Annotated in this window: 52 protein-coding genes and 1 pseudogene (2 of these 53 only partly in view); 23 read left to right on the top strand and 30 right to left on the bottom strand. The window is 68.9% G+C overall.

Annotation, left to right across the window (positions count from 1 at the left end; genetic code table 11):
* Positions 1-1,046, top strand: partial view of an AraC family ligand binding domain-containing protein gene (locus tag ACQEVO_RS08610; protein ID WP_432910719.1) — the 3' portion only. Its footprint begins 4 nt before the window's first position; only the last 1,046 of its 1,050 coding nucleotides appear in the window; the start codon falls outside the window, past its left edge; it ends in the stop codon at positions 1,044-1,046.
* Positions 1,047-1,121: 75 nt separating this feature from the next.
* Here ACQEVO_RS08610 and ACQEVO_RS08615 read toward each other — a convergent pair whose 3' ends face one another.
* Positions 1,122-1,961 (bottom strand): alpha/beta hydrolase, encoded by an 840-nt coding sequence (locus ACQEVO_RS08615; protein ID WP_432910720.1) that lies wholly within the window; start codon positions 1,959-1,961, stop codon positions 1,122-1,124.
* Between the two features lie 470 nt (positions 1,962-2,431).
* Here ACQEVO_RS08615 and ACQEVO_RS08620 point away from each other — a divergent pair, with 470 nt between their 5' ends.
* The 3 genes from ACQEVO_RS08620 to arcA all read left to right on the top strand — a co-directional run bounded on the left by ACQEVO_RS08620 (position 2,432) and on the right by arcA (position 6,628).
* Positions 2,432-3,634: an MFS transporter gene (locus ACQEVO_RS08620; protein WP_432910722.1), complete on the top strand. Its 1,203-nt coding sequence runs from the start codon at positions 2,432-2,434 to the stop codon at positions 3,632-3,634.
* A gap of 269 nt (positions 3,635-3,903) precedes the next feature.
* Entirely contained in the window at positions 3,904-5,343 is a 1,440-nt protein-coding gene (locus ACQEVO_RS08625) for a basic amino acid/polyamine antiporter (RefSeq protein WP_432910724.1), read from the top strand.
* A gap of 31 nt (positions 5,344-5,374) precedes the next feature.
* Positions 5,375-6,628: an arginine deiminase gene (gene arcA / locus ACQEVO_RS08630; RefSeq protein ID WP_432910727.1), complete on the top strand. Its 1,254-nt coding sequence runs from the start codon at positions 5,375-5,377 to the stop codon at positions 6,626-6,628.
* 117 nt (positions 6,629-6,745) lie between these two features.
* Here the strand turns inward: arcA and ACQEVO_RS08635 are convergent, their stop codons facing one another.
* The 3 genes and pseudogenes from ACQEVO_RS08635 to ACQEVO_RS08645 all read right to left on the bottom strand — a co-directional run bounded on the left by ACQEVO_RS08635 (position 6,746) and on the right by ACQEVO_RS08645 (position 10,948).
* Entirely contained in the window at positions 6,746-8,098 is a 1,353-nt protein-coding gene (locus ACQEVO_RS08635; protein ID WP_432910729.1) for an FAD-dependent oxidoreductase, read from the bottom strand.
* Positions 8,099-8,127: 29 nt separating this feature from the next.
* Positions 8,128-8,953 (bottom strand): annotated as a pseudogene (locus ACQEVO_RS08640) (SDR family NAD(P)-dependent oxidoreductase).
* 48 nt (positions 8,954-9,001) lie between these two features.
* The gene (locus ACQEVO_RS08645; protein WP_432910732.1) at positions 9,002-10,948 is read right to left on the bottom strand and encodes an FAD-dependent oxidoreductase; all 1,947 of its coding nucleotides are present in this window, start codon (positions 10,946-10,948) and stop codon (positions 9,002-9,004) included.
* Between the two features lie 121 nt (positions 10,949-11,069).
* Between ACQEVO_RS08645 and ACQEVO_RS08650 the strand changes: the two genes are divergently transcribed.
* From ACQEVO_RS08650 to ACQEVO_RS08670, 5 genes are read left to right on the top strand one after another with little or no spacing between them, the layout of a single operon-like run.
* Positions 11,070-12,107 carry an ABC transporter substrate-binding protein gene (locus ACQEVO_RS08650; protein ID WP_432910735.1) on the top strand — a complete coding sequence of 346 codons (1,038 nt, stop codon included), beginning with the start codon at positions 11,070-11,072 and terminating at the stop codon, positions 12,105-12,107.
* Between the two features lie 40 nt (positions 12,108-12,147).
* A complete protein-coding gene (locus ACQEVO_RS08655) occupies positions 12,148-12,930 on the top strand; it encodes an SDR family NAD(P)-dependent oxidoreductase (RefSeq protein WP_432910738.1) in 783 nt (260 codons plus the stop codon).
* A gap of 1 nt (position 12,931) precedes the next feature.
* Complete coding sequence (locus ACQEVO_RS08660; RefSeq protein ID WP_432910741.1) at positions 12,932-14,095, top strand: ABC transporter ATP-binding protein; 1,164 nt, start codon at positions 12,932-12,934, stop codon at positions 14,093-14,095.
* A complete protein-coding gene (locus tag ACQEVO_RS08665; protein ID WP_432910743.1) occupies positions 14,095-15,792 on the top strand; it encodes an ABC transporter permease in 1,698 nt (565 codons plus the stop codon). The genes ACQEVO_RS08660 and ACQEVO_RS08665 overlap by 1 nt, the downstream gene beginning before the upstream one ends.
* Positions 15,793-15,838: 46 nt before the next feature.
* On the top strand, positions 15,839-16,603 hold the full coding sequence (locus ACQEVO_RS08670; RefSeq protein WP_432910746.1) for an SDR family NAD(P)-dependent oxidoreductase: 765 nt from the start codon (positions 15,839-15,841) through the stop codon (positions 16,601-16,603).
* 147 nt (positions 16,604-16,750) lie between these two features.
* Here the strand turns inward: ACQEVO_RS08670 and ACQEVO_RS08675 are convergent, their stop codons facing one another.
* From ACQEVO_RS08675 to ACQEVO_RS08740, 14 genes are all read right to left on the bottom strand, one after another.
* Positions 16,751-17,770, bottom strand: coding sequence for an MBL fold metallo-hydrolase (locus ACQEVO_RS08675; protein ID WP_432910749.1), 1,020 nt, complete (start codon positions 17,768-17,770; stop codon positions 16,751-16,753).
* Complete coding sequence (locus ACQEVO_RS08680) at positions 17,767-18,102, bottom strand: EthD domain-containing protein (protein ID WP_432910750.1); 336 nt, start codon at positions 18,100-18,102, stop codon at positions 17,767-17,769. The genes ACQEVO_RS08675 and ACQEVO_RS08680 overlap by 4 nt, the downstream gene beginning before the upstream one ends.
* A gap of 136 nt (positions 18,103-18,238) precedes the next feature.
* A complete protein-coding gene (locus tag ACQEVO_RS08685; RefSeq protein ID WP_432910752.1) occupies positions 18,239-18,862 on the bottom strand; it encodes a TetR/AcrR family transcriptional regulator in 624 nt (207 codons plus the stop codon).
* Between the two features lie 45 nt (positions 18,863-18,907).
* Positions 18,908-20,422, bottom strand: coding sequence for a class I adenylate-forming enzyme family protein (locus ACQEVO_RS08690; protein WP_432910754.1), 1,515 nt, complete (start codon positions 20,420-20,422; stop codon positions 18,908-18,910).
* A 70-nt stretch (positions 20,423-20,492) separates the two neighbouring features.
* Positions 20,493-21,533 carry an NAD(P)-dependent alcohol dehydrogenase gene (locus tag ACQEVO_RS08695; protein WP_432910756.1) on the bottom strand — a complete coding sequence of 347 codons (1,041 nt, stop codon included), beginning with the start codon at positions 21,531-21,533 and terminating at the stop codon, positions 20,493-20,495.
* The gene (locus tag ACQEVO_RS08700; RefSeq protein WP_432910759.1) at positions 21,533-22,303 is read right to left on the bottom strand and encodes an SDR family NAD(P)-dependent oxidoreductase; all 771 of its coding nucleotides are present in this window, start codon (positions 22,301-22,303) and stop codon (positions 21,533-21,535) included. The genes ACQEVO_RS08695 and ACQEVO_RS08700 overlap by 1 nt, the downstream gene beginning before the upstream one ends.
* A 13-nt stretch (positions 22,304-22,316) precedes the next feature.
* Positions 22,317-23,072, bottom strand: coding sequence for an SDR family NAD(P)-dependent oxidoreductase (locus ACQEVO_RS08705; RefSeq protein ID WP_432910761.1), 756 nt, complete (start codon positions 23,070-23,072; stop codon positions 22,317-22,319).
* Positions 23,069-24,271, bottom strand: coding sequence for an acyl-CoA dehydrogenase family protein (locus tag ACQEVO_RS08710; RefSeq protein ID WP_432910763.1), 1,203 nt, complete (start codon positions 24,269-24,271; stop codon positions 23,069-23,071). The genes ACQEVO_RS08705 and ACQEVO_RS08710 overlap by 4 nt, the downstream gene beginning before the upstream one ends.
* A gap of 30 nt (positions 24,272-24,301) precedes the next feature.
* A complete protein-coding gene (locus tag ACQEVO_RS08715) occupies positions 24,302-25,252 on the bottom strand; it encodes a phosphotransferase family protein (RefSeq protein WP_432910764.1) in 951 nt (316 codons plus the stop codon).
* The gene (locus ACQEVO_RS08720; protein ID WP_432910766.1) at positions 25,249-26,457 is read right to left on the bottom strand and encodes an acyl-CoA dehydrogenase family protein; all 1,209 of its coding nucleotides are present in this window, start codon (positions 26,455-26,457) and stop codon (positions 25,249-25,251) included. Before ACQEVO_RS08720 ends, ACQEVO_RS08715 begins: the two co-directional genes overlap by 4 nt.
* Before the next feature lie 10 nt (positions 26,458-26,467).
* The gene (locus ACQEVO_RS08725; RefSeq protein WP_432910769.1) at positions 26,468-27,619 is read right to left on the bottom strand and encodes a thiolase family protein; all 1,152 of its coding nucleotides are present in this window, start codon (positions 27,617-27,619) and stop codon (positions 26,468-26,470) included.
* Positions 27,616-27,990 (bottom strand): Zn-ribbon domain-containing OB-fold protein, encoded by a 375-nt coding sequence (locus ACQEVO_RS08730; protein WP_432910770.1) that lies wholly within the window; start codon positions 27,988-27,990, stop codon positions 27,616-27,618. Before ACQEVO_RS08730 ends, ACQEVO_RS08725 begins: the two co-directional genes overlap by 4 nt.
* 36 nt (positions 27,991-28,026) lie before the next feature.
* On the bottom strand, positions 28,027-28,815 hold the full coding sequence (locus ACQEVO_RS08735) for an enoyl-CoA hydratase/isomerase family protein (protein WP_432910772.1): 789 nt from the start codon (positions 28,813-28,815) through the stop codon (positions 28,027-28,029).
* Positions 28,816-28,916: 101 nt separating this feature from the next.
* Positions 28,917-30,059: an acyl-CoA dehydrogenase family protein gene (locus tag ACQEVO_RS08740; protein ID WP_432910773.1), complete on the bottom strand. Its 1,143-nt coding sequence runs from the start codon at positions 30,057-30,059 to the stop codon at positions 28,917-28,919.
* A 92-nt stretch (positions 30,060-30,151) separates the two neighbouring features.
* On the opposite strand from ACQEVO_RS08740, the gene ACQEVO_RS08745 reads away from it, so the two are divergent.
* From ACQEVO_RS08745 to ACQEVO_RS08755, 3 genes are read left to right on the top strand one after another with little or no spacing between them, the layout of a single operon-like run.
* Positions 30,152-30,535, top strand: a complete 384-nt coding sequence (locus tag ACQEVO_RS08745) for a nuclear transport factor 2 family protein (RefSeq protein ID WP_432910776.1) — start codon at positions 30,152-30,154, stop codon at positions 30,533-30,535.
* Entirely contained in the window at positions 30,532-30,900 is a 369-nt protein-coding gene (locus ACQEVO_RS08750; protein ID WP_432910778.1) for a hypothetical protein, read from the top strand. Before ACQEVO_RS08745 ends, ACQEVO_RS08750 begins: the two co-directional genes overlap by 4 nt.
* Positions 30,901-30,930: 30 nt before the next feature.
* Positions 30,931-31,956 carry an NADP-dependent oxidoreductase gene (locus ACQEVO_RS08755; protein WP_432922488.1) on the top strand — a complete coding sequence of 342 codons (1,026 nt, stop codon included), beginning with the start codon at positions 30,931-30,933 and terminating at the stop codon, positions 31,954-31,956.
* Between the two features lie 8 nt (positions 31,957-31,964).
* On the opposite strand, the gene ACQEVO_RS08760 is transcribed toward ACQEVO_RS08755, so the two are convergent.
* From ACQEVO_RS08760 to ACQEVO_RS08775, 4 genes are read right to left on the bottom strand one after another with little or no spacing between them, the layout of a single operon-like run.
* Positions 31,965-32,735: a MerR family transcriptional regulator gene (locus ACQEVO_RS08760; protein ID WP_432910780.1), complete on the bottom strand. Its 771-nt coding sequence runs from the start codon at positions 32,733-32,735 to the stop codon at positions 31,965-31,967.
* 59 nt (positions 32,736-32,794) lie between these two features.
* Complete coding sequence (locus tag ACQEVO_RS08765) at positions 32,795-34,315, bottom strand: flavin-containing monooxygenase (RefSeq protein ID WP_432910781.1); 1,521 nt, start codon at positions 34,313-34,315, stop codon at positions 32,795-32,797.
* Between the two features lie 11 nt (positions 34,316-34,326).
* Entirely contained in the window at positions 34,327-35,250 is a 924-nt protein-coding gene (locus ACQEVO_RS08770) for a ferritin-like domain-containing protein (RefSeq protein WP_432910783.1), read from the bottom strand.
* A 1-nt stretch (position 35,251) separates the two neighbouring features.
* Positions 35,252-36,145, bottom strand: a complete 894-nt coding sequence (locus tag ACQEVO_RS08775; RefSeq protein WP_432910786.1) for an SDR family NAD(P)-dependent oxidoreductase — start codon at positions 36,143-36,145, stop codon at positions 35,252-35,254.
* 262 nt (positions 36,146-36,407) lie between these two features.
* On the opposite strand from ACQEVO_RS08775, the gene ACQEVO_RS08780 reads away from it, so the two are divergent.
* Together ACQEVO_RS08780 and ACQEVO_RS08785 are read left to right on the top strand one after the other, a co-directional pair.
* On the top strand, positions 36,408-37,376 hold the full coding sequence (locus ACQEVO_RS08780; RefSeq protein ID WP_432910788.1) for an AraC family transcriptional regulator: 969 nt from the start codon (positions 36,408-36,410) through the stop codon (positions 37,374-37,376).
* A gap of 187 nt (positions 37,377-37,563) precedes the next feature.
* Positions 37,564-38,076 carry a hypothetical protein gene (locus tag ACQEVO_RS08785; RefSeq protein ID WP_432910791.1) on the top strand — a complete coding sequence of 171 codons (513 nt, stop codon included), beginning with the start codon at positions 37,564-37,566 and terminating at the stop codon, positions 38,074-38,076.
* Positions 38,077-38,185: 109 nt separating this feature from the next.
* Here the strand turns inward: ACQEVO_RS08785 and ACQEVO_RS08790 are convergent, their stop codons facing one another.
* The 3 genes from ACQEVO_RS08790 to ACQEVO_RS08800 all read right to left on the bottom strand — a co-directional run bounded on the left by ACQEVO_RS08790 (position 38,186) and on the right by ACQEVO_RS08800 (position 41,292).
* Positions 38,186-38,998 (bottom strand): SAM-dependent methyltransferase, encoded by an 813-nt coding sequence (locus ACQEVO_RS08790; RefSeq protein WP_432910793.1) that lies wholly within the window; start codon positions 38,996-38,998, stop codon positions 38,186-38,188.
* Between the two features lie 93 nt (positions 38,999-39,091).
* Positions 39,092-39,985, bottom strand: coding sequence for an endonuclease/exonuclease/phosphatase family protein (locus tag ACQEVO_RS08795; RefSeq protein WP_432910796.1), 894 nt, complete (start codon positions 39,983-39,985; stop codon positions 39,092-39,094).
* Between the two features lie 161 nt (positions 39,986-40,146).
* On the bottom strand, positions 40,147-41,292 hold the full coding sequence (locus tag ACQEVO_RS08800; protein ID WP_432922490.1) for a macrolide family glycosyltransferase: 1,146 nt from the start codon (positions 41,290-41,292) through the stop codon (positions 40,147-40,149).
* Between the two features lie 354 nt (positions 41,293-41,646).
* On the opposite strand from ACQEVO_RS08800, the gene ACQEVO_RS08805 reads away from it, so the two are divergent.
* Positions 41,647-42,093, top strand: a complete 447-nt coding sequence (locus tag ACQEVO_RS08805) for a CBS domain-containing protein (RefSeq protein ID WP_432910798.1) — start codon at positions 41,647-41,649, stop codon at positions 42,091-42,093.
* 76 nt (positions 42,094-42,169) lie between these two features.
* Here the strand turns inward: ACQEVO_RS08805 and ACQEVO_RS08810 are convergent, their stop codons facing one another.
* The 3 genes from ACQEVO_RS08810 to ACQEVO_RS08820 all read right to left on the bottom strand — a co-directional run bounded on the left by ACQEVO_RS08810 (position 42,170) and on the right by ACQEVO_RS08820 (position 46,169).
* Positions 42,170-44,269, bottom strand: a complete 2,100-nt coding sequence (locus ACQEVO_RS08810; RefSeq protein ID WP_432910799.1) for a neutral/alkaline ceramidase — start codon at positions 44,267-44,269, stop codon at positions 42,170-42,172.
* A 125-nt stretch (positions 44,270-44,394) separates the two neighbouring features.
* Positions 44,395-45,666: a DNA polymerase IV gene (dinB, locus tag ACQEVO_RS08815; protein ID WP_432910801.1), complete on the bottom strand. Its 1,272-nt coding sequence runs from the start codon at positions 45,664-45,666 to the stop codon at positions 44,395-44,397.
* A 107-nt stretch (positions 45,667-45,773) separates the two neighbouring features.
* On the bottom strand, positions 45,774-46,169 hold the full coding sequence (locus ACQEVO_RS08820; protein WP_432910803.1) for a hypothetical protein: 396 nt from the start codon (positions 46,167-46,169) through the stop codon (positions 45,774-45,776).
* Positions 46,170-46,527: 358 nt separating this feature from the next.
* On the opposite strand from ACQEVO_RS08820, the gene ACQEVO_RS08825 reads away from it, so the two are divergent.
* The 8 genes from ACQEVO_RS08825 to ACQEVO_RS08860 all read left to right on the top strand — a co-directional run bounded on the left by ACQEVO_RS08825 (position 46,528) and on the right by ACQEVO_RS08860 (position 55,590).
* The gene (locus ACQEVO_RS08825) at positions 46,528-48,135 is read left to right on the top strand and encodes an ABC transporter substrate-binding protein (RefSeq protein WP_432910806.1); all 1,608 of its coding nucleotides are present in this window, start codon (positions 46,528-46,530) and stop codon (positions 48,133-48,135) included.
* A gap of 4 nt (positions 48,136-48,139) precedes the next feature.
* On the top strand, positions 48,140-49,099 hold the full coding sequence (locus ACQEVO_RS08830) for an ABC transporter permease (protein ID WP_432910809.1): 960 nt from the start codon (positions 48,140-48,142) through the stop codon (positions 49,097-49,099).
* A 235-nt stretch (positions 49,100-49,334) separates the two neighbouring features.
* Complete coding sequence (locus ACQEVO_RS08835) at positions 49,335-50,144, top strand: ABC transporter permease (RefSeq protein ID WP_432922492.1); 810 nt, start codon at positions 49,335-49,337, stop codon at positions 50,142-50,144.
* Positions 50,141-50,353, top strand: coding sequence for a hypothetical protein (locus ACQEVO_RS08840; RefSeq protein ID WP_432910812.1), 213 nt, complete (start codon positions 50,141-50,143; stop codon positions 50,351-50,353). Before ACQEVO_RS08835 ends, ACQEVO_RS08840 begins: the two co-directional genes overlap by 4 nt.
* Entirely contained in the window at positions 50,350-52,008 is a 1,659-nt protein-coding gene (locus ACQEVO_RS08845) for a dipeptide ABC transporter ATP-binding protein (RefSeq protein ID WP_432910814.1), read from the top strand. Before ACQEVO_RS08840 ends, ACQEVO_RS08845 begins: the two co-directional genes overlap by 4 nt.
* Positions 52,008-53,096 carry an LLM class flavin-dependent oxidoreductase gene (locus ACQEVO_RS08850; protein WP_432910816.1) on the top strand — a complete coding sequence of 363 codons (1,089 nt, stop codon included), beginning with the start codon at positions 52,008-52,010 and terminating at the stop codon, positions 53,094-53,096. The genes ACQEVO_RS08845 and ACQEVO_RS08850 overlap by 1 nt, the downstream gene beginning before the upstream one ends.
* A gap of 2 nt (positions 53,097-53,098) precedes the next feature.
* Positions 53,099-54,463: an NtaA/DmoA family FMN-dependent monooxygenase gene (locus tag ACQEVO_RS08855; RefSeq protein WP_432922495.1), complete on the top strand. Its 1,365-nt coding sequence runs from the start codon at positions 53,099-53,101 to the stop codon at positions 54,461-54,463.
* Complete coding sequence (locus ACQEVO_RS08860) at positions 54,460-55,590, top strand: LLM class flavin-dependent oxidoreductase (protein ID WP_432910818.1); 1,131 nt, start codon at positions 54,460-54,462, stop codon at positions 55,588-55,590. Before ACQEVO_RS08855 ends, ACQEVO_RS08860 begins: the two co-directional genes overlap by 4 nt.
* An 18-nt stretch (positions 55,591-55,608) precedes the next feature.
* Here ACQEVO_RS08860 and ACQEVO_RS08865 read toward each other — a convergent pair whose 3' ends face one another.
* A complete protein-coding gene (locus ACQEVO_RS08865; protein ID WP_432922498.1) occupies positions 55,609-56,322 on the bottom strand; it encodes an SDR family oxidoreductase in 714 nt (237 codons plus the stop codon).
* Positions 56,274-56,625: the 3' portion of a VOC family protein gene (locus ACQEVO_RS08870; RefSeq protein ID WP_432922501.1), read on the bottom strand. It continues 47 nt past the right edge of the window; the window shows 352 of its 399 coding nt (coding positions 48-399); its start codon lies beyond the right edge, outside the window — the gene reads right to left on this strand; its stop codon occupies positions 56,274-56,276. The genes ACQEVO_RS08865 and ACQEVO_RS08870 overlap by 49 nt, the downstream gene beginning before the upstream one ends.

Consider the following 56,625-nt stretch of genomic DNA (forward strand, 5'->3'; position numbering starts at 1 on the left):
CGGACGAAGTCCTGGCGCCCAATATCGAGCTCTTCTCCCGTAACGGTTTCGCCGGTCCGAACACAACCATCGTCCGGGCCCAGTACCGGCCGCGTTTCCTACGCGCCCGGGGCGAATACGTACCGCGCCGGTTCCACACCTGGGATCTACCGGCCGATGTGTTCGCCGAGCCGAAAGCCCTCCCCGTGGCGATCCTCGAGGGGGAGGGGATCGGTTTCGAGCTGAACCGCCGTGCCGCCGCCATGACCTTCGGCTACGTCAACGTCTGGGCCGACGAACTGCACTACATCGTCTCCGGGCGCGGCCGGCTCGACACCGAGGTCGGCACCCTGGATGTCCGGCCCGGCGATTTCGTCCTCATCCCGCGCGCGGTGACCTACCGGTGGGGCGATATCGCCGAGGAGATCACCGAATTCATCGTGGTGACCACCAGCGAACTACGGCTGGACCCGGAGGGCGCGCCCGGAACCTTCAACCCCGACCTCCATCTCGATCGCCCGGTACCGCACGGCCGGCCCGGCCTGCCGGTGGACGACGAATACGAGGTCGTCGTGCGCACCGGAGACAGGTTCACCTCCTACTTCTACGACGTGGACCCGATCCCGTGCCTGGACGTGCTCGGTGCCCCGCTCGTCGTCCGGTTCAATATCGAGCATGTGCACGGACTCGGTGTCGCCGAGGGCGGGCTGGCGCCCGCCCAGTTGATGAGCAGCACGTCCGGCCGCGATTTCGTCTTCGGTGTCGGTAGCCGGCACAGCACCCGGCCCCCGGTGCACCACAATGCCGATTTCGACGAGGTCATCTGCTACGGAATGGGTCCCTCGCCGTGGGGTTCGGTCGATACCCCCGGCACGATCACCTGGACCCCGAAGGGCATCCTGCACCAGGGCCCGGAGGAGGACGTCCAGCCCGGCTACCGGGCGTGGCTGCTGGAGACCCGGTCGTCCCTGACGATGACCCCGGCGGGCCGCGATATCGCACACCTGATGGAAACCGACCAATACGGTGTGCACCCGGCCGAAGGACAACCGGCCACCGCACGCTGATCCCGGGCCCGGCCGGTCGTCGCGCCCGAGGTGTCCGGCCGGCCGAGGCATCCGGTGGCGGTCGCGAGTGCGCGGCTAGCTGTGCCGCATCCGCCGGTCGAGCCAGCCGAGCAGGTCGTCCATCCCCGCACGGAAGCCGCGTGAACCGGGACGGTTGAGAAACCCGTGGCGGGTGCGGGCGACGATGCGATGGTCGGCATCGACTCCGGCCTCGGCGAGTTCCCCGGCGAAGGCGGTACTCGACGCGCTCAGCGTGTCGTGGGCGGCATCGAGCAACAGGACCGGCGGCAGTCCGGCGAGTTTGCCGCCACCGGGGAACACCTCCGGATCCTCGAGTAGCTGCTGGGAACCCACATAGTTGAGATTCATCCGCCGGATCACCTGGGGAGTGAATGTGCCGATCCGATGGCGGCCCCGCACTCGGGCGCGCACCGAATCCGGCAGCGGCGGCAGTTCGGCATGCAGGGTGGCGTAGGCGAGAATCAGCCCGGCCGGAACCTGCGCGGACCGGTCGCGCAGGCGGAGCGCGGCCGAGGCGGCGAGGCAGGCGCCCGCGCTGGCGCCGCCCACGACGATGCGCGGTTGCTCCGCCATGAGGTCGGTGGCCGCGGTGAGGACATCGTCGAGCGGCGCGGGGTACCGATTGTCCGACGGGCGCAGTTGCGGCGGCCCCCAGACCCGGAACCGGGGAACCAGGGCGTAGTCGACGGTGCGGACCCGGCGGCCGGTCGCCGCCACCCCCAGCGCCACCGCATGGGATTCGGGCTGGTCGAGGCCGCCGGAGACGAACGCACCGCCGTGGATCCACAGCAGCGGTGGCGCCGCCGGATCGGGAACCGCGGGCAGATACTCCCGGATCGGTACCGGACCGCGGAGTCCATCGACAGTACGATCGTGGACCTGCGGGGCGTCCATCAGCACTCCTTGTTCTGCGTCGTTCCTGTTCGTTCCACTCGGCGATCCGACCGTTGGCGGCTCGGCCCTGCGCGCCCGGCGGAGGCAGCCGGCGCCGCCTTCGCCCGGGTACCCGTGCACTCCACCCCGAACCGATCCAGGTCGTCGTTGCCTGCGGCAATTCCGACGTCGGTGTGGGCAGCGGCTCGCGATGACACGCCGACCGGCCGGAGATCCCGCGATCGTATCGCCCGGTCACCCCTCGCCTGTCTCCGGCTGATCCTGCCCGATCGGGCGGCCCCACGGCCCGGAGTGCCGGGCCCGCCGATGCGACGAGACCCACCCGGTGAGCACCGCGGCCACGCGTCGGGGTGGCTTTGCGGCGAGAAGTCCATGGGCGATCGGCGCATACGCACGGCCGGTGTGCGCCGGTGGGCGAACTCACAGCCGGAAACGGAACCCCGGCCCGCCGTCACCTGTTGCACGAGGGCGTGACTTCTACCGCCATCGGCACGGCCACGCCCCCTGTCCCTGCCCGTACCAGCTGGCATATCCCGGCGATGCTGGCGCTGGCACTGGGCGGTTTCGGTATCGGGACCACCGAATTCGTCACGATGGGGCTGTTGCCCGATATCGCGGGCGCGTTCACGGTGTCCGAGCCCACCGCAGGGCACGCCGTCTCCGCCTACGCCCTCGGGGTGGTGGTCGGTGCGCCGGTGATCGCGGCGGCGTGTGCCTCGGTGGCGCGCAAACGCCTGCTGATCGCGCTCATGGTGGCGTTCACCGTCGGCAATCTGGCTTCGGCCTTCGCGCCGAACTTCGCCACGCTGGTGGCGGCACGATTCGTGGCCGGCCTGCCGCACGGCGCCTATTTCGGTGTCGCGTCGCTGGCCGCCGCGACGCTGGCGCCGCCGCGGCAGCGGGCCAAGGCGGTGGCGGCCGTGATGCTCGGGCTCAGTATCGCCAATGTCCTCGGCGTTCCGGTCGCGACCTGGCTCGGGCAGCATCTCGGCTGGCGCAGCGCCTTCGTCCTGGTCGGGGTGATCGGCGCGGCCACGGTCGTGGCCCTGTGGCGATTCGTCCCGCCGCTCACCGGGATCGCCCTCACCAACCCGCTCACCGAACTGGGCGCCCTGCGCCGCCCGCAGGTGCTGCTCACCCTGGCGGTGGGTGCGATCGGGTTCGGTGGCATGTTCGCGGTCTACACATATGTGAGCACCACACTCACCGATGTGGCCGGGTTGCGGGCCGGCCTGGTGCCGGTGGTGCTGATGCTCTTCGGCGTCGGCATGGTGCTGGGCAATATCGTCGGTGGGATCCTCGCCGACCGCGGGGTGGACCGATCGGTGTTCCTCGCCATGGGCGCCATGATGGTGATCCTGATCGTCTTCGTGGCCGCGGCGCACCACCCGGTCACCGCCGGTATCGGTGCTCTGCTGGTCGGCGCGGCCGGTGCCGCTCTCGCACCCGGTCTGCAGACCCGGCTGATGGACGTGGCGGCCGACGCGCAGACCCTGGCCGCGGCGCTCAATCATGCTGCTCTCAATATCGCGAACGCGGCGGGCGCCTGGCTCGGCGGCCTGGTGATCGCGGCGGGTTACGGATATACGGCCCCGGCCGTTGTCGGAGCCGGGCTCGCGTTGCTCGGTGTCCTGCTCTTCACCGTGACGGTGTGGGCAGCCCGGCGCGCCTGATGCGCAGCGGGCGTTCGTTTCCGTCCGGGAGACACACTCCGTTGCGGCCACTCGCCTCGGCCCCGGCGACGTCATGGACCGTGCTCACCCGGCAGGTCGCGGAACGGCCGTCCGCTCGGGGGAGATCCGCCGCGGGCCGGCTGCGACGCGGCCGGCGCTCACCCCTCGGTTGATACGTGCGGCCGCACCGATGAGGCATCATCGGTGACGAGCGTCGACGAATGATCTGCGGTGGTACTCGGTAGCGGGCGAGCAGAGAGGTCGTACGGATGGCCCAGCAGCAGGCACCGGAGCGGGCGGTGAAGGTTACCGTTCTCACGCTCACCGCCATGGTTGTCGGGTCGATGGTGGGTGCGGGGGTTTTCTCGCTGCCGCGGCGCTTCGCCCAGGAGACCGGTGTCGGCGGTGCCCTGATCGCCTGGGTGATCGCGGGCGCCGGCATGCTCATGCTGGCGCTGGTGTTCCAGCGGCTGGCCATCCGCAAACCCGAACTCGACGCCGGTGTGTACGCCTACGCCAAGGCCGGGTTCGGCGAGTTCACCGGGTTCTTCTCGGCAGCCGGATACTGGGCGAGCGCCTGCGTCGGAAATGTCACCTATTGGGTGCTCATCATGTCCACCCTGGGTGAATGGATTCCGGCGCTCGGCAAGGGCGACACCCTGATCGCCGTGGCGCTCTCCTCGCTGGGGCTCTGGGCTTTCTTCCTGCTGATCCGGCGCGGCACCAAAGAGGCCGCCGCCATCAACCGGATCGTCACCGTCGCGAAGATCGTGCCGATCCTGGTGTTCATCCTGCTGGCGGTGTTCCTGCTGGATCCATCGGTGTTCGCGGACAATTTCCGCGGCGCCGACTACGCGGGTTCGCTGTTCGAGCAGGTGAGCGACACCATGCTGGTGACGGTTTTCGTCTTCCTCGGCGTCGAGGGCGCGAGCGTGTACTCGCGGCATGCGCGGCGCCGTGAGGATGTCGGCCGGGCCACGATCCTCGGCTTCGTGAGCGTGCTGGCGATCTTCGCGTCGGTGACCGTCGTCTCCTACGGGATCATGCCCGCCGCCCAGATCGCCGAACTGCGACAGCCGTCCATGGCGGGTGTGCTGGAAACGGCCGTCGGCTCGTGGGGGACGGCGTTCGTCAGCGCCGGGTTGATCATCTCGGTGCTGGGCGCCTACCTGGCCTGGGCACTGATGGCCGCGGAGGTGCTGTTCGTCGCGGCGGGAGATGCCGATATGCCGGCGTTCCTGGGCCGTTCCACCGACCGCGACGTCCCCATCAACGCGCTGCTGCTGAGTACCGCGCTGTCGCAGACGGTCCTGATCATCACGATGTTCTCGCAGGACGCCTTCGATTTCGCGCTCGACCTCACCGCCGCGCTCACCCTGATCCCCTTCCTGCTCGCCGCCCTCTACGCGCTGAAACTCTGCCTCACCCGCGAGACCTACACCGATTCCCGGCCGGCGACCTGGCGCGGTGACCTCACGATCGCTGTCCTGGCCACCGTCTACACCGCGTTCCTCCTGTACGCCGCCGGCCTGAAGTTCGTACTCGTATCACTGATCTTCTACGTACCGGCCACCGCTCTGTTCGTCCGCGCCCGGCGCGAACAGGGCCGCCGGGTCTTCTCGCCGCCCGAGGCCGCGCTGTTCGCCGTGGTCGCGGTGGGCGCGGTGGTCGGCGTCATCGCCCTGGCGGCGGGCTGGGTGAGCCTGTGAGATCTCGGTTCGGACGACGGAAGGTAGTGCGATGACCGTGAGTTCTTCCCGTATCCGCCACGGCGTGCATTCGGAGGTCGGGCAGCTGCGCAAGGTGCTCGTCTGCGCACCCGGCCCGGCACACGAACGCCTGACCCCCACCAACTCCGACGAACTGCTGTTCGACGATGTGATGTGGATCGAGGCCGCCCAGCGCGACCACCTCGATTTCGTGAACAAACTGACCAACCGTGGGGTCGAGGTCGTCGAACTGCATGATCTGCTCACCGAAACCATGGCGATCCCCGAGGCCCGCACCTGGCTGCTGGACCGCAAGATCATCGCGAACCGGGTGGGTCTGGGCCTGCTCGACGCCACCCGCGCCTACCTCGATTCGCTCACCCCGCGGGAGTTGTCCCGCTACCTCATCGGTGGCCTGTCCACCACGGACCTGCCCGGCGACTACCGCACTCCTTATCTGGCGCTGGCCCGGGAATCCCTGGGCACCCCCGAATATCTGATGCCGCCCCTCCCGAACACTCTCTACACCCGCGACACCACCTGCTGGATCTACGGCGGCCTGACCCTCAACCCGCTGTACTGGCCGGCCCGGCACGACGAAACACTGCTGATGAAAGCGATCTACCGGTTCCACCCCGAGTACGCGGACTCGACCGTGTGGTGGGGCGATCCCGAAAAGGATTGGGGCCAGGCCACCCTCGAAGGCGGTGATGTGATGCCGGTGGGGAACGGCACGGTGCTGGTGGGGATGAGCGAACGCACGTCCCGGCAGGCGATCACCCAGCTGGCGAAGTCGTTGTTCGACGCGCAGGCGGCGGACACGGTGGTGGTGGCCGGAATGCCCAAACTACGGGCCGCGATGCATCTCGACACCGTCTTCACCTTCGCGGACCGGGATCTCGTCACGGTCCATCCCGGGATCGTCGACGGAATCCACCCGTTCACCCTGCGGCCCGCCGACAAGGCGCCGGGCGTGGAGATCACCGACGAACAGGGCACCCCGTTCGTCGATGTCGTGGCCCGCGCGCTCGGCTTCCCGAAGCTGCGGGTGGTCGAAACCGCCGGCGATATGTACGCCTCGGAACGCCAGCAGTGGGATTCCGGCAACAACGCCGTCGCCCTCGCCCCCGGGGTGGTGTTCACCTACGACCGCAACACCCTGACCAACGCCGCACTGCGTCGCGCGGGGGTCGAGGTGATCACGATCGTCGGCGCCGAACTCGGCCGCGGTCGCGGCGGCGGCCACTGTATGACCTGCCCGATCGCCCGCGACCCGATCGACTGAGCGCCGCTGGGCGAGCGGTCGCCGCTAGCGGCCGGCCGTACCCACCGGGAGACCGGCTGGGCGATCGAATCGCTCGTGCCGGGCCGCCCCTCATCTGCGGCCCGGCACGGCGCGCCCCTAGGTGTTCACCGCGGGCCCGGCCGGAGCGGTCGCCAGGCATCCGGTCGCGGTATCGGCCGCGGCCAGGCCGAAGACCAGTGCGGAGGCGATCCCGCCTGCGTAGGCGTAGTGGTAGAGACCGCCGGTATCGGAGCCGGCGGCGAACAGCCCGGGGACCGTGCCCCCGGTGGCGGACAGCACCCGGGCCGCGGCGTCGATGCGGATGCCGTGGAACGGGAAGGTCAGCGCGGGGCAGGTTTCGATGAGGTAGTACGGGCCGGCGTCCAGCGGCGCCGCATCGTGGGTGCGGGCCGGCCGGACCGCGGGGCCCGCGAGGTTGACCTGCCGGATCTGTTCGGCGACGGCTGCCCCGCCGTACCCCCACTCCGGTGGCAGGTACGCGAAATCGTCCAGGGTGTCGGCGATCCCGCAGCGGCCGCCGCGGCGCTGGGTGAGCTCGAACTTGTCCACCGCGACCGCGCCCTCGACGTAGCTGCCGAGGACCCATTCCCGGTACACCCGCTCGTCGGCGACCAGCAGGCCGCGGGCCTCGGGCTGATCGAGCAAACGCATCGCGGTCAAGTGGTCGCCCAGGGTTTCGTCGGTGAACCGCCGGTTGTCCAGGTTGAACAGCAGTGCGTGCTCGCTGTAGTACAGCGACAACCCCACGAAATCGGCGGAATCACGGAACGGGACCTGCGTCGGCACCAGGTGACCGTAGAAACCGGACCGTGAAGTTCCGGTGGCGGCGCCCACGCTTTCGGCCAGGCGCAGCCCGGCGCCTGCGCTCACCGGGTTGGCGCGCAATGGCATCTCGGCGGCGCGCGGGTGGATATGCTCGGCGACCAGCTCGCTGTCGGCCTGGAATCCACCGGTGGCGAGAACAACTGCACTGCTGATGATTTCGACTTCGGACCCGTCCGGCCGGCGAACGTGGGCCCCGGTGACCGCGCCGTCTTCGCGATGCAGCGCCAGGGTTTCGGTGCCGGTGAGCAACTGCCCTCCGGCGCTCACCCGGCGCCGGCATTCGTCGAGGTACTGGTTGGTGTCGAACTGGTGACCGCGGCCGTAGCGCAGAATCGGCACCGCGTCGGCGCAGTGCACGCCGAGCGCGCGGATCCAGGCGATACCGTCGGCGAAACCGTCGACGAGCGCATTGCGCAGCGCCGGATCGCCCGCCGGGTTCACCTCGTCCATCACCTCCCGGCTGGGTGCGGTCCAGGCGTATCCGGCGAACCGCGCCGAACCGCCGACCGTATCGGCCTTCTCGACCACCACGACCGAGGCGCCCCGGTCGAGCGAGCGCGCCGCGGCGGTGAGGCCGGCCATCCCCGCACCGATCACCAGGACATCTGTTTCGATCCTCTGCATTCTTGCTCCTTCGTGCTCGATCCGGCGTTTCAGACGGTGAACCGGCCGCCGTTGCTCAACAGCACCGCGCCCACGACATTGGCGGCGGACGGTGCGGCGAGATAGAGGATGTTGTCGGCCAGTTCCTCGGCCGTGGCGTAGCCGCGGGCGGCGCCTTCGGATATGGCCGCGCGCAGATGCGCGGGCGTGCGCCGGGCCATCCCGGTATCGACCGGGCCCGGCGCGACGGTGTTCACCCGGATCCCGAAATGCGCGACCTCTTTGGCCACCGATTGGCTGAGTGCGTGCACACCGGCCTTGGACGCCGCGTAGTGCGGATAGCCGGCCAGGGTATCGAACGCCGAGGACGAGCCCACGGTGACGACGGCCGCCACCGGTTTCCTTCATCGCCCGGACCGCGGCCCGCAGCACATGGAAGGTGCCGTCCAGGTTGATCGACAGGATCCGCCGCCAGTCGGAATCCTCGAGATGGTCCAGTACTTCGGGCGGCCGATTCTGTCGGGCGGATTCGTAGATGCGCTGTTTACTCCGCGGATCGTCGACCCCGGCCGCGTGGACCACGATATCGACCCGGCCGTGCTCGGCCTGCGCGGCGGCGAAGACCTGATCGACCTGTGCCGAGTCGGCCACGTCCAGGTCGACCGGGATGCCGCCGGCGATATCGGCTGCCACTCCCGCCACCGCCCGCCGGTCGATATCGCAGAGGTACACCGCTGCCGCACCGCGCCGGGCGAGCAATCGCGCGGTGGCGGCGCCGATCCCCGATCCGGCGCCGGTCACCAGCGCCACCTTCCCGCTGAACTGCTGCTGCGGCACGGCTGTATCCTCCCGCGTCGAACCGGTATTCGTGCTCACTGGAAACTGCCTTCCCAGTCGATGCGGTATTTCCCGGCGCGCATCGGATCACCCGGCCTGTGCGGGCAGCAGCCGTGTGCCACCGAGAATCGCTTCCGCGGCCGCGTAACCCTCGGCGATGGCGTGTGACACCCGGCGGGGGACCAGGGCGTCACCGATGACCTGCACCCTCGCCCGCGGCAGCTGCTCCGGGAAGGACCGCCAGCCGGTCGCCATCCGTTCCCCTGCGACCACCACCCGGTCACAGAGCAGCTCGTGTGTCTCGCCGGACAGGGAATTTCGATAGCTCACGACCGTTCCGGTCGCGGTACGCCGCACTTCCACGAGCGCTGCCTGGACGACGAAATCCACCGGGCATCCCGCGAGGCGCCGCAGCAGCTGCACGCGGCTCTCCGCCGGGATACCGGCCGCGATCGCGGCAGCCGGGGTGAGCACGGTGACCCGGCGCGCCCCTCCGGTCAGCGCCGCCTCCACGGCGCCGACCGCGGGCCAGTATCCGAACCCGTCGTCGATCACCACCACGTGGTTGCCCGGCCAGATCTGCCGTGGATCGGTGAGCACCGAGGTCGTCGTCACGGCGCCGGCGATATCGGCTTCGGTCGCCCCGGTCGCCACGATGACCTCGTCGAAATCGGTCAGATCCGCCGCCGCCACCCGGTGCCCGAGTTCGATCCGGACATCGGTGAGGTTGTCCTGATAGAAGCGCAGCAGTGCCGACCAGCGGGTTCGATTCGGTGCCTGCGCGGCGGTGCGCACCTGGCCGCCCAGCCACGGCTCGGCCTCGAAAAGCGTCACGTCGTGGGCCGCTGCCAGGCGTAGGGCGGCTTCCAGGCCGCCGGGCCCGGCGCCGACCACCGCGACCTTGCCCGGCCGAGTCGGTGGGGGCCCGAATCGCAGCGGGCGGGCCGGGCGCGCGGCGAGGCCGGGTGGCGCGAGGGTGGGATTCACCGTGCACAGCAGGACCGGGGTGAAGGAACGGCAGTCCTCGTTACAGGACACGCACGGCCGGATCCGGCTGTCCGCCCCGCTCAGCAGTTTTGCCGCGATATCCGGGTCGGCGATGAACGGCCGCGCCATTCCCACCAGGTCCGCGCCGGCGGCGAGCGCCCCCTCGATCTCCGCCCGCGACCGGAACGCCTGCGAGACCAGCAGCGGACGGGTGGTCGCCGCGCGGATACGGCTCAGCAGCGGCAGCAGCGGCGGTTCGGCGGTCGCCATATCGCGGACGTAGGTGGTACGCACACCCGCGGTGACGTTGATGTAGTCGAATACGTCCAGCTGCGGCAGCAGTTCGCACAGGCCGTCGGCATCCAGTCCGGCCTCTTCGGCGCCGTCGATCGAAACCCGGACGCCGAGAACGAGGCCGGGGCAGGCCGCGGTGATCGCGGTGTGCAGCCGTTGCAGGATTGCGGCGCGGCCGGCGACAGTGGCGGCGCCGGCCCGCGTGTTCGAGGCCGGCGAAAGGAACTGTGCCAGCAGGTAGCCGTGCGCGGCGTGCAGTTCCACGGCGGCGAAACCCGCCTCGGCGGCGTGGCGGGAGCTGAGCACGAAATCGGCGATCACCCGGTCGATATCGGCGTCCGACAGCACCCGGGCGCGGACCGGTTCGCGTGGGGACCGGACGGCCGACGGTGCCACGGGGTGTTCCCAGATCTCGGCTCCCAGCGTCTCCTGCCCCAGATGCACGAGCTGGCAGACCGGTACCGCGCCGCCCGCGGCGATCGCCCGGGCGCGCCGGCGCAGACCGGGCACGGAGTCGGGGAGGGATGCGTCGGTGATGTTTCCTGTGCGGTTGCCGGAGTCCGATCCGACCACCGTGCCGCCCGCGATCACCATCGCGGCGCCGCCGGCCGCGCAGCGCCGCCAGTAGTCGTCGTCGCCGGGCCGGGCGAGGCCGGCGCTGACCACGCCGGAGCCGTGCGCGGTCGCTACCAGCCGATTGCGCAGCTCGAGGCCGCCGATCCGGAGCGGGGACGACAGGAGAGGCGAGACCAAAGTTCCTCCTTGAACTGGATTCACTTCATATTATTGCCACAAGGTGATTGACACCACAATGGGTATGGCATAGTTTCAAACTGACATCAGTTCAGTTCTGTGGGATGTGGGTATTCGCACCATGAAGTTGCTGTTCCGGGCCACGGTGGCCACCGTGGCACTCGCTGTCACCTCCGCCCTCACCGCCTGCGGGGGAAGTCCGGGAACCACGGCCCCGGTTTCGGGCGGATGGAACGAGGTGGTCGCCGCCGCCGAGAACGAAGGCAGCGTCCTGCTGTATTCGAGCCAGAAACCGGCAAATCTGGAGCGGCTGGAAAAGGCGTTCGAAACCGCGTACCCGCGGATCGATATGGAATTCGTCCGCGGCACCGACGCCGATATCAATCCGCGGGTGGAAACGGAGAACCGGACCGGTCGCGGCACCGCGGACGTCCATATGCTCACCGACGCCACCTGGATCGCCAATGCGGCCCAATCCGGTAACTATTCGACCGAATTGGTCGGTCCCGGCCTGCGGGCACCGGAATACCGGCCCGAGAAGAGTGTGCTGGAAAACCGTTTCGCGCTCTCCAGCGCCGCCGTCTTCGCCCTCGGCTGGAATACCGAGGCGGTCCCCGGCGGCCTGACCTCACCGCGCGATGTGCTCGACCCGAAATACACCGGCAAGATCGGCATCGTCAACCCGACCGGAATCGCCGCGTACGTCGACCTGTACCGCTTCTACGCCGCCACCTACGGCGCCGACTACTGGGAGCGGATGGCCGCGCTGAAACCACGGATCTATCCGAGTGCGCTCGGTGTCGCGCAGGCGCTCACCTCGGGTGAGATCGCGGTGACCCCGTCGGTGCAGCCGCTGGTGACCGAGGTGGCCGCCGGCGCCCCGGTCGGCTGGGTACTCCCGCCGCACCCGTGGGGAACGCCCTGGTACAGCCATGTCGCGAGTGTCGCGCCGCATCCGAATGCCGCCCAGCTGCTGGTCGATTTCATGGCCACCCGGGAGGGGCAGACCGCGCTCAACGACGGGTACGCCGCCGCCCTGCCGGATATCCCGGGTGCCGTGGTGCAGGCCCAGGACATCGCCGCACCGGACACCCGGGACCTGACACCGGACAAGGTCGCGCAGTACTCCCAGGAATGGGCTCGGCGTTTCCAGGGCTGATCCGGCCCCACCGTTCCCGACGAATCGACAAAGGACAGGTATGGACGAGACGGCCGAGCCCTGGCGTGGCAGCCATGTACTGGTGACCGGGGCTTCCGGGGGAATAGGCGGGGCCACCGCCGAACTGTTCGTCGCCAAGGGTGCGACGGTCTATCTCACCGATATCGACGATATCGCCGGCCGGCGGCGCGCGCTGGAGCTGGGACCCCGCGCCCACTACCACCACCTCGACGTCACCGACGAATCCGGCTGGCAGGCCGTGGCCACGGCGATGGAACAGGCCGGTCATCCGATGAACGTGCTCGTCAACAGCGCCGGAACCGCTCTGAAGGCGACACTGGCCCGGACCACGCTCGACGAGTTCCGCCGGATGATCGACCAGCACCTGGTCGGTACGTTCCTGGGGCTGCGGACCGCGGCCGCCGCGATGACCGGCGGTGGGTCGGTGGTGAACATTTCCTCGCTGCGCGGTGTGCTGGCCACCGCCGAACTCGGCGCGTACGGCGCGGCGAAATTCGGTGTGCGCGCCTTGACCAAGGTCGCCGCCCTGGAATTGGCCGAACAGGGGATCCGGGTGAATTCGGTGTGCCCGGGCAGTATCACCACCGAGATCACCGCCGCACCCGGTTTCGCCACCGACGATGTGCAGGCCTATGTCCGCAGTATTCCGATGCAGCGGCGCGGTGCCCCCGCCGAAGTGGCTTCGGTGATCGCTTTTCTGGCGGGCGCCGACAGCAGTTATGTCACCGGAACCGATCTTCTCGTCGACGGCGGAACCGCCGCCGGCGTACGCACTCCGAAACTCCCGACCCAGAAGGCATGAGATGACGTCGCAATTCACCGTTTCCGGCCTCACTAAAACCTATGGCAGCAACGTCGTCGTCGATCAGCTCGACCTCACCATCGAGGAGGGTGAATTCCTGGTCCTGCTCGGCCCGAGTGGTTGCGGGAAAACGACGACACTGCGTTGCCTGGCCGGGCTGGAAACACCACAGGGCGGTGCGATCACCTTCAAGGACCACCCGGTATTCGATGCGAACGCACGCCTGAATGTGCCTGCACACAAACGCAATATAGGAATGGTGTTCCAGTCGTACGCGCTGTGGCCGCATATGACCGTCCGCAACAATATCCGCTACCCGCTGAAGGTGCGGAAGATGAAAGAAGCCGTCGCCGCGGGCGCGGTGGAAGCCGCCGCAGAAATGGTGGATTGCGGGCAATTGCTCGACCGGTATCCGTCGCAGCTCAGCGGTGGACAGCAGCAGCGGGTCGCGGTGGCCCGCGGCTTGGTGGCGCGGCCGGATCTGGTGTTGTTCGACGAACCGCTGAGCAATCTCGACGCCCGGCTGCGCGACCAGGTCCGTACCCAGATCCATCAATTGCACCAGAAGCTCGGATTCACCGCCGTATTCGTCACCCATGATCAGTCCGAGGCCTTCGCGCTGGGCGACCGGCTCGCCATCATGAAGGCCGGCAAGATCGAACAGTACGACGCGCCGGAGCGGGTCTTCGAGAATCCGGTATCGGACTATGTCGCCGCCTTCATCGGGATGAGCAACCGTTTGTCGTTGCGGCGCGGGCACGAGGGATGGGCGACCGCGGCCGGCGACCCGATCGACCTCACCCATGCCGTGGTCCGTGACAACGCCGACCGGCACGACAGCGCGGTCGCCCGGCTGCGGCCCGACGATGTGCTGTTGCACGCCACGGCGGACGAGGTGCCGCTGGGCAATGTCGCCCTGCACGCCGAACTGGTGACCTACGAGTACGGCGGCCGGTACTTCGACGTCACGGTCGAAACCGGTGGCGAACAGCTCATTCTGCGTGCACCGGCCGCCCAGCACGGTGCGGCACTGCGGGGCAGCCGCCCGGGAGCGCCGCTGGTGGTGAGCTTCTCCCCGGCGAGCCTGCGGGTCTTCGCGACCGCCGGCGGCACCTCCGCCGGTGCGGCCGAGCCGGTCGCCGTGAGTGTGGGAGGGCAGGCCTGATGACCGCTGTGACCACCACCGCGACCCGGTCCTTCGCGCTGCCCGCGCAATGGCGGACCCGGCTCGGATATCTCGCCTTGCTGGCCGTCCTGGCCTATCTCGTCGTGCTGCCGATGTTCCGGCTGCAATCATTGGCCTTCGAGGACGGTGCCCGCGGTTATCGCGCGCAGTACACCCGTTTCGATATCGGCGAAACCATCCGGACCACCGTCGCGCTCGCGCTGGGCTCGCTGGTGATCGCCATGGTGCTCGGCACCCTGCTCGCCTTCGCGGCGAGCCGGCTACCGGACCGTTTCGGATTCCTGCGGATCATCCCGATCCTGCCGATCGTGATGCCCGCCGTCGCCAATATCGTGGGCTGGGCATTCCTGCTCTCACCCGGACCGGGCTACCTGAATGTCCTGCTGCGGAAGCTGCCCTGGTGGAGCGGTTCGGATTCCGGCCCGATCGATGTGTACACGGTGCCGTGGATCATCATCCTCACCGGTTTCGGGTTGACCTCGTTCGTCTACCTGTTCGTCAGCGCCGGGATGCAGAACATCGGGGCCGAACATCTGGAGGCTGCGCAGATCAGCGGCTCCTCCACCGTCGGGGTGTTCTTCCGGGTGGTGTTGCCGCTGCTGCGGCCTTCGCTCATCTACGGCGGCGGTATCGCGCTGCTGCTGGGCCTCGGCCAGTTCACGGGTCCGCTGTTGCTCGGCCAGAACTACGGCGTGAAAGTGCTGACCACCGAGATGTATCGCCGGGTCTCGGAATCGCCCTCGGATTTCGCCGCGGCGGCCGCCGCCGGTTCACCGCTGGTGATCTTCGGGCTGGTATTGGTGCTGATCCAGAAAGGGCTGCTGGGCAACCAGTCCCGTTTCGTCACGCACGGCGGTAAGGCGTTCGCGCCGGCGGCGGGACGCTCGCTGTGGGCCACGGTGACCATCGTCGTCTACGCCCTGTTCGCCCTGATCATCCCGCTCGTCGGGCTTGTCATCGTGTCGCTGACCCCGTACTGGTCCGGATCGCTGTCCTGGGATCTGCTGACGCTGGACAACTTCCGCGCCCTCGCCGCGGACAACGCCATCGTGAACTCGGTGCTCACCAGCGTGTCGACCGCGCTGGCGGCCGTGGTGATCTGCGTCCCGCTGGGTTATCTGATGGCCGGCCTGCTCGTGCGCGGCCGGCAGTTCAAGATCATGGCATTGCTGGCGGACCTGATCACCGCACTGCCGCTGGGTATTCCGGCGGTCATCTTCGGTGTCGGATTCCTGCTCACCTATACCGAGCCGCCGCTGATCCTGTACGGGACCAAGACGGTGATCATCCTGGTCTACATCGTGTTGATGCTGCCGTACGCGACCAGAATGCAGATGACGGCCATGCTCTCGCTCGGCAACACCTACAGCGAGGCGTCGGCGACCAGCGGTGCGTCCCCGCTGGTGACGAACCTGCGGGTGATGCTGCCGCTGATGCGGCCCACCATCCTCAGTGCCGTCGCCCTGATGTTCATCCTGCTGACCCACGAATTCGCCGCCTCGCTGCTGGTGCGCGCCTCGACCACCCAGGTGATGGGCACCCTGCTCTTCGACCTGTGGCAGAACGGCTCCTACCCGCTGGTCGCCGCGATGGCGCTGCTCATGACCGCGGTCACCACCGCGGGTGTGGGTGTCGCGATGCTCATCGGCGGCCGGAACGTGCTGAACAAGTTGTGAACCGCGGTCTCTCCGTGGTGATTCCCCCGAAACAGAAAGGCCTGCCATGGCAACGGGCCCGTCACGGCTGAACGACAAGGTAGTCCTGGTGACCGGTTCGACCGGTGGTATCGGTGTGCAGATCGCGCGCCGGCTCGCCGCGGAAGGCGCCACACTCGTGGTGACCGACCTCGGCGAGGCGGCGTGCGCCGACCTCGCCGCCACCCTGGACCGGCCGGAGCACCATCTCACCCGGCCGCTGGATATCGCGCGTGAGCAGCAGTGGCAGGACACGGTGGCCGCGGTACGCGATCGGTACGGGCGTTTGGACGCATTGGTCAACAACGGGGCCATCGGCAGCCTGGCCTCCGTCGTCGACGAGGACCTCGACCGCTACAACCGGGTGATCGAGGTAAGTCAGACCGGCACCTGGCTGGGCATGAAGCACGCCGGCGCCCTGATCGAAGAGAGCGGCGGTGGAGCCATCGTCAACCTCTGCTCGATCCTGGGCAGCGTCGGCGGCTTGGGCAACAGCCTGGCGTATGCGGCGGCCAAGGGCGCGGTGCGGACGATGACGAAGAACGCCGCCCTGCACTGGGCTGCGAAGGGGGTCCGGGTGAACTCGATCCACCCGGGTTTCATCGAAACCGAACAGCTGCTCGACCGGTACGAAGGCAGCGAACGGCATCGGGCGATGCTCGCGAACACCCCCATGGGCCGGCTGGGCCGGGCCGAGGAAGTGGCCGCCGCGGTCGCGTTCCTGGCCGGTGACGATTCGACCTTCGTCACCGGTACCGAACTGTATGTCGACGGCGGCTGGACCTGCGCCTGACGGTGCGGAAATCGGGGCTGTCTCCACCGGATGAGGGTGGAGACAGCCCCGTTCGCTTCGGTTGTGATCGCCCGGATCACGGTCCGGCAGTGGCGCGACCCGACGCCCGGTGCGTGGCCGGGGGCGATCCGGCCGGGCCGGAAGCGCTCAGGAAGAAGCCTTGAAAAGGTCTACACCGGAATAGGTTTCGGCGGCCAGCGCATTCCTTGCGACCAGGACGTCGAGATGCGCCATGGTTTCGCAGGTGGCCACCATCTGATTGAACGTGTCGAGAGTGCCGAACGGGCGTTCTCGACGGGTCCAGGTGAGCGCCTGGGCGACCTCGAGGCCGGTGCAGGGCCCGAGGTCGGTTACGGCGGCGCGGATCTGCTCGAAACGCCGGCCGTGGTGCGCCAGCAGATCGCGGGCGCGCCGCCCGGCGCTGCCACCGTCCGGGCCGTGGGCGGGCAGCATGATCCGGTCGTCGTCGTCGCGCAGCAGTTCGAGCGAGTTCAGGAATTTGTCCAGCGGCAGTTCCCAGGCACCGAGTTCGAAGCCGATCGAGGGCGTGATGGTCGGCAGCAGATGATCGCCGGTGAACAGCATCCGCCGGGCGGTGTCCTGGAAGACCAGGTGTCCCTTGGTATGCCCCGGTGTCGCGCGGACCTCGAGTTCGTAACCCTCGAGGGTGAGCGGGCCGGGCTGCAGCCACCGGTCGGGGGCCTCCCAGTCGGCGACGTCGAAGGGTTCACCGATACTGCCGGCGTAGGCGCGTGCCGCGATACCGGCGGCGCCGGCCCGGCGTAGTTCGCGCAGGGAACTGGTGGGTACGTTGTTGCGGAGTTCGCGGATCGCCGTGAGGCCGGCCGATTCGCCGGCGCCGAGATGAACCCGGCACCCGTGGCGGCGCCGCAGCTCCACCGCGAAGGTGTAGTGGTCGCGGTGGATATGGGTGACCAGGACATCGTGGATCTCGGCGGGGGAGCGGCCGATCCGCGCGAGCCCGGCGGTGAGCTCCCGGTAGGTGTCCGGGCGATGCCAGCCGCCGTCGATCAGGACGAGCCCGGCGGCGGTTTCCAGGGCGTAGACGTTCACCGCGCGCAACCCGTCCTGCGGGAGTTGCAGGGGGATGCGGTGGATACCGTCGGCGACCGGATAGCAGCCGGGCTCGGCCCAGTGCGCGCTCATTCGCCGCTGCCGGCCAGGGACACCATGGTCTGCTCTTCGCCGAACCAGATCATGCGGCGCCCGCGCATCGCGCCGACATGCTGGACGGCGGCTTTCCATTCGGGGCTGGCCAGCGCGGCGTCGAGGGCCTCGCGGGATTCGAAGCTCAGGATCGACAGGCCGTCCCAGCCGGCCGATTTCTCGTCAACGGTGTCGAGGAGTTCGGTGTGCTGCCAGCGCAGCAGGCCGGGCAGGGGATAGGTCACCTCGGCGTGTTCGCCGCGCCACCATTCGATGAATTGTTCGTGCGACCAGTCGCTGGGCCGGGACGCCAGCACGATGAGGTTGTACACAAGCTCTCCTAACTGAATTCTGTTCTGTTACGCAGGGTGGACCACGGCCCCGTCCGGTTGCCCGGAGGGCCGGGAGCGTCCGGGTCGTCGCTCCGGGCCTACGGCACCGCGGGCCGGCGCCGTGTGCATCGGCCTGTCAGGCGCGCACCATCCGCACCGAGGCCTCGGTGACGGTCTCGGTGATCTCGGCAAGGGTCAACGAGCCGTCCGGGCGATACCACCGCCACACGCTGATGATCACCGCCAGCACCATCCGGCCGAGGATTTTGGGATCACCCTCGGCGAATACGCCCGCCGCGATACCCCGCTCGATCAACTCGGTCCAGTTCTGTTCGATTTCCTGGACCAGTTCGCGCGAGCGCAGCCGTTCGGCTTCTTCCTTCTTCGATTGGCGCGGCTGGGCCAGCATGTCCATATGGTTCTGCAGGATGCGGCGCTGCAGCGCGTCGATCGGCTCGGCGCGCAGGGCGGCGGCCACCGCCGCGCGCAGCGCTTGCTCGGGGTCCGCTTCGTTCTCGGTGGCGGTGACGAAACGGTCGACCGAATCGGCCAGCTCCAGTCGCATGATCGTGAGCAGGCAGTGCGCCTTCGACTCGAAATAGTGGTAGAGCGCGGTCTGGCCGATGCCGACCTCGTCGGCGATGGAGGCCCATTTCGTATGCTCGTAACCGATACGCCCGAACTGCTCGATGGCAGCGGTCAGGATATTGCTGCGTTTGGACCGCGGGCTTTCCCGGCGGGTCCCGCTGTCAACGGTCATGAGAAGTGTGCCCCCAAATATCGGCTGTGTGTGGATCGGTCAACTCTACCCCACCTGAGATGAATTCGAGTCGGCTGACGCGAGCCGGGTGGCCAGCTGGATCGCATCCGGACGGGAGAGTTTTCCGACCCGGTTCTGCGGTAGATCCGCCACCGCGAACAGATATTCCGGCCATTTGAATTTGGGAAAGCCGGCCGCCGCGAGCTGGTCGGTGACGGTCTCCAGGGTCGGTTCCGCGCCGTCGGCGACGACGAGGGCCGCCGCGCGCTCACCCAGCAGTTCGTCGGGGACCGGGACCACGCAGACCTGCACGATGCCGGGTAGTGCCGCGATCGCCGACTCCATCTCGTTGATATCGATATTGCGCCCGCCCCGGATGATGATCTGTTTCTGCCGGCCCATCACCCGGATGGAACCGTCCACGGCCACCTCCACGAGGTCACCGGTGGGCAGGAACCCGTCCGCGGTGAGGTCCGGCGGGACCGGGACGCCGCCGCGGGCATAGCCGACGAACAGCGACGGGCCTTTCACCTGGGCGTCGCCGATCGCACCCGCGGGCAGCCCGGCCCCCGATTCGTCGACCGCGCGGACGACGGTACCCGGGAACGGGCGGCCGTCGCGGCCCAGCCGGATCTCCGGGGGGTCGCCGGGCAGCGGCGTCGTATGGCCCAGGCATTCCGACATCCCGAACACCCGGAGGAACGTGGTGCCCAGCTTGGTTTCGGCCTCGGCCAGCGCCCGCTGGTTCATCGGTCCGCCACCCACGGTCATGGCGCGCAGGCCGCGCAGCCGTCCGGCGCTGTTTCCGGTGACCGAGAGCTGCAGGGCCATGGTCGGGACCAGCATCGTCCACGAGACCCGGTGCTCGGCCATGGCGTCCAGCGCCGCCGCGGGAGACCATCGGCCGATGGTGACCATCGTGCCGCCCAGGAACGCCGGGAGATACATCCCGAAGCAGAAAGCCGCCACCGACGACAAGGGCACGAAGGCGCCCACCGATTCACCCGAGCGCAGGCCGACGGCCTCGATGGTGCTGCGGCAGGCGTAGCGGATGGCGTCCTCGGATTGGACCACGCATTTGGGCCGGCCGGTGGATCCGGAGGTCATGGCGATGGCGCTCCCGCCGCGCCATCGCCGCACCGGGCCGAACGGCGCGGTCCGGGCCCGCAGCCGGTGCTCGCCGAAGGCGGTGGCGGCGATCGGGAACTCCGTCGCGGGCACGTCCCAGCGGCTCAGGGCGGCGGGGTCACCGATCACCAGATCCGGGTCGATATCCTCGAGCGCGAGCCGGAACTCCGATTCGGTCGCATGCGGGCTGAACACGGCCACGACCCCGCCCCGCAGGCCGACGGCCAGCGCGGCGGCGAGCGTGCGCCAGGTGTTGTCGGCCTGGATGATCACCGTGGGCCCGCGCTCGTCGATGGCCGCGATTCGATCGGCGAGGGCGTTCGCCGTCGCCATGATCTCGCCCACGGTGTGCTGTCCGAGTTCGTCGATCACCGCGATTTCCGCCGGTGCCCGCCGGGCCCGCTCGAGCATCTCCTGCGCCAGTGTTCTCATCTACCGTTCCTCATGCCGCTGTGCTCTCTGTCTACTCGCTGCCGGGCCGCCGCGGGGCGGTTCGGGCCGGTCACGGCGGTGGGACCAGCACCGCGCGGCCGGTGATACCGCCCGACCGCAGCTGCCGGTAGACCTCGACCGCCGCGGTGAGCGGATAGGTCTGCGCGGTGACGTGCAGCGCGCCCCGCCGTGCCATCTCGACCACGGCAGCGAGGTCCGCGCGTGGTCCCCAGAACGGCGCCGAAATGCCCCAGCCGGCGGCCAGCCCCACGTCTTTCCCGGCCGTGATACGTCCGCCCGCACTGCCGACCACCGACAACCGGCCCCCGGGCGCCAGCGCGGCGGCGGCCGGGGCCACCGTGCTCGGCGCCCCGGCGAAATCCAGGATCAGATCCGCGCCCTCGCCCAGCGCACCGGCCGCGGCGGCGGCATCCTCGAACACGGCGTCCGCGCCCAGCCGCCGGGCCATCTCCCGCGCCTCCGCGCGGGTATCGACCGCGACGATCTGCCCGGCGCCGAATGCGCGCAGGATCTGCAACGCGAAATGGCCGAGGCCACCGACGCCGATCACCAGGCAGACACTCTGCGCGTCGATGAGGTCGCGGTGTTCGCGGACCGCGTGGTAAGCGGTGAGCCCGGCGTCCGCGAGCGGTGCGCAGTGCACCGGATCGACACCGGCCGAGCGCACCAGGAACCGGGCCGCGGGAACGAGGACCGCCTCGGCCAGCCCGCCCGGATAACCGAGTCCGTTGCCGATGGGTGCCCCGCGACCGTCGCGGGGGCGCAGGCGAAGACAGTAGTTCTCCCGGCCGCGCAGGCAGTTCCGGCAACCGCCGCAACCCCAGATGCCGTGCACGACGACCTGTTCCCCGATCCAGTCGTGGTCGGCGGCCGGTCCTGCCTCCACCACGGTCCCGGCCACCTCGTGGCCCAGGGTGAGCGGTAGCGGGTAGTCGAAACTGCCCGCCGCGGCGTCCATGACGTGCAGGTCCGAGCGGCACAGTCCGGCCGCCGCCACCTGGATCAGGAGTTCCTCACCGCGTGGCCGCGGCAGGGGAATCTCGCGGAGTTCGGGTTCGGCTCCCCAGGCGGTGAGTTGTACGGCGAGCATCAGCGTGCGGTCCAGCCGCCGTCGACCACGAGCGCCTGCCCGGTCATATAGGAGGAGGCGTCCGAGGCGAGGAACACCACGGCCCCGTCCACCTCACCGGCCCGGCCGCCGCGCCCCAGCATGGTGTTGCGGCGGACCCAGCCCGCCGATTTCTCGTTCTCGAACAGGCCGTCGGTCATCTCCGTATCGAACCAGCCGGGGACCACGGCGTTCACGCGGATACCCCGACGGCCCCATTGACCCGCGAGCTCGCGGGTCAAACCCAGCGTTCCCGCCTTGGAGGCCGCGTAGCTCGCGCCACCGATCGGCGCGGTCGACACCAGGCCGATCACCGAGGAGATATTGATATACGATGCCCGTTCGCCTTCGGGGAGCCGGGACGCCGCGTAGGTGGCCAGATGAAATCCGGCGAGCAGGTTCAGGTCCAGGATGGCGCGGAACTCCGCGTCGGTCTCCTGCTCGGCGTTCGGCGGTCCCGGGCGGCCCGCATTGTTGACCAGGACGTCCAGGCGCCCGGACTGCTCGTAGCAGCGGTCCACCAGGGCGGTGCGGTCGGCGGGGTCGGTGACATCGCAGCGCACCGGGACGATCCGGGCGTCGGCCGCGGCCAGTTCCCGCAACCTGTCCACCCGGCGCGCGGCGGCGTAGACGGTGGCGCCGGCCGCGGCGAGTGCCCGCGCGAAGCCGACCCCGAGGCCGGAGGACGCCCCGGTGACCACGGCGACCCGGCCGTCCAATCCGAAAAGAGCGTGCAGTGCTGGGCTTTTCATTCCGCGCCGCCTCTCAGTACACCGCGGTGCGGCCGCCGTCGACCGGGATCAGCGCACCCGTCGTATAACCGGCCGCGTCGCTCGCGAGATGGGTGACCAGGCCGGCGATCTCCGCCGGATCGCCGAGCCGCCCGGCGGGCAGCCGGTCGATGATCTTGCCGACGAATTCGTCGTCCCAGTGCTCGGACATATCGGTCGCGAATCCGCCCGGCATCACACAGTTCACCCGCACCGCCGGTGCGTACTCCTGCGCGAAGGCCATGGTGAGTGCGTTGAGCCCGTTCTTGGCCGCGGCGTACATCGCCTCCGGCGGGCTCGGCCGCACCGCGCCGATACTCGAGATATTGATGATCGACCCGCCGCCGGCGGCGGCCATCCGGGCCCCGGCGACGGCCATGAGACGGAACGGGCCCTTCAGATTCACCTCGATGGTCTTGTCCCACAGGCTTTCGGTGACCGATTCCAGGTTCTCGGCGAGCGGGGCGATACCGGCATTGTTGACCAGGATGTCGAGACTGCCGAAGCGTTCGATGATTGCGTCGACAGCGGGTTCGAGGGTGTCCCATCGGCCCACGTGCAACTCCAGCGGGTGGGCGCTGCCGGGGCCGTCGCCGAGTGTGGCGATCGCCGCTTCACACGCGGCGAGTTTGCGGCTGGAGACGATCACGGTGGCGCCCGCGTCGCGCAGTCCGCGCGCGATGGCCAGGCCCAGCCCGCGGCTGGCACCTGTCACCAACGCCACCTTTCCGCTCAAATCCGTTGTGCTCATTTGTATTTCTTCACCTCGAGGCGCGCGATGGTGCGCAGATGGACTTCGTTGGGGCCGTCGGCGATCTGCAGCGCGCGGGTGATGGCATACATCCGGGCCAGCACGGTGTCGTTGCTGACCCCCGCCGCGCCGAAGGTCTGGACCGCGCGGTCGACCACCGTATGCGCGACCTCCATCGCCGCGACCTTGATCGCCGCGACCTCCGACCGCGCCGCCGCGTTCCCCTTGGTATCCATAAGCCAGGACGCCTGCAAGGTCAGCAGCCGGATCTGATCGATCTCCATGCGGCTGCGCGCGATCCACTCCCGCACCACTCCGCGGTCGGCGAGCGGTCCGCCGAACGCGGTACGTTCCAGCGACCGCCGGCACATGAGTTCCAGTGCGCGCTCGGCCATGCCGATGGCCCGCATGGCGTAGTGCATGCGGCCCGGTCCGAGGCGGCCCTGGGCGATGGCGAAACCGTCGCCCTCGGCGCCGAGCATGTTCTGCGCCGGAACCCGGACATCGGTGAACTGCACCTCGCCGTGTCCGAGCCGGTCGTGGAAACCGAACATCGGCAGATCGCGCAGCACCTCGATACCCGGGGCGTCGGCGGGTACCAGGATCATGCTCTGCTGACGGTAGGTGGGTCCGTCCGGATCGGATTTGCCCATGAAGATGATGAGCTTGCAATCCGGGTCGAGGATGCCGGAGATGTACCATTTGCGGCCGTTGAGGACGTAGTGGTCACCGTCGCGGCGGATGGTCGAGGTGATATTGGTGGCGTCGGAGCTGGCCACGGCGGGTTCGGTCATCGCGAACGCCGAGCGGATCTCGCAATCCAGCAGCGGTTTCAGCCACCGCTGTTTCTGCTGTTCGGTGCCGAACATGGCGAGAATTTCCATATTGCCGGTATCGGGCGCCGAACAGTTGATCGTCTCGTTGCCGATGATCGACCGGCCGACGAGTTCGGCCAGCGGGGCGTATTCGAGGTTGGTGAGCCCGGCGCCGAGACCGTCGTGGGTCATGAACAGATTCCACAGGCCCTGCCGGCGCGCCTCGGCCTGCAGTTCCCGCATGACCGGCGGCTGTTCGTGCGGATTGTCCGCGGCGGCGATCTGCTCGTCGTAGATCCGCTCGGCGGGATAGACGTATTGCTCCATGAACTGTTCGAGCCGGACGAGCAGCTCTCGGGTGCGGGTGGAGTAGGAGAAATCCACGGTGCGGCTCCTGAATCGGGGGAGAGGACCTCAACCGGCGAGGAGCGCGGTTCCGGTCTCGATGAGGCGATGGATGGTGGCGGGCAGCTTTTCCTGGTCCGGATCGTGGTGCCGGCCTTCCCGGTGCCGCCGCAGGTTGTGGCCCATGATGGCGGCCATCTTGAGCCGCCCGAGCGCGTCGAACCAGGGCAGCTCGGGCAGTTCCGGCCCGCCCGCGCGGTAGCGGTCCACGAGCTCGGCGGAATCGGGCAGGCCCGCCACCGTGCGGCCCACTTCCGGGAAGTTGGTGCCGTCGGCGAACACCAGGAACCAGCCGAGTTCCACCCGCGGGTCGCCCGCGCTCCAGATCTCCCAGTCGATCAGCGCGACCGGTTCGGTACCGGCGGCGATGATATTGCCGAGCCGGTAGTCACCGTGCACGAGCGTGGGGGTGACCGGGTCGGGGATCCGCCGGCCCAGTAGGTCCAGCAGCCGGTCGCCGCCCGCGACCAGTTCCGGTGGCACCGCGCCGAGCGTGCGGGCCCAGCGGGCGAGTTCATCGGCCGGTGTGAGGGGGGCTTCGGCGCCCGGGATCGAACCCGGGTCGACGGCGTGCAGCCGGGGCAGCACCTCGGCGGCGCGGCGCATCCGTGCCGCGGCCAGGGCGGGTTCGACGGCGGGGTCGTCGAGGACCGGTTCCAGCGACTCCCCGGCCACGAACTCCATGGCGAACCAGGCGGGTTCGTTCTCGTCGACGGCCACGATCCGGGGAACCGGGACATCGGTGTCGCCGAGCGCCCGCATCACCCGGGCCTGCCGCAGCATATCGTGGCGCCCGATCGGCTTGCGGCCGTCCGGCACCGCCTTCACCACGAACGCCGGGCCGGTGGTGGTGACCCGGTAGGTGAGGCCCGAATGCCCGCCGGGCAGCGTCTCGAAGCCGGTGACCTCGAGCTCCAGATCGGTACGCAGACGGTCGCGTACCCGCTGTTCCAGCGTCATGGCCGCGGCTCCTTGGGTAGGCCGAGCACCCGCTCGGCGATGATGTTGCGCTGGATCTCGTCGGTACCGCCGGCGATCCGGTACCCGGGTGCGCCGAGGATGTGTTCGGTCCAGGCGTAGGTGCCCCAGCGTCCGGAATCCGCCGTGAGTTCCCGTCCGAGCAACAGCCGCGCGACCTCGGAGGTCCGTGCCATGGTGTCGGTGGCGAGCAATTTGCCCACCGACGCCTCCGGTCCGGGATCGCGGCCCGCGACCACCGCCGCGGCGACCCGCATCCCCGCGATCCGCTGCACATAACTCCGCGTCACCAGATCCGCGACCCGGTCGCGTTCCAGCTCTGTCGGTTCGCGGCCCAGATTTCTGGCCAGCGTCACCGCCCGGTCCGCGTTCGCCAGGCCGAGCGAGGCGCCGTCGAGCCGTTCCGCGGCGAGCACGGTGAGCGCCACCGGCCAGCCCTTGCCGACCGGCCCGAGCCGCATCCCGTCGTCGAGTACGACACCGTCGAGATAGACCTCGTTGAACGAGCTCCCGCCGGTCATCTGCCGGATCGGCCGGACGGTGACCCCGGGCGCGTCCATCGGCACGAGGAAAACGGTGAGTCCCGCGTGTTTGGCCGCCGCGGGATCGGTGCGGCATACCGCGACCCCGAGATCGGCGACCCGGGCCCCGGAGGTCCACACCTTGTGCCCGTCGAGGGTCCAGGTGCCGTCGGCGTTGCGGGCCGCCCGGGTGCGCACGGCGGCCAGATCCGATCCGGCCTCGGTTTCGGAGAAGAGCTGGCAGGCGATGAGATCGGTGCGCAGCATCGAACGCACGTAGCGCGCCCGCTGTTCCTCGGTACCCCATTGCTCGATCGCCGGTGCCACCAGTTGCTGGGTGACCGAGAACATCTCGGTGCGCCGGGGCACATCGAATTCTTCCTCGGCCCGGCGGAACGCCAGCGCGTAGGACATCGGCAGGCCACGGCCGCCGTATTCGACCGGCCACGTCAGCGCACCCCAGCCGGCATCGAATTTGGCCTGCTCGTAGGCGCGGATGGTATCGGTGTGCTGCCGTTCTTCCGCGGCGGTCCAGTTCTCGAAGACCGCCACCGAATCATCCCCGTCGCCCCACGCGGATTCGGTGCGCGGCGCGGCTGTGCCGCGCAGCCAGGCGCGGGCCTGCCCGGTGAATTCGGCGAGGTCGGGAAGTTGCTGAGTACTCACTGTGTCCACCTCAGACCGACAGAACCGTGCAGGCGCTGATACCGGGAGCGCCGTAGACATGGGTGAAACCGGTTGTCGGCGCACCCGGAACCTGGCGGCCGCCCGCCTCGCCGCGTAGCTGGGTCACGATCTCGTGCACCTGCCGCAGGCCGGACGCTCCGATGGGTTCGCCGTTGGCGATACAGCCGCCGTCGGTGTTGATCGGCAGCCGGCCGTCGATTTCGGTGCCGCCCGCCGCGATCATCTCCTGCTGCGCACCGGGTTCGCAGAATCCGCATTCGGCCATATGCATGATCTCCGCGCCGCTTTCGGTGTCCTGGAGTTGCGCGACCCCGATTTCGTCCGGCCCGATCCCGGCCTGCTCGAACGCCGCTGCCGCGGCATCCGCGCTGACACTGGTCGGCTCGCCGGCACCCTGGACAGCGGGGCTGAACACCTCGAAGGACCCGAATCGCCGGGTGCGGTGGGTGATCGCCCGCAACCGCACCGGCCGCCCGCCGAGGCGGCGCACGGCGGCCTCGCCCGCGACGACCACGGCCGCGCCGCCCTCGCCCGGCGAACAGAACATGAACTTGGTGAGCGGGTCGTTCACCATATCGGACGCCAGGATCTGCTCGGCCGAAATGGCTTCGCGGCGCCAGGCATTCGGGTTGCGACTGCCGTTGCGGTACGCCTTCTCGGCGACCTTGGCCAGCGTGTCCGTGGAGATCCCGTGCTCCCGCATATAGCGGCCGATCTTGGCGCCGAAGAACTGCGTCGTCACCATCAGCCCGGCCGAACCGTAGCCCGCGGGCAGACCCCAGTCGGCCGGGTCCGGATCGAACGCGCCCCGCGGGTGTTTGTCGAAGCCGACGGCCAGGGCGATCTCCGCGGCACCGGAGCGGACCGCGTTGACGGCCGAGAACAGCGCACTTCCACCCGTGGCGCACCCGTTCTTGACATTGGTGAAGGGAATACCGGTGAAACCGAGTTCGGCCACCAGGGTGTCGGCCAATCCCGACCCGTCGCTGCCGCCGTAGGCGACCTGGATATCTGGCCAGGTCAAGCCTGCGTCGGCGAGTGCGTTACCGATCGCCTGGAGGGCGAGTTGCCGCCCGCTGACCCCGGGCTGCCGGCCGAAGCGGGACAGTCCACTACCGATGATCGAAACCTGCTGGGTCACCGGACCTCACTCTGCTGACGGGATAGGGTGGCGAACCGGGGCACCGGCGTCACGGTGACGAGGCGTACCGGTGCCCGGTCCAGATCGGCGAAATCGTCGCAGTCGAGAATCGCCTCGACCTTGATCCCTTCCGGGAGCTCGACATAGCCGACGGCGTAGGGCGTGAAGCCCTCGGCGGGAACGACATACGGTGGCGATTTCGGCGCGAACCGCTGCACGGTGTGCGCCCACACCACGCCTTCGGTGCTCAGCGCCAGCGGTTCGGCGGTCGGTGCGGCGCAGCGCGCGCAGTTCGCGCTCGCCGGATAGCCCACCGTGCCGCATACCGTGCACCGACTGCCTTCCAGGACCGGATTCGCCTGCTCACCCATGTCGTTCCTTCCGTTTCGTGGCTGCCTATACGGGATTCAGCGGCCGACCCACTTGGGTTCGCGCTTCTCCAGGAAGGCGTTCACACCCTCGCGCGCGTCCTCGGACTGCAGGGCATTGCCGACGGCGAGATGTTCCATCACCATCAGCGACTGGATATCGGCGTCCAGACCGCGATCGATGGTCATCTTGGTGAGCTTCATGGCGAACGGGCTCTTGTCCACGATCGGGGCGATGAAATCGGCGACGAGCCGATCCAGTTCGGCCGCGGGCGCGGAGGCGTTGATCAGATCGAAGTCGGCGGCCTCCTTGCCGCTGAGCAGTTTGCCGGTGAGCATCAGTTCCTTGGTCTTGCGGATACCGATCATCCGGGGCAGCCGGTAGATGGGTCCGGCACCGCCGAACAGGGCCCGCCGGATGTGGAAGTCGCCGATCTTGGCGTCTTCGGCGGCGACCGCGAAATCGCAGGAGATCATCAGCTCGAAGCCGCCCGCGGTGACGTAGCCCTCGAGCACCGCGACCGACGGGGTGTTCATCGAGTACAGCCGGTCGCACACCTTCGCGGAGAGCACCGCGACGTCCATGGCGTTGGTTTTGCCGACGTAGTTCTCGCGCAGTTCGTCGAGGTCGAAGCCGGAGCAGAAGGTGTTGTTCCGGCCGCGCAGCACGAGCACCTTCAGCTCGGGATCGTTGTCGACCTCGACGATGATCTCGTCGAGCCGGTGCAGCAGTTCCACCGTGACCGCGTTCTTCTTGTGCGGGCGGTTGAGCCAGACCCGGGCGATCTCGCCATCTTTCTCCAGGACGATGTGGTCGGTGTCGATCATCGGAGCCTCTTTCGGGGATTGTTCCTGAACTGGATTCACTTCAGTTCTACTCGACGGCGGGAGGCACGTCAATACGGATTTGCGGGGGACCGTAGGACTGGTCACACGCCGATCAGTGCGGCGACGCGGGCCCGGTGGCTGCGCGCATCCCCCTGTGCGGCTTCGTTTCCCAGCACCCGGCGGAAGTACGAGTGCGCGGCATGCTCCCAGGTGAACCCCACCCCGCCGTGCAACTGGACGGCCTCGCTCGCCGCGTGCACGGCGGCGTCGGTGCACACCGCCCCGGCCACCGCCACGGCGAGCCGGGCGGAATCGGGGTCCTCGGCGTACAAGGCGGCCGCGTACCGCGACGCCGAGCGGGCCCGTTCCAGTGCAACCAGGAGATCGGCCAGCCGATGTTTGACCGCCTGGAACGATCCGATGGGCCGGCCGAACTGCCGCCGGGTCCCGGCGTACGCCACGGTCATCTCGAGCAGGCGATCGATGGTTCCGGTGTTCTCGCAGGCGAGGGCCAATGTCGCCAGGTCGCGCAGGCGGGTACTCGCTGCCTCGGTGGCGTCCGGTGTCGTGAGCGGTACCGCCGGGCAGTCGAGCACCGCGATATCGGCTTGCCGTCTCGTCGGGTCTAGTACGCGGCGTTCCGTCCGCACGGTGTCCTCGGGTAGGCGCAGCGCGAACAGTCGCGACCCGTCGGCCGTCTCGGCCGAGGCGATGACGATATCGGCGCTTCCGCCGCCGATCAGGTGGGTGACCGTGCCGTCGGCGCGCCATCCGTGCGGACCCGGTGTGGCCCGTAGATCGTCGGTGTCCGGGCCGAGCGCGCTCACTGTGGCGACGAGATCCCCGGTGAGCACCTCTGGAAGAAGGTTGCCCTCGGCTTCCGGCGCGGTGAGCAGGGCGTGGGCGCCCAGGACCGCCGAGCTGTACACGGGCTCGCAGACCAGTGCCCGGCCGCATTCCTCGAGGACCACGGCCAGTTCCGCGGTTCCGTAGCCGAGGCCGCCGTACTGCTCCGGGACGGCCAGGCCGGCCACCGACATCTCGTCGGCCAGTATCCGCCACAGATGTGGTGAGTAGCCCGGATCGGTGTCCGCGGCCGCGCGGACCTGATCGATATCGCTGTACTTCCCGAGCAGCCCCCGCAGCGATTCACGCAGCTGGACCTGTTCGGCATCCGGGGTGAGTCCCGGTGGTTCCGAGCGTGGCCAGGGGCTTTCGACGACAGCTGCCGAGGTCGGAGACATATTCTCCCCTTGAGTTGAGTTCAATTCGATAATTCGGAGCCTAGCGGCTGAACCTCTCGACAAGAAGAGGTGGGCTGAACTAAGTTCATTTCATGACCCACGTGATCGAGGCTTATTACGCGGCGGTCGACAGCGGCCGGCTGCGGGACGCGACGGCCATGCTGGCCGAGGACGTCGAATTCGCGATGGTTCTGCCGACGGGAGTCAATCGCGACCGCGGTCGTGCGGCCATGTTCGACTACCTCAGCGGCAGGCCGAAGGTGAACCGCAAACACCGGTTGCTGCGCGTCGCCGCCGACGGCGATATGAACTTCGCGCACGGTGCGGTCACCGAGAACGATTCCGTCACCACCGGCTGGTTCGTCGCCGCCATGCATATCGGCGCCGACGGCCGCATCGACAGGTACCAGGTTTCGTTCAGCGCGGATTTCGCGCTGCTACCGGTACAGACCTCGAACGAAGGAGCGCGGGCATGACAACGGTGCCGGTACTCACCCGATGGTTCGGCTATATGGATTCCGACGACCCGGACCGGGTGCTCGGGATGATCGCCGACGATTTCACCATGTCCGTGCAGTTCTCCCAAGGCGGCGGGCAGAGCGCCGAATTCGTCGGAGACCGTGCGGGATTGGTCGGCTATCTGGCGCAGCGGGAGAAGAGCACACTGATCCACCACCTCGATGTCGGCGTGGTCGCCGGCGACTACGAACTGGTCGTCGGCCGCACCACGCGTAACGGGGCGTTCGAGGCCTCCTTCAACGCGACCGCCCAGCTCGACTCCACCGGCGCGGTCCGCCGTCTGCTCATCGCCCGCACGCCCGAAGTCGCGTTCGTGCGCTGACCCGCGCCGCCGACCGTACCGGAGGACCGACTGTTGAATCGTCACGTGCGGCTGGCCCGCCGACCGGCCGGGAAATTGACCGCCGCGGACCTCGAGCTGGCCGAGGCCCCGATCCCGGAACCGGGGCCGGGTGAAATTCTCGTCCGCAACACCTGGCTGTCGATCGACCCGTCGATCCGGATCCGTCTCGCCGCCACCACGCCGAACGGATACCTGCCCCCACTGCGCCCCGGCGACGAGCTGTCCGGGCTCGCCCTCGGAACGGTGCTCGAATCCCGGTCCCCGGAGTTCGCCGCCGGCGATCTGGTTTCGCATACGCTCGGCTACCGGGAGTACGCACTGCTCGGCACCCGGGCGCAGACGATCGGCGGCTACGGCGCCCCGGCCCGGGTCGATGCCGGTGCGCTACCGCCCCGATGGTTCCTCGGTCCACTGGGGAGCGCCGGGCTCACCGCCTATGCCGGGTTGTCCGAGATCTTGGAGCTGAATCCGGCCGACACACTGTGGGTTTCGTCCGCTGCCGGCGCCGTGGGTTCTCTGGCCGCACAACTCGCGAAGATACGGGGTGCCACCGTGATCGGTTCCGCCGGCAGCCCGGAGAAGGTCGCTTTCCTGCGCGACGAACTGGGGGTCCCCGCGTTCGACTATCACGCCGGTTCGCTCTCGGAGTCCCTGGCCGCTCTCGCGCCCGGCGGAATCGATACCTATTTCGACAATGTCGGCGGCGACCATCTGACCGCCGCCCTGGACGCCCTCCGGCCCGCCGGTCGTATCGCGCTCTGCGGAGCCGTCTCCGGGTATGACGGCGCCGCGCCGGCGGGCCCGCCCAACCTTTTCACCATGGTGTCGAAAGGTTTGCGTATGCGCGGTTTCCGTGCCGGTTCCTTCACCCACCTCGAGGAACGGATGCGCAAGGAGGTCGCCGGATACTTGGCGGACGGCCGGTTGATCCACCGGGAAACGATTTTCGACGGAATCGAGGCCGCGAGTACGGCCCTCCTGGCAATGCTGTCCGGCGCGACCACCGGAAAAACACTCTGCCGGCTCGATTTCTGATCAGATCGCTACGTACGTTCGGCGCGGCCGGCCTTGCGTTCGCGTTCGCGTTCGGCCGCGGTCGCGAGGTAGTCGCCCAGTTCGCGGGCGAGGGTGGCGTCGAGGGAGCGGGCCAGACTGGTGTGCACCGCGGCGACCCCGAGTTCGCGCATGGTGTTCAGCATGCGGGTGGTTGTGGCGATCTCCTCGTTGGTGTCGGGGAGCCAGCCCGGGCCGTGCTCGTCGACGATATGTTGCTTCGCGGCGCGGATGAGGAGGCCGCTGATATCGTCGATCCGCGTCGCGACCTCGGCGTATACCGAGATGAGCGTGCCCAGGTCGATCCCGTACTCGTGCAGTTCGGTGAACGAGGTGAGCAACTGGGTATCGGTGATGGTCACCGTATCGCCGTCGATCCGGACCAGATCCATCCGGCGCAGTTTCTCCACCAGCTCCTCGGACTGTATGCCGAGGATGGTGGTGAGCAGTTCCCGGGAGACCTCGAACGGCTCCTCCTGCGACCAGTTGGCGGTCACCGCGTGTTGCAGGCCGAGTACTTCGGTGAGGTCCTTGCCCGTTTCCCAGCTGGTGATGAAATCGGAGATATGCGCGGTGGTGAACCCGCGTTGCAGCAGCGCGTCGATGAGGCGCAGCCGTTCGAGGTGGGAGTCGTCGTAGATACTGGCGCGACCGTCCTTCGCCGCGGGCGGCGGGAGCAGGCCGCGCTCCTGGTAGGCGCGGACATTGCGGGAGGTGGTGCCCGCGGCGCGGGCGAGATCGTCGATCCGGTATCTCGGCATGGTCGCCGCACCTCCTCACCCGCCTGCCGCCCGGTTGCCCCCGGCTCGAGAGATCGAGTCTAGCCGCCGCTCAGGACGCCGGGACCCACGTCGGCCGATTGCCCGATCCGGGCGGTTGTCAGCGTGTAGTCGTCCAGATCGACATCGCGCAGCTGGTGGCGGTACTGGGTGGCGAACCCCGGGTACATGGTCGGATTGAAACCGTCCTCGGTGAGGTACCAGCTGCGGCAGCCCGAATTCCAGGTGGTCGCGCCCAGCCGGCGCTGGATCGCGGCGTTGTAGCGTTCCTGACGGTCCGGGCGGACATCGAGCATTGTCAGGTCGCGGTCCAGGATGATCCGGATGGCGCGGACCAGATAGTCGATCTGCGATTCCATGTACACCAGCGCCGAATTGTGACCGGGGCCGGAATTGGGGCCGAAGGTGAGGAACAGATTCGGGTAGCCCGATACCGTCACGCTGCGGTACGCGAACGCGCCGCGCCGCCATTCGTCGGCGAGGACCCGGCCGGCACGTCCCACGATCGGAATCGGGGTGCCTTTTTTGGAGACGTCGAAACCGGTGGCGAACACGATACAGTCGGCCCGGTGCTCGATACCCTCGGCCGTGCGGATCCCGCCCGGGGCTATCCGCGCGATCGGCCAGGTGATCAGCTTGCAGTTGTCGCGCTGCAGCGCCGGGTAGTAGTCGTCGGACATGAGCAGGCGTTTGCAGCCGGCCCGGAATTCCGGGGTGAGCTGGCGGCGCAGCCAGGGATCGCGCACCTGGCGCCGCAACTGCGCCCGCCCGACCAGTTCGACCACGCGGGTGAGGGGGGTATTCCAGACAACACCCAGCGCCACCGATTCGTGGCCGTAGAACCAGGCCTGCCGGGCCAGCGTTTCCGCGCCGGGAACCTGCCGGTAGATCTCCTTGGCCAGCGTGCCGGTCCGGCGGTTGACCCGGGGCAGCACCCAGCCCGGCGTGCGCTGGAAAACCTTGACCGCCTCGGCCTTCCGAACCAATTCGGGAATGATCTGGACCGCGCTCGCGCCGGTACCGATAACCGCGACCCGTTTGCCGGTGAAGTCGTAGTCGTGGTCCCACCGCGCGCTGTGGATCTTGTGGCCGGTGAAGGTGTCGATTCCCGGAATATCGGGGAAGCCGGGTTCGGTGAGCGGGCCCGATGCCAGCACCACCGCGCGCGCCCGGACCGGCTCGCGGCCCTCGAACGCGATATCCCACAGCCCGGCGTGTTCGTCGAACGACATGCCGGTGACGTTGTGCTGCAGGCGAATTTTCCGGGTGATTCCGGACTTCGCCGCGATCGACTCGATATACCCGAGTATTTCGGCGCTGCCGGAGTAGGTGTGCGACCACTCCGGATTGGGGGCGAAACTGTAGGAGTACAGTCGCGACGGAATATCGCAGGCAGCGCCGGGATAGGTGTTGTCGCGCCACGTACCGCCGATCGCGGATCCTCGTTCGAAGACGGCGAAATTTTCGATACCGCTCTGGCGTAGCCGAATTGCGGTGCCGATTCCGGCGAATCCGGCCCCGATCACGGCGACGTCGAGTGGCGCCGCATTGTCAGTGGTCATGGTGTCCTCGTTCACGCGGCGGGGGTGTAGGTCAGTTCTTTCGACCAGGTCGGGTCCTTGCGCAGCAACTGCCGCGGGATGGCCCCGGTGATCTTCACCAGTGCGTCGGCGAGGAGATGGTACGGGTGGCCGCGGTCGACGACCCAGTTCGCCTGCAGTTTCACGATCTGATACATCGGGAGCCGGCGCACGAATTCGCTCCGCTCGCCCACCTTGCGGTAGCGCTCCATGGCTGTATAGAGCTTTTGCTCGTCCACACCCATCGCGACGATATTGTCGCGCATCTTGTTCAGCAACGGCACATAGCTGAGCACCCCGACGAGGAAAGTCGGTTTCACCCAGCCGCCGACCAATTCGATGAGCAGTTTACGCAGTTCCGCGTGCCCGAGCACATCCATCACCGCGAAATCCACGGCGAGATGGCGGGATTCGTCGGCATTGATACGACGGAACGTTTCCTGGCACACCGGGTCGTCGATTTCGTCCATGATGAACTTGACCAGGGCGCCGTCCAGCGCGACCTCGAGCATCGGAATCACGGTGCCCAGGAACGACAGCGACATATCGTCGGAGTATTTGTCCAGGAAGTCGATCACGAGTTTGACGTTGATATTCGGCTGCGGGATCTCGTCACCGTCGAGCATCCCCCAGCGTCGCATCAGGGCGAGTTCGGCATTGGCGTGCCGCTGTTCCTCGGCGTGGAACCAGCGGTAGATCTCCCGCAAGGTTTCGGTGGGTGCCTTCTTCGCCATCGCCGCGAAACCACGCGCACCCACGTTCTCGATCCACATCAGATCCGCCATGAACGGCTTCAGGCGGGCGTGCTGTTCGGGGGTGAGGGTCTCCGCGCCCGGTGCGTCCCAATCGATATCGGCCAGCGCCCACTGCCGGTCCTTGATCTTGCCGAGCATATCGTCGAAATCCATGGCCGCCATATCAGACTCCTGACCTTTCCGCGGTGGGTGCCGCCGCCGTTTCCTCGTCGGGCAGCAGTCGGGCGAGCAGGCCGGCCACGGCCGTGTACTGCCCGGGGAAGAGTCGTTTCAGCAACCAGAGGAGCTGGGCGTCGGGTTGCGGAACGACGTGTAACCGGCCGCGATCATGAGCGTCCAGCGTCGTACGGGCGATGCTTTCGGGGGAGAACCCCGTCCACCCCATGAGAGTGTCGGCGATCTCGCGCGGCCCCGCGGGGACCGGGGCGTCGCGGGCGATATTCGTGCGGACGAAAGTGGGGCACAGCACGGTGATCGTGATATCCGTACCGGCGAATTCCGCGGCCATCGTCTCCGACAACGCCAGCACACCGGCCTTCCCGGTGTTGTAGGCGGCCATCCGGGGTGCGGTGCCGAACGCGGCGGCGGACGCCACGTTGATGATGCCGCCGTGGCCGGCGGCACGCAGCTGGGGTGCGAAGATCTCGCACCCGTGGATCACACCCCACAGGTTGATGTTGAGCGTGCGTTCCCATTCGGCGAACCCGATTTCGCCGACCCGCGGCCCACCCGACCCGACGCCGGCGTTGTTGATCACCAGCGAGGCCGGACCGTCGAACACGGATTCCGCGTACCGGGCGAGTACTTCGACGTCGTCGCGTTCGGCCACATCGCAGCGGAACGAGTAGGCCACACCGGGGTACTCACGCCCGATCGAGGCCACCGTCTCGTCCGCGCGGTCCTGGTCTATATCGGCGCAGACGACCCGGCCCCCGCGGGCGGCCAGTTCGTGCGCGAATGCCCGGCCGATCCCGCTGCCCGCGCCGGTGACCACCGCGCGGGCGCCCCGGCTGCGGGGCGGCGGGCCGAACGGCCGGAATATATCGAGCGTCAGCATGTCAGCCCACCTTTCCCGCCGTGCACACCGGCGGTGAGGTCCTCGTCGACCTGTCCATACCCCAAGAATCATCCAGTAATGTGCCATTTGTCAATGGCGAATAAATACAGCGAGATCGGCCGAGGTGCCGTCGCGATAGGCCCGCGCGTGCCTGCCCCGCCGGCTACTCGGTCATACGGCTGCGCGCCAACGTCTTCCGGCGCCTGTGCGGCTACAATCAGGCGTCCCACCATTGTCCGGTGACTGTGCTTCGGGAGTCGTTATGGACATCGAACCGCTGTCCCGGCATCGTCTGTTCCGCACCAGCGACGCGGAAGAGGCCCGCGTGCGGATGGGTGGCATTCTCCGGGACCATCGGCTCGATCCGGGCGCCGGCGTCATGGACGCCCGGTGTGATTTCCTCGGCTTCGGGGGGATCGCCCTCGCGCAGCTGCAGTACGGGGTCCAGGTTCGCGTCAGATCCGAGCCGACAGAGACCTTTCGACTGGTCCAGATCCCCCTGGCCGGCCGGGTCCTGGTGCGCGCGGGGTCGCTGGATATCGCCTCCGATACCACCGTCGCGTCGGTTCCCGAGCCGGACGAGCCGCTGGATATGAACGCGCACGACAGCAGCCGGCATCTGCTCGTCCGGTTCGACCGGCACGCGCTCGATGCGCACCTGCTGCGGATACTCGGGCGGCCATCGGAACGACCGCTGCGGATGTCGCAGGCGATGCGCCTACGGTCGCCCGCTGTCCGGTCCTGGCTCGAAACCCTGCGCATGCTGCACCGCGACGCCGCAGGGCCGGGTCTGCTCCGCGACTCGCGGCTGGGGCCGCACTTCGAACAGTTGATCATGTCGCAATTCCTGCTGGCCCAGCCGAACAGCTACTCGGAAGTGCTACTCGGCGGTGGTGCCGGAAACGCGATGCCGCGACCCATCCGCCGAGCCGAACAACTGATCGCCGAGCGGGCGCGTGATCTGCCAACTGTCGCCGATATCGCGGCGGCGGTGGGTGTTTCGGTGCGAACACTGCAAGAGGGCTTCCGGCGGTATCTGGACACCACCCCGACCGAGCGGCTGCGCGAAGCCCGGCTCGTAGGAGTGCACGCCGACCTCGCCGCGGCCGATCCCACCACGAGCACGGTCGCGGCGATCGCCGCGGACTGGGGTTTCTGGCACCTCGGGCGGTTCTCGGCGCTGTATCGCAAACGCTGGGGAGTCAATCCGTCCACCACCCTGCGGCACTGAGCCGGTGCCCGCGTCCACGGGATACAACCCGCGTTGCGGGGATAGTCACGGCGAAGCCCGGCCGCTGATCATGAGCAGACCGGGCTGCGGGCAGATCTCGGGGTCTGCCGTTCGGCCCGGTGGGACGACCCCCCAACGGGGCGGCCGCACGAAATCCCTGCGCCACCTGAACAACTGTGGAGTCTCTATGTTCATTCGCACCGCATCCGCCCTTCGGCGGGGCGCTCGTACCTTCGGTGCACCTGCCGTCCGCACAGGCCGGCCGGCCGTATGGCTCTTCGTGCTCGGCACGATCGCCGCGCTCACGATGGCCGGGACCGTCCCGGCCGCAGCGGCGCCACCCAGCTCGGTGGTCCTGCAGGACACCTGGGAGGTGCACCAGCGCTTGTCCGGCACCACCGATCAACCGATCGGGTTTCGGGTGAAGGTCACCTGGCGGGAAACCAACGCGGCGGACACGATCATGTCGTTCAACGGATTCGCCAATACCAGCACCTCCTGGGGTGAAGTCGTCAGCGGCCGGATCCAGGGCCGATCGATCAGTTTCACGATCCACTGGTCCGACGGAAAATCCGGGGTCTACCAGGGATCCTGGTTCGACGACGGGCATCTGCGCGGCTCCGGCCGGGAGGTCGGTTCGGGCCGCACCGCCGAATGGTGGAGCAAGTACAACAACTGGAAACTGACACCGTCTCGCTAGACCGGCGCCGGACGTCGAGGACAGTGGGGGATCGCCGTTGTGCGGCGATCCCCCAACCGGTGCGGTGGCCGATATTGCCGGCGCAGAGGTGTGGGTGACCGATTGCGGGCTATGGTTTGCGGGCGACGACGGCCCAGCAGTTGACCTGTGCGTCCAGCCAATCGGGGGATTCGCCGGCCGGGCGCCACTGGTTGGCGGCGACCACACCGGGATCCAGGATTTCCAGACCGGTGCAGAAGCGGGCGACTTCCTCGCGGGAGCGGGCCTGGACGAAAACCCCGCTCTGGCGATACATATCGAGGGCGCGCTCCATATTCTCCGGATCGAGGTCGGTCGTGATGTGGGAGATCGCCACGAACGATCCGGGTGCCAGCGCATTCATCAGTGTTTCGACGATCCCGTAGGGATTCTGTTCGTCGCCGAGGAAATGCAGCACCGCGACCAGGCTCACCGCGACCGGACGGTTCAGGTCCAGGGTTTCACCCAGTTGCGGTGCCGAGAGGATGGTTTCGGGTGCGGCGAGATCGGCGTCGATATAGGTGGTGCGGCCTTCGGGTGTGCCGACCATCAGGGCGCGGGCATGGGCGAGCACGATCGGATCGTTGTCGACGTAGGCGACCCGCGCCTCCGGACGCGCGGCCTGGGCGATCTGATGCAGGTTCGGTTCGGTGGGGATCCCGGTGCCGATATCGAGGAACTGGGTGACGCCCAGGGCGGTGAGCTCGTTGACCGCGCGGTGCATGAAATGCCGGTTCTGGCGGGCGGCGACATGAACGGTCGGAAAGGATTCGATCACTTTTTCAGCGGCCGCCTTGTCGACCGGATAGTGATCCTTGCCGCCCAGCACGTAATCGTAGATGCGGGCCGCGCTGGGCACGCTCTGGTTCACCACCGGTGCCGCCGCGCGGTCGGTCTCGGACATCGTTCTCTCCTGTCGGTTCCGCAACGTCGTTCCGGCGCCGTGACCAACGCTGCGGGCGCGCAACGAGTTCGGTCCAACTTTACGCTGCCCGATTCACGGCAGGGGTGTCCGCCGGCGCGGGGTCGTACCGCCCCGCTCGGGCCGGTCCCAGATCCCCGGCGAGCGGGCGGGCACCGCCAGTTCGGCCAGCAGGCCGTAGTGGTCGCTCGCTTGGATGCCGTGCCGCGGCTCCACGAAGATCCGGGTGCATTCGCGCACCTCCAACGTAGGTCCGTAGTGGGTGTTGCGAACCAGGATGTGATCGATGCGGCGGCCGGGGACCAGCGGCATATCCCCGCGCCCGACCAGCGGGTTCGCCGGGGTGAAGGTATGACCGGCGGTGTCCGGATGCGCGCTCTCCCACGCATCCTGGTACGAGACGCTGGTCCCGTTCAGCGACTGGCGGCCGGTCCAGTAACGGAGACTGCTCGCCTCCGGCCCGGCATCGAAATCGCCCAGTACCACGACGTGACGCGCGCAACCGCCGAGAAGTTCCTCGACGAACTGCGCGGCGATCACGGCCTGGCGCTCCCGCTCGTACTCGTAGCCGAGCTGGAACACCGGCTTGTGGTGCACCACCAGGACGGTTCCCAACGGTGGCGGCGTGTGGACTTCCGCGATCACCGCACCGGACCACGGGAAGTCGCCCGCCCGGGCACCGAATTCGAGATCCACCTGATGCACGGAACCCAGCGGCCATCGGCTGGCCAGCACCGCACCGACCCCGTCGGGCCCCGACCGGGTATGGGGAGCGAGCTCCCAGCCCGGGCCCAGCAATTCGGTCACCGCCGTGAGCTCCGGCGCGATCGTGACCTCCTGTAGTGCGACGATATCGGGTCGCAATTCTGCCAGCCCACCGGCGATAACCCGCCGCCGCGCGGGCCAATCGGCGTAGGACGGTGCGAGCACATTGAATGTCACCACCCGCAGGCCGTCGGCGACTGCCACACGTTCTACCATCTGTCCCGCATACCCGGCCCTCGTCCCGGGAAACGGGGCGCATCTCCGGTCAGGGCAGCGGCGCACGCCGGCACCCAGTGCTGCCACCCGCCGGGGTCGAAATACCCTGCCCGGGGTGGTTTTCTCTGAGCGCGCCGGTCGGGCGGCCCTCAACCCCGGGTGTTCTCGATGAGGTCGGCGGCCCGCAGGGTTCCGCCCTCCGCCTGCGCCCGTTCGCGCAGCAGAGCCGACCGGGCGGCCACCTCGGGGTCGGTGACGAGACCCAGCAAGGCCGTGCGCAGTGCCGCGGCGGTGGCGTCCGCGGTATCGATCCGGCGGGCCACACCCAGTTCGACCAGCCGGTCCGCGTTGATCGCTTGTTCGGCGCCCTGCGGAACGGCGATCATCGGCACTCCGGCCGACAATCCCTCCGCGCAACCGCCCATTCCGGCATGGGTGACAAAGGCGTCGGCCTGCTCGAGGATCGCGCGCTGCGGGACCCACGAATGCACTTCGACGTTGGCGGGTATGTTGCCGAGTTCGGCGGGTTCGGTGTGCTTTCCGATCTGGAGAACCACATGCCAGCCGGGCAGGCCGCCGAACGCGGCGAGGCATTGCCGGTAGAACTCCGGGCGGTGCGTGTACGCCGATCCCAGGGAGATCAGCAAAACGTTCTCGGCGGCGGGGCGAGTCCAGGTGCCGGCGTCGCCGGGTGCCGGCAGGCAGGGGCCGGTGAATGTCACCGTGGTGTCGTCGACCCGATCGGCGTTGGGTTGCATCGCGCGCGGAATCAGGGCGATCGTGCGGGCGGGCCGGCCGGAGAATTCGTCGACGTCGGTCGTGGTCGCTCCGCAGCCGGCGAGCCACCGGGCGAACTTCGCCTGGTACTCGTCGGCGCCCGGCAACTGCCGGAGGTGGGCGGCGACGTCTTGTTCGTAGCCGTCCCAGGCGACGAACGTGGGGGACAGCAGCACGAGCGGACGGCGCTGTGATTCGGCGAGGGCGCGGGCGGCGTAGGCGCCGATGTCGTAGAGGTAGAGGTCCGCGGGATCGTGGTCGTAGACGGCCCGGAGACGGGGCAGCGCGGCAATGGCGTCGTCGAGGAAGAGGGTCGCGGCGGCGATCGGATCGTCGGGCCAGTTGTTGTCGGCGACCGGCAGGGCGGAGGCGCACGGCACGAATTCGGCGCCGGTGGCGGTGATCGGATCGGCGACGGCCGGGTCGTTGGCGTAGGTCACGCGATGGCCGCGGCGCACCAGCTCGCGGATCACCTCGAGACTCGGCAGGACGTGGCTGACGATCGGGATACCGATCATCGCGATATGTGCGGGGTGGCGGGTTGTGGGCACGGCTCGTTTCCGATCGGGTTCGGGCGGTATCCGGTTGTCGGGTCGCGGTCCAGCGGGCCGCCGGGCGCTATGGCGACAGTTGTCGCATTTGAATGCTGTCATGAGCAGGATCTGCCCGGCAATCGAGTTTCCGCATTCACCGGCCGGCGACGCCGCTGACCGGGAATTCGTGTCCACCCGGCCGCGGCTCGCCCGGTGGATGCTCCGGCCCGGCCCGCTCCGGTCTGGACAGCGATCACACCGGCGCGGACCATGGATACCGCACTCGGAGTACAGCGCGGCGGAACCCGGCAGGTTGCATCCCGGTGGAAGGAGAGCACCATGATCACAGCGCGTGAGCTCATGCACCCCGATGTGGTGACCATCGGGGTGCGCGACACGATGGACATCGCCGCCCGGCAGATGCGGCAGCGCGATATCGGCGCATTGCCGATCTGCGATGGGGAAGGTCATCCGGTCGGGATCGTCACCGACCGCGATATCGTCGTCAATTGTCTTGCGCTGGGACGGAATCCGGCGACCGCTACCGCCGGGGAGTTCGCCCAGGGCGATGACCTGCGCTCCGTCGAAGTGGATACCGCGTTCGAAGAGATTCTGGCGCTGATGCAGCGATACCAGATCCGCCGCCTGCCTGTCACCGAACGGGGCCGGCTGGTCGGCATCATCACCGAGGCGGATATCGCGGACGGGGTGCCGGAACAGCAGACCGGCGAATTCGTCGAGGCGGTATGCGAACAGCAATTGCCCGCGCGGGTCGGCGACCGATGAACAACCGCTGAGCGGGCTACCGCCGCGCCTGTCCGGCCGATGGCCGCGCTACGTGAGTGGACAGCCCGTCCGGCGATCAGCCGACAGTGAATTCGTCGCTGATACCGGTGAACGGTTGCCGCGTGCCGTCGGGGGACAGCCGGTCGGCCCAGTGAACGAAGCGGTGCCGGCCGGGCGGGGTATCGGCGGGAATATCCCAGGTGAAGGTCGCGATGGAGGTCGCGGGAGCGCGTTTGCTCCAGTGGAACCGTACGCTCCATTCGCCCTCGTTGGCTATCCGTGTCCAGCGGCCCTCCGCGAACCGCTGCACTTCCAGGAAGGTGCCGTTGCGGCGGGGGTTGTGTTTCGGATGGGCGGAGACGAATTCCACGACCGCCCGCGTTCCCGGTGGGTAGGAAGGCGCCGGCTGAATCAGGGTCGCCCCGAACTCGTATCCGGGGGGAGCTGTGTCCGGCCCCGGTGCGGGGACGAAATTCGGCTGCAGATGTGACAGGTCGCGTGGCGCCGGGCCGCGCGCGACGCCGGCCCCGGCGCCGAGTGCCGCGGCCAAACGGGTGAATTCCTGCTGGTACGCGGGCAGGGTGTAGCGGCCGAACAGAGTGGACGCCCCCTCGTACTGCTGGGCGTCGTACTCCTCCGGTGTCGTCACGTATTCGTGGTACGCATTCGCGTAACCCTGCAGCAGGACCTGCTGTAGATCCACCCCCAGTGCCGCCGCGACGGCGCTGCGGACGCGCAGACCCGCGACGACGGTGAACTCTGCACCGGCCGCGGCCAGGTACAGCTCCCCGATACGCACGATCTGGATCGGCACGATATCGGGCACCCAGGGCGCCGGCGGTAGCAGGCTGAACGGCACCGCGATCGCCTTGGGCGCCTGGGCGTCGGCGAGCCAGGCCGGCGCCGGGCCGTGGGGGTCCCCGCCCAGGGCGTCGAGGAAGGGGTTGCGGACGCCCTCGGGGATGGGGCCGCCGGGCAGGCCCGGACCGTCTTCGACGCTGCCGGCCAGGAGGGACACCCCGGCGGCGGCCGGTGCCGTGTGGCGGGGCGCGCCGTCCGGCGTGAACCTGCCGTCCACGGCGATATCCGCGAGATCGATATAGCAGAACACCGACTCGACCGGACCGGTCAGCGGACGTGCCGCCGACAACGCGGCGCGCGACGCCTCGTACTGCCGTTCGCCGAGTATCCGGGTGTTGTCGAATTCGTCGGCGGTGGGCCCGGAACCCGGCCGCAGGTCGAGGTTCGGCGACATGTCACCGGCGTTGGTCTGGGCGAACGCGGCCACGAATCCGGGTGGGCCTTCGTCGAGATAGCGCACACCGTGCTCGGTGTGTTCGCAGGCGAAGGACGCGTAACCCTTGTTGTCCGAACTGATCAGGCGGTTCTTGTTCGTCATGGACGTGTTGTGGGTGGCGAACCAGGTGATCGAACCGGCGGGCCGGCCGCCCCGGACGATCGACAAGGCGGTCACGGCGGGATCGATGGCGCCGGGGAAGTGCGCCTTGTCGGCCTCGGGGTTGCGGTCGAACGCGACCCGCGAGCGGTTGACGCTGGCATTGTGCAATTCGGCGCGGCCCAGCGCCAACGCCCCGGGCGCCAGATCGGCGTGCGCGGCGGCGATGGCTTCGACCAGGCCGCCGACCTCGGCGTCGTAGACCTGCTGCTGGAAACCGAGGATCGACAGGTTGTATGCGTAGTCGTGCGCGGCGCCGCCGCAGACGGCATGCGAATGGGTGGAGGTGAGCAGGACGTTGCGTTCGGTGTAGAGGTCGCCGAATCGCCGCGCCAATTCGGTGAGTACACCCCGGTGCACCGACTGGAAGATCATCGCGTTCTCGGCGACAGCGAAAACCACGCTGTGCGCGCCGGTGGCGAAGACGAACGCGCGGGCACGCGGCCGCAGATGGATCCCGGCGGTGGTTTGATCCTGCTGCGAGTAGCCCATCATCCCGCATTCGGCCGCGGGGCCGGTGATATCCGAGATTCCCATGCCGATCAGGTATTCGCCCGTATCCGGTGCCGCCTGAGCGGGAGCGGTGAGGCCGGGTGCGGTGGCCGCGCCGAGCGCGAGTGTCCCCACGGCCGCGCCCGCCAGGACCGTCCGGCGGGGGAGTGCGGGTGAGTCCGCGGCCGGTCCGGAAGCGGTGGAACGGGACTCGGGGATCGCTGCCATCGCGGTTCCTTCCTGTCGAGTGGCAGCGAACCACACTGTTGAACGTTCGTCCAGATTTCGTTGGTCATTCGTTCAGTTGGCGGTCGGCGCCGCACGGCCCGCGCGACAGCGTAGGGCGATGGCGCTCAATCGGGCAGTAGCGGCACCGACAACCCTTCGCCGCGGCCGAGCAATGCGGCGCGGGTGACGGCACTCGACCCGAAGCGGCTGCGGACCTCGTCGAGAGCGGTATCCAATTCGGGGCCGGGGCCCGGCTCGAACGGCAGGCTGAGCTGCCGGGGGTCGGCATCCTCGAGATTGGTCAGCGCCAGCCCGACGAGGGTGATTCCGCGTTCGGTGATCAGTGGCATCGCGGTGGCCAGCAGTCCGCGGGCGGTGCGCAGGATCGTCCCGGTGTGATCGGTGGCGTAGGGCAGCGTGTGTGATCGGGTGGCGCGGGTGAAATCGTCGAAACGCAGGCGCAGCACCACGGTTCGGGAGATCCGCTCCGCGGTGCGCAACCGGCGGGCGAGCCGGTCGGTGAGACCGTGCAGATACGCCTCGATCTCGGCCGGGCTGTGCGGATGCCGGCCGATGGCGCGCTGGGCGCCGATCGACCGGCGCCGCCGCCCGGTCTCCACGCGGCGCGGGTCGCGCGCCCAGGCCAGAGCGTGCAGATGCCGGGCCGCGGCCCGGCCGACGATGGGCCGCAGGCCCTGTTCACCGAGTTCGGCCAGTTGCCCGATCCGTTCGACCCCGTGCACGCGCAGGGCTTCCGCGGTCACCGGCCCGACACCCCACAGCCGCTGCACCGGGAGCGGATGCAGGAACTGCAGTTCACCGCCGTGCTCGACCAGCAACAACCCATCCGGTTTCGAGACCGCGCTGGCGACCTTGGCGAGGAATTTGGTGCCCGCGATCCCCACCGATATGGGCAGGCCGACCTCCCGGCGCACCCGCGCGCGCAACTGCGCCGCGATGGCGCGCGGCTCACCGGCGACCCGCCGCAGCCCCGCGACATCGAGAAAGGCCTCGTCGATGGAAATGCCCTCCACGACCGGGGTGGTATCGGCGAAGATCGCGAACACCTCCTTGCTGGCCCGCGCGTACTCCGGCATCCGCGGCGGCACCACGATCGCTTCCGGGCACAACTGCAAGGCCCGTCCGATGTTCATCGGCGTCCGCACCCCGCGTGCCTTGGCCTCGTAACTGGCCGCCAGCACGACCCCGCCCCCTACCAGCACGGGTTTACCGCGCAGCCGCGGCTGATCCCGCTGTTCGACCGAGGCGTAGAACGAATCCAGGTCCGCATGCAGGATCGAGGCCTGCGGCCGGGCGGCGATCCGAGGTCGCGGGCCGGAGCCGGGGGTACGGCCTGTGTGTCCACCGGGTCGCGACGGAGCCTCGGATTCGAACATATGTTCACATTAGCACCGCGTCGTTCGAAAAACAGACCGGCCCGTCTCATCGCACTGTGACGACCTCGGGGCACGCGGATCGGCTCTCGGTGGTGAATCGCCGACTGTCAGGAAGCCGATCCGGTCGCGGCGGGCCGGGCCCGCCACCAGGCCACCGCGAACGCCGCGGCGAAGGCCAGGTGGACGACGAGGAACACTGCGGCCAGATCGCGGGCCGCACCGCTGAGCACGCCCCACACATCGTTGAGTGCGACGATGCCGAAACCCACCAGGTTCGCTACCACCACCGTGTTCCGAACGGCGGACGGATCGGCACCGCGCGAGTTCCAGTTCAGGACGGCGATACCGAGGAAGGGGCCGCCCAGCAGCCGGAGCAAAGCGAGTAGTTCGGAGGAGGCGTCGTCGGGTACCGCGCCTACCCCGAACTGCGCCGGGACCAGCAGGAGCGCGAGACCGATCACGGCGAGGTAGAGCGCGGCGAGGACGAGAAGCGGTTTCAGCATGGGAATGCGGGATCCTTCTGTGCGCCGGGACAGCCGGTGCCGCCTGGGCCGGCCGGCGGAGCCGGGTCGTTCTCGGGAGTGTGGGCGGTCCGATCCGGGCGGGTGCGGCGCCCGGAGACCGCATGTATTATCCCGCGACGCCGGCCACCGCGCATGCCCCGTGATCCGTGGTCTCACCGCGACGGGGCGCACCGCGGGGCCCGGTGGTCATGAGTTGTATTCAGGCTGAGCGAGACCGGCGACGGGCGGCCGGTGTCTTCCTACCGTTTCTCCTTATGCCGGGGATCTGCCGTGGAGCCGACCCCGGTCCGGTGATGCCGGCACCGAGTGTCCGGTGCGGCGCGATGCGGAGAGCTCGATGAAACGAATCGTCGTCCTGGTGGGCGTGCTGGCCGCGGTGCTGGCAACGGGTGCGTGCGCGGGTGGCGACCCGCAGGCCGGGCCGGACGGCCCGCCGCAGCCGGGGGGAACGTTGCGCTACGGCCTGTCCCAGGCGCCGACCTGCTCCGACCCGGCGCAGAGCGGGACGAACCAGACCCTCTACGTCACCCGGCAGATCGCCGATTCGCTGACCGATCAGGATCCGGCGACCGGTGAACTGCGGCCGTGGCTGGCGCAACGCTGGGAGGTGAGCCCGGACGCCACCACCTTCACCTTCCATCTGCACGAGGGCGTGACCTTCAGCGACGGAACCCCGCTGACCGCGGAATCGGTGCGGGCCACCTTCGATTCGATCGTGCACACCCTCGGCGGCGCCAAAGCACCGCTGGGGGCGACCTATCTCGCGAACTACACCGGCACCGACGTGGTGGACCCGCTCACCGCGCGGGTGCGCTTCGGTGCGCCCAACGCCCAGTTCCTGCAGGCCACCTCCACTCCGCAGCTGGCGATCCTGGCCGCCGTGACGACGGCGAAGCCGGCCGAGCAGCGATGCCTCGGGGATGTCGTCGGCAGTGGGCCTTTCACATATTCCGAGTATCGCCAGGGCGACAAGATCACGCTCGCGAAGCGGGCGGAATACGACTGGGGCTCGGCCGTATTCGCCCATCGCGGTGCGGCGTATCTGGACGGGATCGAATTCACCGTCGTCCCGGAGTCGGGGGTGCGGACCGGTAGTCTCGCCTCCGGCCAGCTCGATGCGATCAGCGATGCGCTGCCCCAGGACGCGCCGCAGATCGAGGCCACGGGCGGGCAGGTGGCCACCGCCTCGAATCCCGGGATCACCTTCGGCCTGCAACCGAACGTGACGCGGGGTCCGTTGCGCGATCCCGCGGTCCGTACCGCGCTGGTGCCCGCGATCAACCGGCAGGAACTCGTCGACACCGTGCTGGGCCCGCAGTTCCGGCCGGCCACCAGTCCGCTCGCCCATACGACACCCGGTTATGTCGACCTCTCCGCTGATACCGCGTTCGATCTGCCTGCCGCGCAACGCATCCTCGATGAGGCGGGCTGGATCGAAGGCGCGGACGGTATCCGGGCCAAGAACGGGCAGCGGCTGTCCTTCGGGGTGCTCTTCAGCCAGGCGTTCGCCGGGAACCAGGCGATCCTGGAGCTGCTCCAGCAGCAGTTGCGGGCGGCGGGCGTCGATCTGCGGCTCGAACTGGCGTCCAATGCCGACTACACGGTCCGGCAGAACACCAAGGATTTCGACACGATCTACTACAACACCACCCGCGCCGACGGCGATATCCTACGCGCCAACTTCGGGCTGGACGGGCGGAACCTGAACGCCCGTGGTGCGGTTCCGGCACTCGACGCCGCGCTGTCGGGACAGCTGCGCACGATCGATACAGCCGAACGGTCCCGGTTCATCGGCGAAGCGCAGCGCCTGCTGCTCACGGAGGGATTGTGGATCCCGACCATCGAGCTCTCCCAGGCGATCGGCGTCGCCGCGGCGGTGCGGGACCTGAAGTTCGAGGCCTCGGCCCGCTTGCAGTTCTTCGACACGTGGTTGAGCGGCCGGTGATGTGATGGCCCGCTATATGACGTTCCGGGTGCTGCAGGCGGCGGGTGTGCTGTGGGCGGCGTTCACGGTGACGTTCGCGGTGCTGTACCTGCTACCCGCGGATCCGGTGCAGCTGGCGGTGGATGCGAGCCCGGGCACACCGGTCGATGCCGCCGCCGTTGCCGAACTGCAGGCGCGGTACGGGCTGGACCGGCCCGTATGGGAGCAGTATTGGACAGCGCTGACCCACGCCGTGCAGGGTGACCTCGGGTATTCGCTGACCACCGGGCAGACCGTCACAGCCGCGATCGCCGAGGCACTGCCGTCGACCCTGGCGCTGGCCGGATCGGCGCTGGCGGCGGCCGTCGTGTTCGGTGCCGCGCTGGCACTGGCGGCCGCCTACACCGAACGCCGGTGGTTGCGCGGACTGCTCACCGCACTGCCGCCGGTGGGTGCGTCGATGCCGACCTTCTGGGTGGGACTTCTGCTGTTGCAGGTGTTCTCGTTCCAGCTGCGGCTGGTGCCGGCGTTCGGCGGGACGGGGTTCGCGGGCACCGTCCTGCCCGCGGTCACCCTGGCCATCCCCGTGGGTGCGGTGGTCGCGCAGGTGCTCTACAGCAGTCTCGTCACCACCTGGCAGCAGCCGTTCGTCGAGATCGCCTTTGCCAAGGGCGCGTCCCGGGCCTGGGTGCAGCAGCGGCATGTGCTGCGGGCAGCGGCCGGGCCGGCGCTCGCGGTCGCGGGGATCTGGGTGGGCACGGTGCTCGCCGGATCGGTGATCGTCGAAACGGTTTTCGCGCGCGCCGGAATCGGCCGCCTCACCCAGACCTCGGTCCTCAACCAGGACATCCCGGTGGTACAGGGGATCGTCCTGTTCGGCGCGGCGGCCTACGTCCTGGTGAATCTGCTGGTGGATCTGGTGTATCCGCTGGTGGACCCGCGCGTGGTGGACCACCCGCGGAGAAAGGAGCCGGTACGTGCTTGATCCGGGCAGGAGAGCCGTAACAGCGCACCGTGCGAGCACGGCGCCGCGGGCTCACGGGGCGGCCGAGACGGGAATCGGTGACAACGGTGCCGTGGCGGTGCGCGGGAAGACCGCGCCGGCATCGCGTGGAGACAGCGGGCCCGAGTCGCGTGGAGACAGCGAGGGGAAATCGTTCGAGACCGCCGACGGGCAGCTGCGTGGTGAAGGGCCGGCGGCGCGCGGGAGACGGTCGCGGTTGCTCCGGCGCCGGCCTGCTGCGGGGCTGGTGGCGGCCGTGGGCATTCTCGTTCTCGTGCTCGGCTGGGCGCTGGCGCCCGGGTTGTTCACCGGCGGCGGGGATCCACTGAGTGGTGTGCCGAGCGAGAAGTTCCAGGGTCCGAGCCTCGACCATTGGTTCGGCACCGACAATCTCGGTCGCGATCTCTACACCCGGGTCGTGCACGGGGCGAGCCTGTCGCTGTCCGCGACGGTGCTCGCCGTCGTGATCGGGTTGGTGGCGGGGTCGCTGGTCGGTCTGCTCGCGGGGGCGGTGGGCGGGGCCGTCGACAGTGCGGTGATGCGCGGTGTCGATGTGCTGCTGTCCATTCCGGAACTCCTGCTGTCGCTGGCACTGGTCACGGTGCTCGGATTCGGTACGGGCAATGTGGCGCTCGCGGTGGGCGTGGCTCTCATCGCGAGATTCGCCCGGGTGATGCGCGCGGAAGTACTGCGCGTGCGGCGGGCGCCGTATGTGGAGGCCGCGTACGCGTCGGGAGTGCGCTGGTACCTCGTGCTGGTCCGGCACGTTCTGCGTAACGCCTACGCGCCGGTGGCGGCGCTGGCCGCCGTGGAGTTCGGGCTCGCGGTGCTCGCCGTCTCCTCACTGAGTTTCCTCGGCTACGGCGCCGCGCCACCGGCACCGGAATGGGGCTCGCTGATCTCGGAGGGCCGCAACTACCTCGCCACCGCCTGGTGGCTCACCACCCTGCCCGGTCTCGTGATCATCGCGCTGGTGCTCGCGACCCAGCGCCTGGGCCGGGCACTCGCTCAGGAGGGACTGCGATGAATTCCCACGACCCGGGCCGGCCGCGCGGCCGAGCGGGAGCAGCCGATCAGGGAGCCGAGTATGCGCCACGCGCGGTATCCGGCCCGGCCGGGGACCCCCTGATCGCGGTGCTGCGCGGAGGGTGCGAATTCCTCCGGCAGGGATGGTCGTTCAACACCCGGCTGGCCGAACGGATGCCGCGGGCGTACTTCGCCGGGTGGTCGCTGTGACTGGTCCGGCGGCGCTCGCCGAAGCAGGGAGCACGGCAGCGGCGGAGGGGGTGTTGCGGGTCGAGGGTTTGCGAGTCGAATATCGTTCCGGCGATACCGTCACCACGGCGGTCCACGAGGTATCGCTCACGATCCACGCCGGGGAAACGGTGGCGCTCGTCGGCGAATCCGGGTCCGGGAAATCCAGTCTGGCGCATGCGGTGATCGGTCTGCTGAGCGGTGGGGGAGCGATCACCGCCGGTACCGTCACCTTCCGTGGTGAGCGGATCGACCGGCTGCGGCCGCGCGCGTGGCAGCGGCTGCGCGGCGCCGAGATCGGGCTGGTGCCGCAAGACCCGGCGGTCTCGCTGAACCCGGTGCTGCGGATCGGTGACCAGGTCGCCGAAACACTGCGGATCCACGGTCGCGCCGACCGGCGCACGGCGTGGGCCGCGGCCGTGCGGATCCTCGCCGAAGCCGGGATCGACCGCCCCGGACTACGTGCCCGGCAGTTCCCCCAGGATCTCTCGGGCGGCCAGCGTCAGCGCGTGCTGATCGGGATCGCGCTGGCCTGCCGGCCGCGCCTGGTGATCGCCGACGAACCGACCAGCGCCCTCGATGTCACGGTGCAGCGGCGGATCCTGGACCATCTGGCGGGCCGCACGGCCGAATCGGGGACATCGGTACTGCTGATCACCCATGATCTCGGCGTGGCCGCCGACCGGGCCGACCGGATCGTGGTACTCCGGCAGGGCCGGGTCGTGGAGGCCGGTACGGCCGCGGACGTACTCACCGCGCCCCGCCACGAATACACGCGCCGCCTGCTGGCCGCCGCCTCCGGTGCGCACCGGCCCCGCCGGGCGGCCCGGCCGCGGGCGGTGACCCCGCTGCTGTCGGCCCGGGGCCTGCACAAAACCTTCCGCGTCGGCCGCGGGGAAACGCTCACCGCGGTCGACGACGTCTCGCTGACGATCGACCGCGGGGAAACGCTGGCGATCGTGGGCGAATCCGGGTCCGGGAAGTCCACCACCGCCCGGATCGTCGCGCGGCTCGAGGCGCCCGATCGCGGCGTCGTCGAATTCGACGGGACCGATATCGGCGCCCTGCGCGGCACGCGGCTGCGGGAATGGCGCAGGCGCGTGCAGATCGTGTACCAGAACCCTTATGCGTCACTGAATCCGAAACTCACCGTCGAGCGGATCGTGGGCGAGCCGCTCCAGGCGTTCGGTATCGGTTCGCGGACCACGCGCCGGGACCGGGTGGCCGAGCTCCTGGACCGGGTCGCCCTGCCGGATTCCTGCGCCCGGCGGCGACCGGCGGAATTGTCGGGCGGGCAGCGGCAGCGGGTGGCCATCGCCCGGGCGCTGGCCCTGCGCCCAGACCTGGTGGTGCTCGACGAACCCGTCTCCGCTCTGGATGTCTCGGTGCAGGAGCAGATCCTGGACCTGCTCGGCGAGCTCCAGTCCGATCTCGCGTTGAGCTATCTGTTCATCTCGCACGATCTGGCCGTCGTCCGCGACGTCAGCGATCGGGTGGCCGTGATGCGGTCCGGCCGGATCGTCGAAACCGGCGCGACCGCAGAGGTTTTCGAGGCCCCGCAGCACGAATACACCCGCGAGCTGCTGCTCGCGATTCCCGGCGCCGCGCGGCGCCACCAGAAGGAAAGGACCGCGTGATGCCGCACGCCGCACCGTTGCTGCTGGCCGTCGAACTGGACGGCACCGGCGCGCATCCCGCCTCCTGGCGGCGCCCGGATTCGCGGGCGGAAGACCTGGTAACCGCCGGTTTCTGGGTGGACGCGGTCACCGCGGCCGAACGAGCCGGACTCGATCTGGTGTTTCTGCCGGATTCCTTCGCGCTGCAATCCGGTGGCGCGCGCGCCCGGCTCGACGCGATCGGGATCGCGGCGCGGGTCGCACCGGTGACCACCCGTATCGGCCTGATCCCGCAGGGCCCGGTCACCCATACCGAGCCGTTCCACCTGTCCAAGGCTGTCGCCAGTCTCGACTACGCCTCGTACGGCCGGGCGGGCTGGGAGGTGACCGTCTCGCCCGGCGCGGAGCAGGCCCGGTTGTTCGGGCGTAAAACAGAGCAGCCGGACAGTGCGCTCTGGCACGAGGCGGACGAGGCGATCGAGGTGGTCACTCGGCTGTGGGACAGCTGGGAGGACGACGCGGAGATCCGCGATACGCCGAGCGGGCGTTTCATCGATCGCGACAAACTGCACTACATCGATTTCACCGGCGACAACTTTTCGGTGAAAGGCCCCTCGATCACCCCGCGACCGCCGCAGGGGCAGCCGCTGATCGCTATCCGGGCGGACGGCCCGCACGCGACCCGCGTCGCCGTGCACCGCGGTGATCTGCTCCGGATCACCGCGCCCGATCTCGCGACGGCCGCCGAAACCCGGTCGGTACTGCGGGCGGCCACCACCGCCGCGGGCCGGGATCCGAACCTGATCAGGGTCTTGCTCGATATCGAGGTCCATCTCGCGGAGTCGGCCGCCGCCGCGGCAGCGGAGGTAGCAGAACTGGACGCCTGGACCACCGGGCCGGAACCGGCCACCCTGCGTCATCTCGGCACCGGGGACACGCTGCGCGCGCTCATCGCGCGGGCCCAGCGGGAATGCGCCGCCGACGGTCTGGTGCTGCGGCCGCTGGCGCAGGCCGCGTTCCTGGATCGGCTGCCCACTTCCCTGCTGTCCCTGCGCGGCCGCCTGGGGCTGCCGCGGCCACTGAACCGCTATGCGAACGAAGGGGCGTGACCGTGCCGAAAGGTAAGTCCGGTAAGCAGATACATCTCGCCGCGCATTTCCCCGGCGTCAACAACACCACGGTCTGGAACGATCCGGACGCGGGTAGCCAGATCGACTTCGCGTCGTTCGTCCATCTGGCCCGGACGGCCGAACGCGGGTTGTTCGATTTCTTCTTCCTCGCCGAGGGCCTGCGGCTGCGCGAACATCGCGGCCGGATCCACGACCTGGACGTGGTGGGCCGGCCCGACACCTTCACGGTGCTCAACGCGCTCGCCGCCGTCACCACCCGGCTGGGCTTGGCCGGAACCATCAACACCACTTTCAACGAACCGTTCGAACTCGCGAAACAGTTCGCCACCCTGGACCACCTCTCGGGTGGCCGGGCCGCCTGGAACGCGGTGACCTCCTCCGACGCGTTCACCGGGGAAAACTTCCGCCGCGGTGGGTATCTCGAGCATTCCCAGCGTTATACCCGCGCCGCGGACGTGGTCGCGGCGACGCGGGCGCTGTGGGACAGCCGGCCCGACGACGCGCTGGTCGTCGACCGGGAGCGCGGCGTCTTCACCCGGCCGCTGCCCGAGTTCCGGTATCGGAGTGAGCATTTCGATATCGCCGGAACCTTCGTCCTGCCGCGCAGCCCGCAGGGGTATCCCGTGCAACTCCAGGCCGGTGATTCCGAGGAGGGCCGGGAGTTCGGGGCCGCCACCGCGGACGCGATCTTCAGCCGGCACGGTGAACTCGAAGCGGGACAGCAGTTCTACACCGATATGAAGAACCGGCTCGCCAAATACGGGCGCGAGCGCGACGAGCTGCTGATCCTGCCCGCCGCCACCTTCGTGATCGGCGACAGCGCCGCCGACGCCGAGCAGCGCGCCCGTGAGATCCGGCTGAAACAGGTGAGCCCGCAGACCGCGATCTCCTTCCTCGAGCAGGTCTGGGGACGCGACCTGTCCACCTACGACCCCGACGGCCCCCTACCCGACCTCGAACCCCTCGACGACGTGACGATCACCCGCGGCCGGGTCCGGCATACCAGGGACCCCAAAGGCCTGGTGCGTCAGTGGCGAGACCGGGCCGAAGCGGAACAGCTGAGCATCCGGGAACTCGTCATCGAGGTCACCGCCCGCCAGCAGTTCGTGGGTACTCCCGCCGCCATCGCCGCGGAAATCGACCACTATGTCCAGGCCGACGCGGCCGACGGATTCATCCTCGTACCCCACCTCACCCCCGCGGGGCTGGACGAGTTCGTCGAGAAGGTGGTCCCGGAACTACAGGACCGCGGCAATTTCCGCACCGAATACCGCGGTACGACCCTGCGCGACCACCTGGGTCTGCGCCACCCGCACAAGACCGCATCGGAGGCACGGGCATCATGACGACACCACTGTCGGTTCTGGACCTCTCGCCCATCAGCACGGGCTCGGACGCGCGCCAGGCGCTGCGCAACACCATCGATCTCGCCCGCCGTGCCGAGGCCTGGGGCTACCGGCGGTACTGGATCGCCGAACATCATTTCGTGGCGGTGGCGTCCTCGTCGCCCACCGAACTGATCGCGCTCATCGCCGCCAATACCGAAACCATCCGGGTCGGCTCCGCCGCGGTCCAGGCCGGATACCGGACCTCGGCCGCGCTGGTGGAGGCGTTCGGCACGATCGACGCCTTGTACCCGGGGCGGCTGGATCTGGGGCTGGGCCGTTCGGCCCAGCGGATCGCGCAACTCCGGTCGGCCGGGAAACCACCCGCAGAGAAGCTCCGGACGACGCAGGTGCGCGACGGGGTGGTGATTCCACCGCCGTTCCCGCCGACCGCCCTGCGTGACACCACCAGGCTCACCGCGACGCTGGAGGCGCTGCGGCCCCCGGGCGCCGAGCCGCTGGACTACGCCCGGCAGATCGAGGAGATCCGCGCGTTGCTCGCCGGTACCTACACGTCGTCGGAGGGCATCGAACTGCACGCGGTGCCGGGCGAGGGCGCGCGCGTGGAACTGTGGTTGTTCGGCAGCAGCGGTGGGGAGAGCGCGCAGCTGGCGGGCCGGCTCGGGCTGCCGTTCGTGGCGAACTACCACGTCTCGCCGGGGACGGTGCTGGAAACGGTCGAGGCCTATCGCACGGCGTTCCGGCCCTCCGCCCGGTATCCGAAGCCCTATCTGGTGGTCTCGGCGGACGTGGTCGTCGCAGCGGACGAACCCACCGCGCGCCACCTCGCCTCCACGTACGGGCACTGGGTCGCCGGGATTCGCAGCGGCGCGGGCGCCCCCGAATACCTCGACCCGGATACCGCACCGCCGCTCACCGACGACCAGCGGGAACTGGCCGAGGACCGCCTGGCCACCCAGTTCGTCGGTGCACCGGACACGGTCGCCACCGGTCTCGAGGCGCTGCAGCGGCTCACCGGAGCCGACGAACTGGTTGTCACCAGCGTGACCCACCGGCACGAGGACCGGCTCACCTCCCATCATCTGCTCGCCCGGGAATGGGGCCTCACTCGCGCTCGCGCCGCGTGACGGGCCCACCGGCCGCGGTCAAAAGGCCCCGCCGCCCGCGGGGACGGCCGCGCCGGTGATCCAGCGTGCGTCGCGAGAGGTGAGGAAGGCGACGATATCGGCGATATCCTCCGGTTCGCCGAGGCGGCCGAGTGGAATCGACTCGGCGATCCGGTCGAGCTGTCCGGCAATGCCCGACGCGGCCGGCGCCTCGGTGCGCACGGCACCCGGAAGCACACTGTTGACCGTGATCTCCCGTGGCGCCAGTTCGCGCGCGAGGACCCGCACGAGGTGTTCCCCGGCGGCTTTCGCAGCGCCGTAGAGCCCGGAACCCGGCCGATGGGTGTGCGTGACTCCGGAGGAGATCACCACGATCCTGCCGCCGTCGGGTAGCCGGTTGGCGGCCTCCCGCAGCAGTGCGAACGTGGACTTCGCGTTGGCGGCGAACATCAGGTCGAACTCGGCGTCGGTTCCCTGGGCGAGCGGGCCGAACCCGGCGGAGCCCGCATTGCTCACCACGATCTCCGCGCCCCCGAAGTGCTGTGCGGCCGCGTCGAAGAGCAGGCGGATCTGCGCCGTATCGGCCACATCCGCGCGTACCGCGACGGCCCGGCCACCACTGTTCTCGATCGCGGTGACGACCTGGGCCGCGGCCGCGGCGTCCGACCGGTAGTTGACCACGACGGGAATCCCGTCCCGGCCGATCAGGCCGAGGCGGCCGTTTCCTGCGCGATCTGGATGAGGTTGCCGCAGGTGTCGTCGAAAACGGCGGTTTTCACCGTGCCGTAGTCCACCGGGTCCTGGGTGAATCGCACGCCCCGTCCGCGCAGCCGCTCACATTCGGCCTCCAGGTCCGCCACCGCGAAAGAGGTGAACGGTATTCCGTCCTCGACCAGGGCCTGTTTGTAGACCTTCGCCGCCGGATGGCCGGTGGGTTCGAGCAGCAGTTCGACACCGTCGGGATCCAGGGGTGAGACCACGGTCAGCCAGGACGCCTCGCCGACCGGGACATCGGTTTTCTTCTGGAATCCGAGGACGTCGGTATAGAAACGCAGG

The organism is Nocardia sp. CA-290969 (assembly GCF_050936135.1).
In the GTDB taxonomy this organism is placed as follows: domain Bacteria; phylum Actinomycetota; class Actinomycetes; order Mycobacteriales; family Mycobacteriaceae; genus Nocardia.

Bases quoted from the DNA above. Each gene is read 5' to 3' on its own strand.
- ACQEVO_RS08615 (WP_432910720.1), bottom strand. From the start codon at position 1,961: ATGGACGCCCCGCAGGTCCACGATCGTACTGTCGATGGACTCCGCGGT.
- ACQEVO_RS08625 (WP_432910724.1), top strand. From the start codon at position 3,904: ATGGCCCAGCAGCAGGCACCGGAGCGGGCGGTGAAGGTTACCGTTCTC.
- arcA (WP_432910727.1), top strand. From the start codon at position 5,375: ATGACCGTGAGTTCTTCCCGTATCCGCCACGGCGTGCATTCGGAGGTC.
- ACQEVO_RS08635 (WP_432910729.1), bottom strand. From the start codon at position 8,098: ATGCAGAGGATCGAAACAGATGTCCTGGTGATCGGTGCGGGGATGGCC.
- ACQEVO_RS08650 (WP_432910735.1), top strand. From the start codon at position 11,070: ATGAAGTTGCTGTTCCGGGCCACGGTGGCCACCGTGGCACTCGCTGTC.
- ACQEVO_RS08655 (WP_432910738.1), top strand. From the start codon at position 12,148: ATGGACGAGACGGCCGAGCCCTGGCGTGGCAGCCATGTACTGGTGACC.
- ACQEVO_RS08660 (WP_432910741.1), top strand. From the start codon at position 12,932: ATGACGTCGCAATTCACCGTTTCCGGCCTCACTAAAACCTATGGCAGC.
- ACQEVO_RS08665 (WP_432910743.1), top strand. From the start codon at position 14,095: ATGACCGCTGTGACCACCACCGCGACCCGGTCCTTCGCGCTGCCCGCG.
- ACQEVO_RS08670 (WP_432910746.1), top strand. From the start codon at position 15,839: ATGGCAACGGGCCCGTCACGGCTGAACGACAAGGTAGTCCTGGTGACC.
- ACQEVO_RS08675 (WP_432910749.1), bottom strand. From the start codon at position 17,770: ATGAGCGCGCACTGGGCCGAGCCCGGCTGCTATCCGGTCGCCGACGGT.
- ACQEVO_RS08685 (WP_432910752.1), bottom strand. From the start codon at position 18,862: ATGACCGTTGACAGCGGGACCCGCCGGGAAAGCCCGCGGTCCAAACGC.
- ACQEVO_RS08690 (WP_432910754.1), bottom strand. From the start codon at position 20,422: ATGAGAACACTGGCGCAGGAGATGCTCGAGCGGGCCCGGCGGGCACCG.
- ACQEVO_RS08695 (WP_432910756.1), bottom strand. From the start codon at position 21,533: ATGCTCGCCGTACAACTCACCGCCTGGGGAGCCGAACCCGAACTCCGC.
- ACQEVO_RS08700 (WP_432910759.1), bottom strand. From the start codon at position 22,303: ATGAAAAGCCCAGCACTGCACGCTCTTTTCGGATTGGACGGCCGGGTC.
- ACQEVO_RS08705 (WP_432910761.1), bottom strand. From the start codon at position 23,072: ATGAGCACAACGGATTTGAGCGGAAAGGTGGCGTTGGTGACAGGTGCC.
- ACQEVO_RS08715 (WP_432910764.1), bottom strand. From the start codon at position 25,252: ATGACGCTGGAACAGCGGGTACGCGACCGTCTGCGTACCGATCTGGAG.
- ACQEVO_RS08730 (WP_432910770.1), bottom strand. From the start codon at position 27,990: ATGGGTGAGCAGGCGAATCCGGTCCTGGAAGGCAGTCGGTGCACGGTA.
- ACQEVO_RS08735 (WP_432910772.1), bottom strand. From the start codon at position 28,815: ATGATCGACACCGACCACATCGTCCTGGAGAAAGATGGCGAGATCGCC.
- ACQEVO_RS08740 (WP_432910773.1), bottom strand. From the start codon at position 30,059: ATGTCTCCGACCTCGGCAGCTGTCGTCGAAAGCCCCTGGCCACGCTCG.
- ACQEVO_RS08745 (WP_432910776.1), top strand. From the start codon at position 30,152: ATGACCCACGTGATCGAGGCTTATTACGCGGCGGTCGACAGCGGCCGG.
- ACQEVO_RS08750 (WP_432910778.1), top strand. From the start codon at position 30,532: ATGACAACGGTGCCGGTACTCACCCGATGGTTCGGCTATATGGATTCC.
- ACQEVO_RS08760 (WP_432910780.1), bottom strand. From the start codon at position 32,735: ATGCCGAGATACCGGATCGACGATCTCGCCCGCGCCGCGGGCACCACC.
- ACQEVO_RS08765 (WP_432910781.1), bottom strand. From the start codon at position 34,315: ATGACCACTGACAATGCGGCGCCACTCGACGTCGCCGTGATCGGGGCC.
- ACQEVO_RS08770 (WP_432910783.1), bottom strand. From the start codon at position 35,250: ATGGCGGCCATGGATTTCGACGATATGCTCGGCAAGATCAAGGACCGG.
- ACQEVO_RS08775 (WP_432910786.1), bottom strand. From the start codon at position 36,145: ATGCTGACGCTCGATATATTCCGGCCGTTCGGCCCGCCGCCCCGCAGC.
- ACQEVO_RS08780 (WP_432910788.1), top strand. From the start codon at position 36,408: ATGGACATCGAACCGCTGTCCCGGCATCGTCTGTTCCGCACCAGCGAC.
- ACQEVO_RS08785 (WP_432910791.1), top strand. From the start codon at position 37,564: ATGTTCATTCGCACCGCATCCGCCCTTCGGCGGGGCGCTCGTACCTTC.
- ACQEVO_RS08790 (WP_432910793.1), bottom strand. From the start codon at position 38,998: ATGTCCGAGACCGACCGCGCGGCGGCACCGGTGGTGAACCAGAGCGTG.
- ACQEVO_RS08800 (WP_432922490.1), bottom strand. From the start codon at position 41,292: ATGATCGGTATCCCGATCGTCAGCCACGTCCTGCCGAGTCTCGAGGTG.
- ACQEVO_RS08805 (WP_432910798.1), top strand. From the start codon at position 41,647: ATGATCACAGCGCGTGAGCTCATGCACCCCGATGTGGTGACCATCGGG.
- ACQEVO_RS08810 (WP_432910799.1), bottom strand. From the start codon at position 44,269: ATGGCAGCGATCCCCGAGTCCCGTTCCACCGCTTCCGGACCGGCCGCG.
- dinB (WP_432910801.1), bottom strand. From the start codon at position 45,666: ATGTTCGAATCCGAGGCTCCGTCGCGACCCGGTGGACACACAGGCCGT.
- ACQEVO_RS08820 (WP_432910803.1), bottom strand. From the start codon at position 46,169: ATGCTGAAACCGCTTCTCGTCCTCGCCGCGCTCTACCTCGCCGTGATC.
- ACQEVO_RS08825 (WP_432910806.1), top strand. From the start codon at position 46,528: ATGAAACGAATCGTCGTCCTGGTGGGCGTGCTGGCCGCGGTGCTGGCA.
- ACQEVO_RS08830 (WP_432910809.1), top strand. From the start codon at position 48,140: ATGGCCCGCTATATGACGTTCCGGGTGCTGCAGGCGGCGGGTGTGCTG.
- ACQEVO_RS08840 (WP_432910812.1), top strand. From the start codon at position 50,141: ATGAATTCCCACGACCCGGGCCGGCCGCGCGGCCGAGCGGGAGCAGCC.
- ACQEVO_RS08850 (WP_432910816.1), top strand. From the start codon at position 52,008: ATGCCGCACGCCGCACCGTTGCTGCTGGCCGTCGAACTGGACGGCACC.
- ACQEVO_RS08860 (WP_432910818.1), top strand. From the start codon at position 54,460: ATGACGACACCACTGTCGGTTCTGGACCTCTCGCCCATCAGCACGGGC.